Below are 56,243 nucleotides of genomic sequence, written 5' to 3' on the forward strand. Positions count from 1 at the left end.
TGCTGGGTAGCTATGTCAGGACGGGATAAACGCTGAAAGCATCTAAGCGTGAAGCCCACCTCAAGATGAGATTTCCCATAGCGTAAGCTAGTAAGACCCCTTGAAGAACACAAGGTTGATAGGTCAGAGGTGTAAGTGCAGTAATGCATTCAGCTGACTGATACTAATAGGTCGAGGGCTTGATCTAGAATTTTAGTACTCTGTGCAATTTTGAAAGAACATAGTTCTTTCTATAATATCTGGTGATTATGGCTTGAAGGTAACACCCGTACCCATTCCGAACACGAAGGTTAAGCTTCAAAGCGCCAATGGTACTGCCGGGGAGGCCCGGTGGGAGAGTAGGTCGTTGCCAGATAAATTTATTCCGTGGTAGCTCAATGGCAGAGCATTCGGCTGTTAACCGAAGGGTTGGAGGTTCGAGCCCTCTCCACGGAGCCATTTTTATTTATAATTAAATATATGATTGATAATATTAGTCTAAGATTACATTATATTTTGTAATTTTAGGCTTTTTTTATCTTTAAGATACAAATAATATAATAATACTAATATATTTTAAATTTGTTGCATAATAATATCAAGTATGGAAAAAAATATAATATCAAATAATTTTGAAAATTATATTTTTTCTAAAGGATTTTTTATTCTTTGATAGAATATATAAAACAAAGACAAAAAGTATGTTAGGGGGCATTGCTTATGAAAGAGTATAAAACAAGAAACTTGAGAAACTTAGGTATTATAGGGCACAGTGGTTCAGGTAAGACAACTCTTGCAGATGCAATATTATATCGTACCAAATCTGTAGATAGATTTGGAAAAGTAGATGAGGAAAGTAGCATATTTGATTATGATACGGAAGAAAGAAAAAGGAGAATATCAATTTCTACTGCAGTAGCTAATTGTGAGTGGGATGATATAAAAATCAACTTAGTAGATATGCCAGGATACTTTGACTTTGTAGGAGAAATGATAGAAGGTTTGAGAGCTATAGATGTAGCACTTATAGTGCTTTCAGGATCATCTGGAGTTCAAGTAGGAACAGAAAAAGCATGGGAATATGTAAATGAGCATAATCTTTCTAGAGCATTTTATATAAATAAGTTAGATAGAGAAAATAGCAATTTCCAAAAATGTTTATTAGAGTTAAAGGATAGGTTTGGTATATCAGTGGTTCCAATTCAGTATCCAATAGGAGAAGAGAGTGGATTTCAAGGAGTTGTGAATGTTATTTCCAATAAAGCTATGATATATAACCCTAAAAAAGATGATATAGAAGAAGCAGATGTGCCACCTGAATTATATGACAAGGTTAAAGAATGTAAAAACATGATAATGGAGGCAGTTGCAGAAACAAATGAGGAACTTTTAGATAAGTATTTTAGTGAAGGTGAACTAAGCGAAGAAGAAATATTTAGAGGATTAATAAATGGATGTGCTAGTGGTGAAATAGCTCCTGTTATGTGTGGATCTGCTTTAACTGGAAAAGGTGTAAAGACATTAATTGATGATATAATAGAGTGTTTCCCATGTCCAGAAGACATATCAGCTATAAAGGCTAAAAGTGTAAAAGATAATAAGGAAATAGAGGTAAAGATTTCTGAAGATGGACCATTTTCAGCTTTTATATTTAAAACTATTGCAGATCCATTCATAGGAAAGTTATCAATGTTTAGAGTTATTACAGGTAAAGCAAGTCCAGATATTATGGCGTACAATAGTAATAAAGATAAACAAGAAAAGTTAGGCGCACTGTATTTTATGAAAGGGAAGCAGCAAGTTAACACTGATAGTATAATAGCTGGAGATATAGGGGCAGTTGCAAAACTTCAATATACTAGCACAGGAGATACGTTATGTGATAGTAATTGTCGAATAATATTTGAAGAGATAAAATTCCCACACCCTTCAATGGCTATGTCTGTAATTCCTAAATCTAAGAATGATGAAGATAAGATCTCTAGTGGCTTGAACAGGCTATTAGAAGAAGATCCTACATTTAATATTTCAAGGGATTTGGAGTATGCAGAAACAATAATCTCAGGAACAGGAGAAACTCACCTAGAAGTTATAGCAAATAAATTAAAAAATAAGTTTGGGGTTGAGGTAACTCTTGAAACGCCTAAAGTTGCCTACAGGGAAACTATAAGAAAAATCTCTGATGTACAAGGAAAGCATAAAAAGCAATCCGGTGGACACGGGCAGTATGGAGATGTGAAGGTAAAATTTGAACCAAGATCTGATGGAGATGAACTAGAATTTGTAGATCAAGTTGTAGGCGGGGTAGTACCAAGGCAGTATATACCAGCAGTAGAAAAAGGACTTAGAGAATGCATACAGCATGGTGTATTAGCTGGATATCCTATGATAAGACTTAAAGCTACTTTGCATGATGGTTCTTACCATCCAGTAGATTCATCAGAAATGGCATTTAAAATGGCAGCATCTTTAGCATATAAAAAGGGTATTCAAGATGCTGAGCCAGTACTACTAGAACCTGTAATGCATGTAGAAATATTAATACCTGACGAATATATGGGAGATATAATAGGAGATTTAAATAAAAAGAGAGGTAGAGTTCTTGGTATGGAACAGTCGGGTAAAAACCAGAAGGTTATAGCAGAAGTTCCACAAGCTGAGATGTTTAAATATGCAACTGATTTAAGATCACTAACTCAAGCAAAAGGAAGCTTTATTATGAGGTTTGAAAGGTATGATGAAGTTCCTCATTTAGAAGCACTTAAAATAATTGAAGAGAGAAAAAAGGAAAAGGAAGCTTTATAAAATGAAAATTGAAATCCGGTATATATTATATACCGGATTTTTTATTAATAATTTTCACAAAATACTTCGAAGTAATCTTTTGGATGATTACATGAAGGACATACATTAGGAGCTTCTATGCCTTCATGGATATATCCACAATTATTACATTTCCATAAAACAATTTCATCTTTTTTAAATACTGTATCATTCTCTATATTGTTAAGCAATTTTTTAAATCTCGCTTCATGTCTTTCTTCAACCTTACTAATATTTTTGAAGCTTAAAGCTATTTCCTTAAATCCTTCTTCTTCTGCAATTCTAGCAAATTCAGGATATGCTTTAGAATGTTCTTCATGCTCTCCGGCAACAGCATAGCTTAGATTTTCTTTTGTAGTACCAAGTCCTACAGGATAATCTGCAGTAATAGTTACAGCTTCGCCATTTAAATCTTTATTTAAATGTTTAAAGAACACTTTTGCATGTTCTTTTTCATTTTCAGCGGTTTCCATAAATATATTGGAAATTTGAACATAGCCTTCCTTTTTAGCTGTAGATGCATAGTATGTATATCTGGTTCTAGCTTGTGATTCACCAGCGAAAGCCTTTAATAAATTCTCAGCAGTTTTAGTTCCCTTTAATGATTTTTCCATATATTACCCTCCTCAAATTTTGATATAATAAATATTGTTAGGAAAATTATAACACTAATCTGTAAAAAAAATAAGTGAAATTTCAGTAAATTATATAAGAATTCATCCTTATTAAAATATATTGGTATATTTTCAATTTTGTTTACAAAAGCTAACTAAGAGGAAAAGAGGAAGGGAGTTATTTTATGTCAGATTTTAGGCTAGATATAAGAGATAGGATAATATTGGAGGATTATAGCGTGTTGTATGATTACATGGATATTCCATCAGAAAATGATAGACTTACTATAAATATAAAAAATAATGAAAGCGAAGATATAGATTTACTATGCAAAATTTTATTGGATAAAGGATTTGATATAATAAATGAAAATAGAGATGATGATTGGAATTGTAATATAATAGCAAATAGAAGAAATAAATTACATTAAAGCTATGATATAATAAATATCAATTATTAAATTTGGGGGAAGGGTTATGAATAAGGAATTTGTAATAGGGATAGATTTAGGTGGAACTAAAATAAATACGGCTATAGTGGATTTTCAAGGGAATATAATTAAACAGATTAATATTCCAACATTAGCAAGTGAGGGAGAGAATGTAGTTTTAAATAGAATTATTAAAACTATAGATGAAGTTTTAAACAAATCTCAAATTAAAATTGAAAATATTAGGGCAATAGGTATAGGTGCACCAGGGCCATTGGATTCAAAGGAGGGAATAATAATTACTACACCCAATTTGCCCTTTAAAAACTTTAATATTATAAATCCAATAAAAAAAATATACAATATAAATACTTATATAGATAATGATGGGAATGTGGCAGCTATAGGAGAACATACATTTGGAGCAGGAAAGGGTTCTAACAATATGATATACATTACAGTAAGTACAGGTATAGGAGGAGGAGCTATATTAAATGGCAATATATATAGAGGAAATACCTGTAATGCTTTAGAGGTAGGGCATATGACATTAGATCCTAAAGGACCATTATGTAATTGTGGAAATTACGGATGTGCTGAGGTTTTAGCTTCTGGCACATCCATAGGAAGACAAGGAAGACAAGCTATAGAAAAAAAAGTGATAACTAGTTTAAGTAAGTATTCTGATATTACAGCATATGAGGTGTTTAATGAAGCAAAAAATGGTGATAAGGTATGCAGTGAAATAGTTAATAAAAGTTTAAATTACTTGGGAATTTGTATAGCAAATTTAGTTAGTATCTTTGATCCAGAAGTTGTAATAATAGGGGGAGGGGTATCCAAGGCTGGCGAAGTAGTTTTTAATACTGTAAAAAATGTAGTGAAAATGAGGTGCTTTAAGATTCTTGCTGATTCTTGTGAAATACTTCCTGCAAGGTTAAGTACTAACTCAGGAGTAATAGGAGCAGCGGCACTTGCGTTAAGGGAGGAGAATATATTATGACAACCACTATATATATAACTAGGCATGGGCAAACTGAGTGGAATGTAGAGAAAAGAATGCAGGGATGGAGCGATTCTCCGCTTACGGAATTAGGAATTCAGCAGGCAAAGTGGCTTGAGGAGAGATTAAAGGATACTAAATTAGATGTCATATATTCGAGTCCTATTAATAGAGCTTTGAGCACAGCTAATATAGTGAATAGTAAGAGGAATATACCTCTTTACACAGATTCAAGACTTAGAGAAATTAATATGGGGATATGGGAAGGTTTAACTCAAGATCAAATAGAAAAACTTTATAGTAAAGAGTTATATAATTTCTGGAATGCACCTAAATTATACAAGCCATATAGTGGAGAGACATTTTTTCAGGTAAGACAAAGAACAAAAGAACTAGTAAAAGAGATTATAAGTGAAAACATTGGAAAAGATATATTAATAGTAACACATACAATTACATTAAAAGCTATAATGAGTTTTTTTCAAAATGCATTAATAGAGGATTTTTGGAGTCCTCCATTCATTCATCCTACAAGTTTAACCATAGTGAGAGCAGAAAATGAAAGATTTGAAGTACTATTAAATGCAGATAGTTCACATTTAAGAAACTTGAAAGAAGTAAAAACTATATAATAAAGGTAAGGGGTGTAAATTATAACCATGACGGAGAGATTATATTATACTAATCCATATATTGAAGAATGGAATGCTAGCATAAAAGAAGTATTTCAAGAGGATGGTAAGTTTTATGTAATTTTAGATAAAACAGCATTTTTTCCAGGGGGAGGAGGCCAGCCTGAAGATAGAGGGTTCATAGATGGGTTAGAGGTAAAAAGTGTGTTTGAAAGAGAAAAAGAAATAATTCATGTTTTAGAAGAGAAGCCTGATTTAGCAGAAGTAAAATGTAAGCTTGATTTTTCAAAAAGGTTTTATTATATGCAGCAGCATGCAGGGGAACATTTGTTATCAGCGGTATTATACGATATTTATGGTACTCAAAATGATGGGTTTCACATGGGGGATGAGTATACAACTATTGATAATTCAATTAAAAACTTTACAGATGATATGATAAATGAAGTAGAAAAAAGGGCAAATGATTATATATATAAGGATATAGCTATTATAGATTATTTTGTAGACTATGAAAAAGTCTCTAATTTAAATTTAAGAAAACCATGCACCGTAGAAGAAGATATAAGGATAGTGGAAATACAAGGAATAGATCGTATAGCGTGTTGTGGAACCCATGTAAGAAGCACAGGTCAAATAGGATTAATAAAAATAGTTAAGATTGAAAATTATAAGGGAATGACTAGGATATATTTTAAGTGTGGACAAAAAGCTTTTGAGGACTATCAACAAAAGCATAAGATTGTAGCAACTTTAAATAGAAATTATTCATCTACTGATAGGGGAATTTTAGATAAAGTAACTAATGAAAGTTTACAGGTAAAGGTACTATCTAAGCAAGTAAAAGAACTTAAAGAAAAGTTAATGGAATTTCGTGCTCAAGATATAGTTAAGGAAGTAAATAATTTAACATTATTTAAGACCTTTAACGAAGAAACCTTTGAGGAAATTCAAATTATTAATAGATTTATTATGGCCAAAAGCCATAGTATAAATATATTAGTTTCAAAAAAAGATAAGAAAGTAATATTATCTCATGATGGAACATTTGACTTGAATTGCGGAAAAGTCTTTAAAGAAAATATAAGTAATTTTCAGGGAAGAGGTGGCGGTGGTGATAAACATTGCCAAGGTGGTTTTCTTAAAGAAGAGGATTTAAATAAGTTTAGTGAGTTTTTAAGCTATAAGATTAGTAAATATATTAAATAAACTTTGATTTGTTTATTGACTAGAGTATATAAAATTCAAATTATGAGAAAATAATAGTTTTTAAGAGAAAATGTTAACTAATTTACTATAAATGGCATAGAAATCTATAATTTTATTTATTTGAATATTGCATTTAAGTAAGTAAAATTATAATATTTAATTAAAGTCAAAGAAAGTCAAAGTCAGGGGGTGCAAACGTGGCAAGGCTATCTGATATTATCGAAGAGTTTATTAAACAATTATTGCAAGATAACGATGAAAGTGAATTGCAAATTCAACGTAATGAATTGGCTAATTATTTTAGATGTGCCCCTTCTCAAATAAATTATGTTCTTACTACCAGATTTACTACGGATAGGGGATATTATGTAGAAAGTAAAAGGGGGGGCGGAGGCTGCATAATAATTAAACATGTGGATTTTAGCCATAATAAAAAGCTTATGCAGGCTGTAAATTTACAAATAGGGGATAGTATCACTTTTGACAAATCTTTAAAAATAATAAATTATTTACAAGAGAATGATTTAGTCTCTGAGAGAGAGGCTTATATCATGAAAATGGCTATTAATGATAGAAATTTGAATTTATTACAAGAAAATAAAAATACATTTAGAGCAGAGTTATTAAAAAGTATGCTATCTGTTTTATCAGTTTAGTAAGCAATAATTTTAAATATGAATAAAGTTTTATTTTAGGAGGCAATAGTTATGATGTGTGAAGTATGTAAAAGCAATGAAGCTTATGTACACATAACTAAAATAGTTAATGGAGTAAAACAGGAGCTAAATTTATGTGAATCGTGTGCTAAGCAGTTTCAAGGGATGGCTTACCCGGGAAATATAAATGTAAACTCTCCTTTTAGCTTTCAGCAATTAATAGGATTAATAATAGAAGGGGTTAATTATTCATCTTCTTTAGATAAAAGTTCTAATATAAAATGCGAAAAATGTGGAACCACATATAAAGATTTTAAAGAAAATGGGTTTTTAGGATGTGGTGAGTGTTATAAAAATTTCAAGAGTTCCACCATTCCTGTAATAAAAAGAGTACAAGGAAGTATAGAGCATAAAGGCAAAATTCCGTGTAAACAAGGCAAAGAAATAATAAACAAAAGAAGAATGCTTGAATTAAAGGAAGAACTTAAAAAAACTATAGAATCCGAGGAATATGAAAAGGCAGCAGAAATTAGAGATTTAATAAGAGAGATGGAAAAGGAAGGGTAGGGATTAGGATGCAAAATTGGATACATTCATCCTATAATGAAGATGGCATAATTTTAAGCAGTAGAATAAGACTAGCGAGAAACTTAAAGGATAAATCCTTTCCGCATAAATTATCTGAAGAACAGGGTCGAGAAATTGTAAAAGAAGTTGAAGAAGTATTTTATGATAATGTTAATAAGGATGATTTTAATACCAGATATCTTTGGCAAACTAATTTTGTAGATGATGGAATCTATTTAGAAAAACATTTCATAAGTGATAGATTGATTTCTAATAAAAATAAAGCTGCTTTTATAATAAATGATGAAGAAACCATAAGTGTTATGATAAATGAGGAAGATCATTTAAGAATACAATGTATTACATCTGGCTATAATCTAGATGAAGCATATAAGGCTGCAAATGATTTAGATGATAAATTAGAGGGAAAGTTGCAGTACGCCTATGATGAAGAATTGGGATATTTAACAGCATGTCCCACTAATGTAGGCACAGCACTAAGAGCTTCGGTTATGATTCATTTGCCAGCACTTACTATGAATAACGAAGTTTCTAAAATCTTTAATGCATTAAATCAAGTTGGAATTACGGTTAGAGGATTATATGGTGAAGGATCTAAGGCTCAAGGTAATTTATATCAAGTTTCCAATCAGGTAACTTTAGGATTAACAGAACAAGAAATAATAAACAATCTGAAGCTAGTTGTAAATCAATTAATAAGCGAAGAAAAGCGTGCTAGGGAGATGCTTTTAAATACTCATTTAACCCAGCTAGAAGATAAAATATATAGATCCTTAGGAATTCTAAAATTTTCAAGGATTTTAAATGGCGATGAGTGCTTAAAATTACTTTCCTATGTAAGACTTGGATTAGAAATGGGCATAATTAAGGATGTAAATAAGAATACATTAAATGAATTGCTTTTAATTTCACAGCGATATATGATTGATAAAATAGCTTCAAAGGAATTAAGTTACTCTGAAAGAGATATACTTAGGGCGAAAATTGTAAGAGATAAGTTAAAATAATTTTAAATGGTGGTGAATTATTATGATGTTTGGAAGATTTACTGAAAGAGCTCAAAAGGTGCTTATGTATGCTCAGGAAGAGGCGAAAAACTTACAACATGGTTATGTAGGAACGGAGCATATATTGTTAGGTATTTTAAGGGAAGATAGTATGTCACAAAATTTATTAAATAATATGAATGTAACTTTAAATGATGTAAAAGAACTCATTGAAGAATATGAGGGAAAAGGAGATATAGATATATACAGAAATGAGATACCACTTACTCCTCGTACAAAAAGATTATTAGAATTAAGTTTATTAGAAGCTAGAAACTTAAATCATAACTTCATATGTCCAGAGCATATTTTACTAGCGCTTATTAAGGAATCAGAAGGTATTGCATTTACAATATTAAATAATTTGGGAGTAGATTTTGAGAAGTTAAGAAAAGAGCTTTTGGAAAACTTATCTGGAGAGCAATCATCTAATACAGTTAATTCAGCTAAGAGAACTAACGAAGATACTCCAAGCTTAAATCAGTTTGGTAGGGATCTTACTGAAATGGCTAGGGAGGGTAAATTAGATCCTGTTATAGGAAGAGATAAGGAAACTCAAAGAGTTCTTGAGATACTTTGTAGAAGAACTAAAAATAATCCTTGTTTAATAGGAGATCCAGGGGTAGGTAAAACAGCTATAGCAGAAGGGTTATCTCAAAAGATAGTTTCAGGAAATATTCCTGAAATTTTAAAGGACAAAAGAGTTGTTACGTTAGATTTATCATCAATGATAGCAGGGGCAAAATATAGAGGTGAATTTGAAGATAGGCTAAAAAAAATAATGGAAGAAATAAGACGAGTGGGAAATGTAATACTATTTATTGATGAAATACACACTATAGTAGGAGCCGGTGCAGCAGAGGGTGCAATTGATGCATCAAATATATTAAAGCCTGCATTAGCTAGAGGAGAAATACAATGCATAGGAGCAACTACTATAGAGGAATATAGGAAGTATATAGAAAAAGATGCTGCATTAGAAAGAAGATTTCAACCTATTACGGTAGGAGAACCATCTAAAGAGGAAGCAATACTTATATTAAAAGGATTAAGAGATAAATATGAAGCTCATCATAGAGTAAAAATAACTGATGATGCAATACTCGCTGCAGTTAATTTATCAGATAGATATATAACTGATAGATTTTTACCAGATAAAGCTATTGATCTTATAGATGAAGCTGCATCAAAGGTTAGAATTGAAAATATGGTAGCTCCTCCAGATGTGAAAAAGATGGAAGAAGAGCTTGAAACCATAACTCAAGAAAAAGAGGATGCTATAAGAGTACAGGATTTTGAAAAGGCTGCTCAGCTAAGAGATAGGGAAAAAGAAATTAAAGAAAAGCTTGATAATATAAAAACAGATTGGAAGACACAAAAACAGGCATCTACGCTAACAGTAGGAGAGGATCAAATAGCAGCTGTAGTTGCAAAATGGACTAATATACCTGCTGAAAGACTAACACAAAAGGAATCTGAAAAACTATTAAAGCTAGAAGAAATATTGCACAATAGGGTAATAGGGCAGAGCGAAGCCGTTAAATCTGTGGCAAGAGCAGTAAGAAGAGCTAGGGTAGGACTAAAGGATCCGAAAAGGCCTATAGGTTCATTTATATTTTTAGGACCTACTGGGGTAGGTAAAACAGAGCTTTCTAAGGCACTAGCTGAGTCCATTTTCGGAGATGAAAACAGCATGATAAGGATTGATATGTCTGAATATATGGAGAAGCATACAGTATCTAGACTAGTAGGATCTCCTCCAGGATATGTAGGATATGATGAGGGAGGGCAGTTAACTGAAAAGGTTAGAAGAAATCCCTATTCTGTAGTTTTATTTGATGAAATAGAAAAGGCACATCCTGAGGTGTTTAATATATTACTACAGATATTAGAAGATGGAAGATTAACTGATGGTAAAGGTAAAACAGTAGATTTTAAAAATACGCTTATAATTATGACTTCTAATGTAGGTGCATCCACTATTAAAAGGCAAAAATCATTAGGATTCTCTGTGGCTTCCAATGAAAGTGAAGATCAATATGAAAAAATGAAGGAAAATGTTATGGAAGAATTAAGAAGATCCTTCAGACCTGAATTTTTAAATAGAATAGATGATATAATTGTATTTCATCAATTAGAACAGGAAGATCTACAGAAAATAGTAGGATTGATGCTTAGAACTGTAAGCGAAAGATTAAATGAACAAGGTATAAATATAAAATTTGATAGAGAAGCAGAATTGCTTCTAGCTAAAGAAGGGTTTGATCAAGTATATGGTGCAAGACCTCTTAGAAGAGCAATAACTAAAACCGTAGAAGACAAACTTTCAGAAGAAATATTAAGAGGAAATATTAAGAAGAATGAAGATATACTTGTTACAGTAAAAGATGATAAACTAGATTTTGTAAAACAATAATAGCAATAAACAAGGAAGTTTTATGAATAATAAAACTTCCTTGTTTATTATTAACAAAACTTTGTAATAATATTGTATAATAGTTATTTGTACAGAATATTGGGAGTTGATTATATGGCAAAAGTAAAAGCCGTGTTTGTATGTCAAAAATGTGGATATGAATCTCCTAAATGGTTAGGGAAATGCCCTGACTGTGATAGTTGGAATAGTATGATTGAGGAGGTAAAGACTTCGGTAAGTAAGACAGCTTCAATAGGGCTTACAAGTGAAAAGAAAACTAATCCACAAAGTATATTAGATATTAAGTCTATTCAGTATGAGAGAATGAATACTGGAATTAATGAACTTAACCGTGTATTGGGTGGAGGAATAGTTAAAGGTTCTCTCACATTAATATCTGGAGATCCTGGGATAGGAAAATCTACTTTGCTTTTGCAGGCTGCAAATGAAATATCTAATAGATATGGCAAGGTTTTATATATATCTGGGGAGGAATCAGAAGAGCAGATTAAGATGAGAGGAGAGAGACTTGATACATTATCAAAAGAATTATATGTGGTGTCTGAAACAAATGTAGAAACAATTAAGAATCATATAGAAAATATATCCCCTATTTTTATAATTATAGATTCTATTCAAACTTTATTTAATCCACAAATTACTTCAGCACCTGGAACAGTATCTCAAGTAAAGGAAAGTTCAAACGAAATAATGCGTATAGGGAAAACTAAAAATATTCCATTTTTTATAGTGGCTCATGTGACTAAGCAAGGAGCTTTAGCAGGACCAAAGGTACTAGAACATATGGTAGATACTGTATTAAGTTTTGAGGGAGAAAGGACTCAAGAATTTAGGATACTTAGAACAATGAAAAATAGATTTGGAACTACTAGTGAAATCGGAGTTTTTGAGATGAAGGAAGAAGGATTAGCGGAAATTTCGAATCCATCTGAGGCATTTTTAGAGGATATTCAGTTTCAAAAGGAAGGTTCAGTAGTGATAGGTATTATGGAAGGAACCAGGCCTATTTTAGTAGAAGTTCAGGCACTAGTAAGTGAAACAAAAGCATATATGCCTAGAAGAACTGCAGTAGGAGTAGATAATACGAGACTTAATCTTATTTTAGCTGTTTTGGAGAAAAAGTTAAAGATTCCATTTTATACATCTGATGTATATGTAAATGTTGTTGGAGGATTAAATATTGAGGGCACGTTTGCTGATCTAGGAATTGCCCTGGCACTAATTTCTAGTGCCAAGAATAATGCTGTAAATTTAGAAAAACTTGCAGTTATTGGAGAAATTGGATTAACTGGTGAAGTAAGACCTGTTTCATTTTCAGAAAGAATAATAAATGAAGCTTTTAAAATGGGGTTTACTAATTTTATAGTTCCATTACGTAACAAGGGTAAGATAAATACCGAAGGGATTAACGTAATAGGGGTTTCTACATTAAAAGAAGTGATAAGTAAAGTATTTTAAAACATAGGGTGTGAGTAAAGTGAGATTTGAAAAAGATAAGGAACTTATGAGTATTTTAAAAATAATGGCTCCAGGTACTTTTCTAAGAGAAGGATTAGAAAATATTTTAAGAGCAAAAACAGGCGGATTAATAGTGCTAGGAGATAACGAACAGATTTTGGGGTTAGTAGATGGAGGATTTACCATTAGCTCAGAATATAGTCCCTCCTATGTATATGAACTAGCAAAAATGGACGGAGCAATAGTTATAAGCACTGATTTAAAAAAAATTATTAAGGCAAATGCTCAATTAATGCCAGATTCTAATATACCAACCTTTGAAACAGGAACTAGACATAGAACAGCGGATAGAATGGCTAAGCAAACAGGAAGTATTGTTATAGCTATTTCTCAGAGAAGAAACATAATCACTGTTTATAAAGGAAGTATAAAATATGTGTTAAGAGATAGCAGTGTAATCTTAGGTAGAGCTAATCAAGCACTACAAACCTTAGAGAAGTATGTATCTGTATTAGATAGAGTGGTAAATAACTTAAATACCTTGGAATTTCAAGATTTAGTGACATTATTTGATGTGATGACAGCTATACAAAGAATGGAAATGGTAATGAGGATAGTAATTGAAATAGAAAGATATATTTGTGAATTAGGTAATGAAGGTAGATTGATTTCTATGCAGCTTAATGAATTAATTAAGTCTGTAGAGCAAGATGAAATATTCCTTATAAGAGACTATTGTGAAAGTTATATGGATTATACGGAAGTATATAAGCAAGTTCAAAATATGTCATCTGAAGATTTACTTAATTTAGATATTATATCAAAGTTCTTAGGATATGTAGGAGTTCCTTTAGTAGATACACTTATATCTCCAAGAGGATATAGAATGCTTAATAAGATTCCTAGAATACCAGCTAATGTAATAGAAAATTTGGTGAAGAATTTCCAAGAACTTAAAGCAGTAATGGAAGCTTCTTATGATCAATTAGATAAGGTGGAAGGAATAGGAGAGGCTAGAGCAAAGGCCATAAAAAATGGACTTAGAAGATTAAGAGAACAGATTATGATAGATAGACAGATTCCTTATAGATAGTTAGCAAAAAGTAAGTAAATATCCTTTACTTAGGATACTTACTTACTTCTTTATCTTAATGAATATTTACCTAACGTACCTATTTTATTATGTTCTTTTAATAAAATATCATATAAATTTAAGTCTAATATGTTACATAATGAAGTTAAATAAAATAGGTTATTTCCTATTTCACGCTCGATTATATCTCTACAATTATCACATAAGGCACCTTCTAAATGAGTTTTTAAAAGATGACTCATATCCTCAATATCAGTATTATCATTTGGAAGTTCCTGTTTTTTTCCGCAAATTTCTATGCATCCGCAATTAGTAACAGATTTTGCTACAGCCCTATTAATTCTACATTCGGATTCCTGTAACTTTGTAAGTATATCCAATATACTTTTATGTCTTAATAGAGATTCATCAACTACATTTTGAAAACTGTCATAAATTAAATCTTTCATTTTAGTCAACTCCTAACAAATAAGATTAACAAGCGTAACTAAATAGATAATTGTAAATAAGAAAATTTATAGTTTATCTCCATAAATTATTTATATATATATGATAAAGTAAAATTAATAAACTTAATAGGGGGTGGAAATAAATAAAAATTGGTAAATAAACAATTAAATTATACGGTAATTATTGAAAATTGCTAATTATTAAGATATATTAGAAATGACTGAATTTAATTTGTAAATTATGTTAATAATTATTTTAGGAGGTGAAGAAATGTTAAAAAAAATATTAAGAGGATTATTTACAATTATAGGTCTTTTATTTGGATACTTTATTGGAGAGTCCTTATTAAAATCTAATTTACTTGTGGAACTTAATCATTTTCAAAATAGCCCTATTAAAACGGTATTATTCTTAATATTATCAACTTTATCATTCGGATTCATATTATTTATAATTTCCCCATGGATAACTTTTATAATTATAAAAATCATGGATTATGTAGAAAAGAGTATCCAAAGGCTTCCGGCAAATGAGGTTATTTCTGGAACATTAGGAGGTATTTTAGGTCTTGCTATATCTGCATTGTTTGTAAATTTATTAGCTCGTGTACCAGTGCTTGGAGTACCTTTAGCAGTTGTAGTAGCTGTTATAATGGGTGCCTTGGGGGCTAATATAGGTCTTAGAAAAAGAGATGATATAATGAATTTGTTTTCAGGACTAAAAAAAGCTGGTTATGGAAGTAAGGATAAAAAGGGTAAGGGATATAAAGCGGACCCTAAAATTTTAGATACTTCAGTCATAATTGACGGTAGAATATTTGATTTATGTCAAACAGGATTTATAGAGGGAACCCTTGTGATACCTAATTTTGTTTTAGAAGAATTAAGACATATTGCAGATTCTTCAGATGGATTAAAGAGGAATAGGGGCAGAAGAGGTCTTGATGTTCTAAATAAAATCCAAAAGGAATTAAATATTGACGTACAAATTTATGAAAAGGACTTTCCTGATATAGCAGAAGTTGATAGTAAACTTTTAAAACTTGCACAAGTTCTAAGTGGTAAAGTAATAACTAATGACTATAATTTAAATAAAGTAGCTGAATTTCAAGGAGTACCTGTATTAAATATTAATGAACTGGCAAATGCCATAAAACCAGTGGTACTTCCAGGCGAAGAAATGAGAATTCAGATAGTTAAGGATGGTAAAGAATCCAATCAGGGAGTAGCTTACTTAGATGATGGAACAATGATTGTAGTAGAAGGTGGAAAAAAGCACATTGGAGAAATTGTAGATGTTACAGTAACTTCTGTACTTCAAACTGCAGCAGGTAGAATGATATTTGCAAAACAAAAGGAGAACTTTGAATAAAGAGTTATGAAAGAGGGCTGGATATGTGTAAAGCTTGTGCTGTAATAGTGGCAGGTGGAAAAGGGAAAAGGATAAATGCTGGTATAAACAAGCAGTTTATAGAGATAAATGGAAAGCCTATAATTTACTATACACTAAAAGTTTTTCAACTACATGAAGATATAGAAAGTATAGTATTAGTAGCTGCTCCTGAAGAAGTTGAGTATTGTAAGAGGGAGATAGTGCAAAAATATAAGTTTAGTAAAGTTACTCATATTGTATCAGGAGGAGCTGAAAGAAGAGACTCTGTATTTAATGGATTAAAGGCTGTAAAAAATTCCGAAGTTGTGCTAATACATGATGGGGCCAGGCCGTTTGTAAGCAGTGATGTTATAACACAGGGAATAAAATTTGCAAGCTTATATGGAGCTAGTTGTTCTAGCGTTTTACCAAAGGATACTATAAAAATAAGAGATGAAAATGGGTTTTCTAAGAAAACATTAAATAGAGATACCTTAGCATGTTTACAAACTCCTCAATGTTTTAAATATGATATAATTTATAAAAGTCATGAAGGGATTCAGAAACTTAAAGATAATTTTACTGACGATACTTCAGTAGTGGAATATTTTGGACACCATGTATATCTATACTCTGGAGATTATAGAAATATTAAAATAACAACTCCAGAAGATCTACTAATAGCAAAAAGTTTATTAGGAGAAAATTAAAGAAACAAGCAAGGTCTTGACAGAAAATTGTCTTTTACTATAGTATAGATATAGTGAAATTAATATTATGCTATGATGAAGAATAGTAAAAACAAACTACAGAGAGAAGACCCTAGGCTGAAAGGTGTTCACTGTTTTGAACCTGCTTCGGAGCTGTAGTATAAAACTACCGGTGATAACCGTTATCAAAAGTGAGTAAAAAAGTTAGGTGGTACCGCGTATGTTCGCCCTAAGAGGGGCGGGCATATTTTTTGTATCTAAATAATGAATTTAATATATATTTTAATTATATAGGAGGAATTTATATGAGATTATCTAACATGCTTATCAGCACTTTAAGGGAAGTTCCAGCGGAAGCTGAGATAGTAAGTCATCAGCTTATGTTAAGGGCTGGAATGATGAGAAAAATGGCTTCAGGAATTTATAATTTTATGCCTTTAGGCTTAAGAGTTATTAAGAAAATAGAAGATATAGTTAGAGACGAAATGGATAAGGCAGGTGCACAGGAATTTTTGGCATCAGCAATTCTTCCTTCAGAACTTTGGAAGGAATCAGGAAGATGGGAAGTTTTTGGACCTGAAATGTTTAAATTAAAGGATAGAAATGAAAGAGAATTTTGCTTAGGACCAACTCATGAGGAAGTATTTACAGATATAGCAAGAAATGAAATAAAATCTTATAAACAGTTACCTTTAAACCTTTATCAAATACAAACAAAGTATAGAGATGAGAGAAGACCAAGATTTGGTGTTATGAGATCTAGAGAATTTGTAATGAAAGATGCATATAGTTTTGATAAGGACTATGAGGCACTAGATAGATCATATAATACCATGTATGAAACATATTATAATATATTTAAAAGATGTGGCTTAAGCTGCCAATCTGTAGAAGCTGATTCAGGAGCTATGGGTGGCTCAGGTTCCGCTGAATTTATGGTTAAATCAGAAATAGGTGAAGATGAGATAGCATTTTGTACAGCTTGTGAATATGCTGCAAATGTAGAAAAGGCTCCATCTACGCCAGCAGTTGCAGAAGCTGAAGATTTAAAGCTAATTACAAAGGAAGCTACACCAAATATAAAAACAATCGATCAGTTAGTTGAGTTTTTTAAAACTACTCCTGAGAAGTTTGCAAAAACACTTATTTATAAGGTAGATGATAAAGTAGTAGCGGTAATGGTAAGAGGAGATAGAGAAGCAAATGAAGTTAAGATAATAAATGCTTTAGGTGGAGCAGTTTCTTTTGAAATGGCAAATGAAAAAGTGGTTAGAGAAGCTACATCTGCAGAAATAGGATTTGCAGGACCTCTAGGAATAAAGGTAGATACTTTGCTAGTTGATGAAGAAGTTAGCAAAATGTATAATTTTATTATAGGTGCTAATGACACAGGTTATCATTATATAAATGCTAATTATGGAAGAGATTTTGAAGGGAAAGTAGGAGATTTTAGAAGAGTCGTAGAAGGTGATAAGTGTCCAAAATGTGGCGAAAGCTTAACTGTAGCAAGGGGAGTAGAAGTAGGACATATTTTCAAATTGGGAACAAAATATTCAGAAACAATGGGTGCTAACTTCCAAGATGAAAATGGTGAAAATAAACCTCTTGTAATGGGATGTTATGGCATAGGTATAAATAGAACAATGGCAACTGTTATAGAGCAAAACCATGACGAAAATGGAATAGTATGGCCATTATCTATAGCGCCTTACCAGGTGACGGTAATTCCAGCAGTGATGAAAGATGAGGATCAGGTTAAAACTGCAGAAGAAATTTATAATAAGCTTAAGTCTATGGGAGTAGAAGTTCTTTTAGATGATAGAAATGAAAGAGCTGGAGTAAAGTTTAAGGATGCAGATTTAATTGGTATTCCTATGAGAATTACTGTAGGTAAAAAGATACAAGAAGGTAAAATAGAATTTAAATTAAGAGACTCAAGTGATATAGAAGTTCTAGAATTAGGGGATATTTACAACAAGGTAAAATCAGAGTTTGAAAAAAAGGGCATAAGATTATAGGTTTGTAATATAGCAAGATTTATCAATAGATATAGAAAAAGTTTTATGGAGGAGGCAATGGGTATGAAAGTATTTAACACATTAACTAGAAAAAAAGAAGAATTTGTTCCTTTACAATCGGGGATTGTGAATATGTATGTATGTGGTCCAACTGTATACAACTTTTTTCATATAGGAAATGGAAGAACCTTTATAGTATTTGATACAGTAAGAAGATATTTTGAATATAGAGGATATAAGGTTAACTTCGTACAAAATTTTACAGATATAGACGATAAGATGATAAAAAGAGCAAATGAAGAAAATATTACTGTAAAAGAATTAGGAGATAGATTTATAGAAGAATATTATAAAGATGCAGATGCATTAAATATTGAAAGAGCTACTATAAATCCACGTGCAACAGAATTTATCGATGAAATAATTAATTTTGTAAAAGATTTAATTGATAAGGGATATGCATATGAAGTAAATGGAGATGTTTATTTTAATACTAAAAGTTTTAAGGAATATGGAAAGTTATCTGGTCAAAATTTAGATGATTTACAAGCGGGAGCAAGAATTAATATCGACGAGAGAAAGAATGATCCAATGGATTTTGCTATTTGGAAGAAACAAAAGCCTAACGAGCCTGCTTGGGAAAGTCCATGGGGAATGGGAAGACCAGGATGGCATATAGAGTGCTCTTGTATGGCTCATAAGTTATTAGGAGAAACCATAGATATTCATGCAGGTGGTCATGATCTTATATTCCCGCATCATGAAAATGAAATAGCACAAAGTGAATGTAGAACAGGAAAAGCCTTTGCAAAATATTGGATGCATTCAGCATTTTTAAATGTTAATAATGAGAAAATGTCTAAATCACTTAATAATTTTTTTACAGCAAGAGAAATATTAGATAAATATGAACCAGATGTAGTTAGATTATTCATGTTATCAGGACATTATAGAACTCAACTTAACTTTTCAGAAGAATCTTTAGAAGCTTCTAAGGCTGCAATAGAAAGACTGTATAACGCTATATCAAATTTAGAAAATCTTTTGCAAGAAGTAAAGGTTGAGGTTGCAAGTGACAGTGAAAGAGAATATTTAAAACATTTAAGTGAATATAAAGATAAATATATAGAAAAGATGGATGATGATTTTAATACCGCAGATGGGATATCTGTTATATTTGACATGATAAGAGATATGAATACAAATATAACTACTGAATCATCTAAAGAGTCAGTAAACTATTGCTTAAGTCTTATAAGAGAACTTGGAAGTCCTTTGGGAATACTTCAAAAGACTACAAAGACAACTCTAGAAAAGGAAATAGAAGAGTTAATAGGAAAAAGACAAGAGGCAAGAAAACAAAAGAACTGGGCTCTATCAGATGAAATAAGAGATAGTTTAAAAGCAAGAGGAATAGTTCTTGAAGATACTCCTCAAGGAGTTAGATGGAAGAAAGTAGATTAAAATTTTAAGAAATAAGGAAGAATAATAATGGAAATGTCTTTTTTAGAGAATAGATTTACTCCTGCAGAAGCTAGATATTTAAATCCTCTTGTATTAGCTTTTGTGGGGGATGCTATTTATGAGGTATTTGTAAGGGCATATTTAGTAGATAATTATAGAGATATGCATGTACACAAACTTCATAAAAGGGCTGTAGAATTTGTGAAAGCTCAAGCTCAAAGTGAGTTTGCAAAAAATATAATTGATGAATTAACTGAAGAGGAATTCTCGATTTTTAAAAGAGGAAGGAACACTAAATCAGCCACAGTCCCTAAAAATGCTGATGTTCAGGATTATAGGATGGCTACAGGATTCGAAAGCCTTATTGGATATTTATATTTAACCGAACAAAGTGATAGACTAAAATGTGTATTGAATAGAGTACTTGATGTTTACAAACAAAATAATAGTCAGGATAGGTAAGTTTAGGGGGAAGCGAAATTGTTGAAAGTAAGATTATTAGAACATACACCAAATCCAGAAAGAGTCATAGCTGAAGCTGCAAAATTATGCTATAGCTCTGTTGGTGTAGATGAGATAGAAACTAATCTAGATAAAGATAAAATAGAAAAGTTCTTAAATATGCTTATGTCTTATGGACATGAATCACCAATAGAGCATGTTTCATTTACTTTTGCAGCAGAGGGAATATCGAGAAGTTTGTCTCATCAATTAGTTAGACATAGAATAGCATCATATTCACAGCAAAGCCAGAGATATGTGAAGCTTGATCAATTTGAATATATAATTCCACCGGAAATAGCTAAGAATGAGGAAGCTAAAATATTATTTCAAAAATCCATGGAAGATAGTCAAAGGTCTTATAATGAAATAGTTAAGCTTTTAGAAGAGGGATATTTAGAACGAGGTATTACAAAAAGTTCTGCTGAGAAAAAAGCTATAGAAGATGCTAGATATGTATTCCCCAATGCTTGTGAAACTAAAATAGTATTTACTATGAATGCCAGAAGCTTAATGAACTTTTTTAGACATAGATGTTGTAATAGAGCTCAATGGGAAATTAGAAACTTAGCAGATGCTATGCTAGTAGAGGTTAAAAAGGTAGCACCTATTTTATTTAGATATAGCGGACCTTCCTGTATAAATAATGCTTGCCCAGAAGGAAAAATGAGTTGTGGCAATATAGAATCAGTGAGAAAAAAATATAAAGAAGAACTTTAAGATAAAAAGAGGGATCAATTATGAGTGAAAATATATTAGAAGGAAGAAATGCAGTAATAGAAGCGTTAAAGGCAGATACTACTATAGAGCAGGTGTTAGTAGCTAAAGGAGATACCAAGGGTTCTATTAATTTGATACTTTCATTGGCACGTGAAAAAAAGGTAGTAGTAAAAGAGGTGGATAGAAAAAAACTGGATTCGATTTCAGAAACGGGAAGTCATCAGGGGGTAATAGCATATAAGACACCCTATAAATATTGTGATGTAGCAGATATACTAGATTATGCTAAGGAAAAAGGAGAAAAACCTTTTATAGTTATTTTAGATGAAATAGAAGATCCTCATAATTTTGGTGCAATCATAAGAACTGCAGAGGTGTCTGGAGTACATGGTATAATCATTTCTAAGAGAAGAAGTGTTGGTGTGACACCAACGGTATATAAATCCTCAGCAGGAGCTGTGGAACATGTGAAAATTGCAAAGGTGTCTAATATAAATAGTACAATAGATGAATTGAAGGAAAACGGAATTTGGGTATATGGTGCTGACATTAAAGGAGAGCAGTACTGCTATGAAGCTAATTTAGAAGGAAGTATAGCGCTTATAATTGGCAGTGAGGGCAAGGGTATGTCTAAATTAACTCAAGAAAAATGTGATGTGTTAATAAAAATCCCTATGCTTGGAAGAGTTAATTCTCTAAACGCTTCTGTGGCGGGGGGCATATTGATGTATGAAATATTAAAGCAACGATTGGTCAGAGAGAAAAAGTGAGAAATGTATTTGTAGATGGGTATAATGTAATAAATAGTTGGCCAAATTTAAAAAAAATAAAAAATTATAGTTTAGAATCCGCCAGAGAGAAGCTTATAGAAACATTACAGAACTATGCTTCTTTTAATGGATACAAGATTTTTTTGGTTTTTGATGCACATATGGTAGAGAAAAGTATTGAAAAAAGGGAAAAGTACGGAGAAAATTTGGTTGCGGTGTTTACTAAAGAAAATGAAACAGCAGATAGCTTTATTGAAAGAATAGTAAATAATGTAGGAAGAAAAATAGAGGTTTTTGTAGTAACATCGGATGCATTAGAACAACAATTAATATTCCAAAGGGGGGCAATTAGAATGTCCTCCTTGGAATTTTATCATGAAGTGAAAAGTGTAGAAAAAAGAATAAATACAAACATAGAAAAAAGTTCTATAAGAGAAAAAATAACTTTAGAAGAGCGAATAGATGAAAATGTTCTGGAAAAACTTCAAAAAATTCGCAAAAGTTGAGTAAATTCCTTGACTATGAAAATGCTTGTAAGGTATAATTTAACTTGTAGCACAAATATCTAGGGGGGATGTTATGTGGGAAAAGGGGTTGTCAGTAAGAGTGCGAATACTCAATTGTTAAAGTATAAGGAAATGTTGGATGAAGAAATAGTAAGTCAAGCTAAAACAGGAGATTCAAGAGCTCAGGAATATTTAATTAATAAATATGAGAATTTTGTAAAATCTAAAGCAAAGTCATATTTTTTAATAGGAGCCGATAAAGAAGATATTTATCAAGAAGGAATGATAGGCTTGTATAAAGCTATTAGAGATTTTAAACCAGACAAATTATCTTCATTTAAAGCATTTGCAGAACTTTGTGTCACAAGGCAAATAATTACAGCGATAAAAACGGCTACTAGGCAAAAACATATACCGTTAAATACGTATATTTCTCTTAATAAGCCCATTTATGATGAAGAGTCAGATAGAACATTAATGGATATTTTATCTGAAGCAAGGGTTGCAGATCCTGAAGAGTTAATAATAAGCAGGGAAGAAATAAATCATATACAAACCGAAATAGGGGAAGTGCTATCTGATTTAGAGATGGAAGTATTAATGTCGTACATAGATGGTAAGTCGTATCAAGAAATCGCATGTGATTTGGATAGGCATGCTAAATCTATAGATAATGCGCTTCAACGTGTAAAAAGAAAATTGGAAAAATGTTTAAACATTAAATAAATTTTATATTGACAAAGTGTAGTAGTTATATTAAAATTAGTAATCGGTATACAGTGTTTTATTTGTATGCTGATTTGAACTATTCGGGCGGGAGTAGTTCAGTGGTAGAACACTAGCTTCCCAAGCTAGTTGCCGCGGGTTCAATCCCCGTTTCCCGCTCCAGAGTTTCGTTTTCCAAATTGCCCATATAGCTCAGTAGGTAGAGCGTCACCTTGGTAAGGTGGAGGTCACCGGTTCAATCCCGGTTATGGGCTCCATATTTTTTACATATGTAATAACATAAACACACCAGGGTAAGTTTACTCAAGTAAAAATAATTGTTTAACATAAAGGAGGAAATAAAAAATGGCAAAGGCAAAATTTGAAAGAAACAAACCTCATGTAAACATAGGAACAATAGGTCACGTAGACCATGGTAAGACAACATTAACAGCAGCAATAACAACAGTATTATCAAAAAAGGGATTTGCTGAAGCGTTTGACTATGCATCAATAGATAAGGCACCAGAAGAAAGAGAAAGAGGAATTACAATCAACACAGCACACGTTGAATATCAGACAGAAAACAGACACTATGCACACGTTGATTGTCCAGGACATGCTGACTATGTTAAGAACATGATAACAGGGGCAGCACAGATGGATGGAGCTATCTTAGTTGTAAGTGCAGCAGATGGTCCAATGCCACAGACAAGAGAACACATACTACTAGCTTCCAGAGTTGGAGTTGAAAAAATAGTAGTATTCTTAAACAAAGCAGATATGGTAGATGATCCAGAATTAATCGAATTAGTTGAAATGGAAATAAGAGAATTATTAAGTGAATACGGATTCGATGGAGACGAAGCACCAATCGTAGTAGGATCAGCACTACAAGCATTAGAAAACCCAACAGATGAAGAAAAGACAAAACCAATAATGGACTTAATGGCAGCAGTAGATGAATATATCCCAACTCCAGAAAGAGCAACTGACAAACCATTCTTAATGCCAGTAGAAGATATCTTCACAATCACTGGAAGAGGAACAGTTGCAACAGGAAGAGTTGAATCAGGAATATTAAAAGTAGCTGATGAAGTAGAAGTAGTAGGATTAACTGAAGAAAAGAGAAAGACAGTAGTAACAGGAATAGAAATGTTCAGAAAGTTACTTGATTCAGCAATGGCAGGAGACAACATTGGAGCATTATTAAGAGGAGTACAGAGAGATGACATCGAAAGAGGTCAAGTATTAGCAGCACCAAATTCTGTACACCCACACAAGAAATTCGTAGGTCAAGTATACGTATTAAAGAAAGAAGAAGGCGGAAGACACACACCATTCTTCGACGGATATAGACCACAGTTCTATTTCAGAACAACAGACGTTACAGGATCAATCAAATTACCAGATGGAATGGAAATGGTAATGCCTGGAGACCACATAGACATGAAAGTTGAATTAATCACTCCAATAGCTATGGATGAAGGATTAAGATTCGCTATCAGAGAAGGTGGAAGAACAGTAGGTTCAGGTGTTGTTACTACAATAGAAGAATAATAAAAAATTAGGACTGGGTTTCTAGACCTGGTCCTTTTAAAAGTAAAACATTACTAGTCACTTTATTTATGATTTTCATTGACATATAAATTCAATTATGATAAATTATTTAAGTAATGCTTAAATACAGCCAATATAATCTTCCTGCGTTTTTATATGTACCAGGAGAGTACCAGGAGGTGTAGAGATGAGAATAAAAGTTACTTTAGCATGTACAGAATGTAAGCAAAGAAATTACGATACAATGAAAAATAAGAAAAATGATCCAGATAGATTAGAAATGAGAAAATACTGCAGATTCTGTCGCAAACACACTATTCATAAAGAAACAAAGTAATACATAGAGGCATATTAAATTTCAGGGATGTGAAATTATGAGTTCTGTAGAAAAGGTAAAAAAACTTAATAATGCATCTGAGAAAAAAGGTGGATTAATTAAATTTTTCAAGGAATTTAAAGCTGAGTTTAAGAGAATAACCTGGGCCTCTAGACAAGAAGTAAAAAAAGCAACCACTACTGTGTTAACTTTTTGCCTAATCTATATAGTAGCTATTACTGTATTTGATTTTGTGTTTAAAAATTTATCTCAGTTTATATTAAAATAAACATAAAAAAGGAGGTAGGGGTCGAGAAATACTCCCGTCCCTTGAATTATGGCAGAGAGAGCTAGATGGTATGTAGTTCACACATATTCAGGATATGAGAATAAGGTTAAAGCTAACCTAGAGAAGACTATTGAAAATAGAAATCTACATGATTGGATATGTGATGTTCAAGTTCCTATGGAAGAACAAATAGAAATAACTAAAGATGGAAAAAAGAAAGTAACACTTAAAAAGGTATTCCCGGGATACGTTCTTGTCAAAATGGTTATGACTGATGACTCCTGGTATGTAGTTAGAAATACCAGAGGTGTTACAGGATTTGTAGGACCTGGATCTAAACCTGTTGCATTAACTGATGAAGAAGTTAATTCCATGGGTATAGTAGATAGGATAATGGATATAGATTTCCAAGTTGGAGAGACCGTAAAGGTTGTTTCTGGTCCATTAGAAGATTTTGCAGCAGTTATCCAAGAGATAAATGTTGAAAAAAGAAAAATTAAGGCTTTAGTCAACATGTTTGGCAGGGAAACCCCTGTTGAACTTGATTTTAATCAGATAGATAAATTAGACTAATCAAAAGCGAAGGTTTACAAGTGGGAGGATTTTAAATCCGATTATACCACATTTATAGGAGGTGTAAATTATGGCTAAAAAGGTTACAGGAATGATAAAACTTCAACTTCCTGCAGGGAAAGCAACTCCAGCACCACCAGTAGGACCTGCATTAGGCCAACATGGTGTAAACATTATGGCATTTACAAAGGAATTCAATGCTAAAACAGCTAGTCAAGCTGGTTTAATAATTCCAGTTGTAATAACAGTTTACCAGGATAGATCTTTTAGTTTTATACTAAAGACTCCACCTGCAGCAGTATTAATTAAAAAGGCTGTTGGAATAGAAAGTGGATCTGGTGTGCCAAATAAGACAAAAGTTGCTAAGCTTACAAAAGAACAGTTGAAGCAAATTGCCGAAACTAAGATGCCAGACTTAAATGCAGCATCAGTAGAAGCTGCTATGAGCATGATTGCTGGAACAGCAAGAAGCATGGGCGTAACTATAGAAGAATAGTCAACGTTTTAAAAGTGGGAGGTAACAACCGCTAAAACCACGAAGGAGGTAATGAAATGTCTAAAGGAAAGAAATATATCGAAAGTGCTAAATTAGTTGATAAAAATGCTCTATACACTGCAGCAGAAGCTATGGAACTTGTTGTAAAGACTTCTAAGGCTAAGTTTGATGAAACTATTGAACTTGCTGTAAGACTAGGAGTAGATCCAAGACATGCAGATCAGCAGGTTAGAGGAGCTGTAGTTCTTCCACACGGAACAGGTAAAACTGTAAAAGTTTTAGTATTCGCAAAGGGAGATAAAGCTAAAGAAGCTGAAGCAGCAGGAGCAGATTATGTTGGAGCAGAAGAATTAGTAGATAAAATTCAAAAGGAAAACTGGTTTGATTTTGATGTAGTTGTTGCTACACCAGACATGATGGGAGTAGTTGGTAGACTTGGTAGAGTATTAGGACCTAAGGGATTAATGCCAAACCCAAAATCAGGTACAGTTACATTTGATGTTACTAAGGCTTTAGCAGATATTAAAGCTGGTAAAGTTGAATATAGAGTTGATAAAACTGCTATAATTCACGTTCCATTAGGAAAAGGATCTTTTGGTGCTGAAAAGTTAGTTAATAACTTCCATACATTAATGGAAGCTGTTATTAAGGCTAAACCAGCAGCAGCTAAAGGACAATATGTTAAATCAGTGGTTATTTCCAGCACAATGGGTCCTGGAATAAAAGTTAACCCAACAAAAGTTTTAGAATAGTATTGACATAGAGTCTAAAATTTGATATTATTTTAAAAGTTGAATAAGGCAATATACCGTAGACAGTAGGTGCGTAAGCATAACGAATTTCAACCTACCGAGGGTTCCAATATATGACTATATTTGGTTTCTCCGCGTCTACGGGAGAAACCTTTAATTTTATATAAATTAAACTGTGAGGAGGTGGACACACAGTGGCAAACAATAGACAGTTAAAAGAAGCTAAAGTAGCAGAAATAAAAGAAAAATTAGAAAAAGCAGAGAGCGTGATTTTAGCTCAATATCAGGGATTAACAGTAGAAGAAGACACTGAATTAAGAAGCAAGTTAAGAGAAGCAGGTGTTGAATATAAAGTTTATAAAAACACTTTAACTACTCTAGCAGCTAAAGAATTAGGTTATGAAGGAATGGTAGAATTTCTTCAAGGACCAATTTCAGTAGCTTTTGGATATGAAGATCCAACTGCACCAGCAAGAGTTCTTAATGACTTTGCTAAAGCTCATAAGAAACTAGAACTAAAGGGTGGATTAGTTCAAGGAGAAGTATATGATACTGACAAGATTAAACAGCTTGCTGATATACCACCAAGAGAAGTACTTATTGCAAAATTACTTGGAAGCTTCAAAGCTCCAGTATCAAACTTTGCATATTTACTAAATGCAGTTAAAGAAAAGAAAGAAACTGAGGAAACTCAAGCTTAATAATAAGAGAAAATTTGGAGGTGCTTAATAATGACAAGAGAAGAAATCATACAGGCTATAAAAGAAATGACTGTTTTAGAATTAAATGAACTAGTAAAGGCATGTGAAGAAGAATTTGGAGTAAGTGCTGCTGCACCAGTTGCTGTAGCAGGAGTTGCTGGAGCAGGAGCTGCAGCTGCTGAAGAAAAAACTGAATTCGATGTTGTTTTAGCTAACGCAGGATCAGAAAAAATAAAGGTTATAAAAGCTGTTAGAGAAATAACTGGATTAGGCTTAAAAGAAGCTAAAGAAATAGTTGACGGAGCTCCAAAGACATTAAAGGAAGCTGTAGCTAAGGACGAAGCTGAAGCAATGAAAGCTAAGCTTGCTGAAGTTGGTGCAACTGTAGAATTAAAGTAATTGCTTAAATATAATTCAAAAGAGGTACTTTCTAAGTACCTCTTTTTTTATAAGGTATATAATTTTGATAATAGTATTGACATCTTGTTATTGTTATGATAATATAATAAATTGCATTGATTATACATTATAGAATAAATATATTGTATTTATTTTAAAATATTGAATTAAATAAATAAAATTGGTTATAATATTATGATGCAATGCATACAACCCAGAAACACTAGGTGTTTTTGGTTATTTTTACTTTATGCAAGGGGTGAAATTTTAATGGTACATCCTGTCCAAGTGGGTAAAAGAACAAGAATGAGCTTTTCTAAGCTTAAAGAAGTTGGCGATATGCCAAATTTAATTGAGGTTCAATTAGATTCCTATCAATGGTTTTTGAAAGAGGGGCTTGAAGAGGTTTTTGATGATATTAATCCTATTCAAGACTATACAGGAAACCTTAACCTAGAGTTTATAGGTTACAAATTAGACATGGAAAATACAAAGTACTCCGTAGAAGAATGTAAGGAAAGAGACGCTACTTATGCAGCACCATTAAAGGTAAGTGTAAGACTTATTAATAAAGAAACTGGTGAAATAAAAGAACAGGAAGTATTTATGGGAGATTTCCCTCTTATGACCGAACAGGGAACTTTCATAATAAATGGAGCTGAAAGAGTTATCGTAAGTCAGCTGGTTAGGTCACCAGGTGTTTACTATAATGTTGCACTTGATAAGACTGGTAAGCCGTTATTTTCTGCTACAGTAATTCCAAACAGGGGTGCATGGCTTGAGTATGAGACAGATTCTAATGACGTAATATATGTAAGAATAGACAAAACAAGAAAATTGCCTATTTCTATTTTAGCTAGATCAATGGGCTTTGGAACGGATGCTGAGATATTAGATTATTTTGGTGAAGACGAGAGATTGAAGGCTACTATAGAAAAAGATAATACAAAAACTAAAGAAGAAGGTTTACTTGAAATATATAAAAGATTAAGACCAGGTGAACCACCAACAGTAGATAGTGCAATATCATTGATAGAATCATTGTTTTTTGATGCTAAAAGATATGATTTATCTAGAGTAGGTAGATATAAATTTAACAGAAAGTTATCCTTACATTTAAGAATTACAAACCAGGTTGCTGCCGAAGATGTAATAAATCCTATTACAGGAGAAATCCTAGTACAGAAGGGTGAAAAAATCGAGAGAGAAAAAGCTTTAGAGATACAAAATTCTGGAGTAAACAGGGTTGATATTCATGTAGATGACAAGGTTGTTAGAGTAATAGGAAATCATTTTGTAGATATACATAAGCTTATAGAGTTTAACATAGATGATTTAAATATTAAAGAATTAGTACATTATCCGACTTTAAAAGAAATACTAGATAATTATACTGAAGAATCTAGTATAAAGGATCAAATAAGAAAAAACATTCATAGATTGATTCCTAAGCATATAATAAGAGATGATATCTATGCAACTATAAGTTATGAGTTGGGATTGCCTTATGGAATAGGATATACAGATGATATAGACCATCTAGGGAATAGAAGGTTAAGGTCTGTAGGAGAACTATTACAAAATCAATTTAGAATAGGTCTTTCTAGAATGGAAAGAGTTGTAAAAGAAAGAATGACCATTCAAGATCAGGAATCTATAACTCCACAAGCGCTGATTAATATAAGGCCAGTGGCAGCTTCTATAAAAGAATTTTTTGGAAGTTCGCAGCTTTCACAGTTCATGGATCAAACAAATCCATTATCAGAACTTACACATAAGAGAAGATTATCAGCATTGGGACCAGGAGGACTTTCAAGAGAAAGAGCAGGTTTTGAAGTTAGAGACGTTCACCATTCACATTATGGAAGAATGTGCCCTATAGAAACGCCTGAAGGACCTAATATAGGTCTTATAAACTCACTTGCTACGTATGCGCGAGTGAATGAATACGGATTTATAGAAGCTCCATATAGAAAAGTTGATAAAAAAGAGTGCAGAGTAACTGACGAAGTTATTTATATAACTGCAGACGAAGAAGATCAGTATTTAATAGCTCAGGCTAACGAACCTTTAGATGAAGAAGGAAGATTTATTGATTCTAAGGTAACTGTAAGAGATAAAGAAGATGTACTTATAGTTCCTAAGGCAGAAGTAGATTTTATGGATGTATCTCCAAGACAGCTAGTTTCTGTAGCAACTGCTATGATACCATTCCTTGAAAATGATGATGCCAGCCGTGCGCTTATGGGTTCTAACATGCAGCGTCAGGCAGTACCACTTTTAAAACCTCAGGCACCTGTTGTAGGAACTGGTATAGAATACAAAGCAGCTGTTGACTCAGGGGTTCTTCCTAAGTCCAGAAATTCAGGAACAGTTATATATGTGAGTGCTAATGAAGTTAAAGTAAAAAGAGATTCAGATGGTGGAGTTGATACTTATAAACTATTAAAGTTTAAAAGATCTAACCAAGGTACTTGTATCAACCAACGTCCAATTGTAAGTAAAGGTGATAAAGTTGAAAAGGGAACTGTTCTTGCGGATGGACCATCAACTGATTTAGGAGAAATAGCATTAGGTAAAAATATTAGAATAGGTTTTATAACTTGGGAAGGTTATAACTATGAAGATGCTATGTTGATTTCAGAGGAACTTGTAAGAGAAGATGTATTTACTTCTATTCATATTGAAGAATATGAGGCAGAATCAAGAGATACAAAACTCGGACCTGAAGAAATAACAAGAGATATACCTAATGTTGGAGAAGATGCACTTAAGGATATAGATGAAAGAGGAATAATAAGAATAGGTGCAGAAGTAAGGTCAGGGGACATACTTGTGGGAAAAGTTACTCCAAAGGGTGAAACTGAATTAACAGCTGAAGAAAGACTTTTAAGAGCTATCTTTGGAGAAAAAGCAAGAGAAGTTAGAGATACTTCCTTGAGAGTTCCTCATGGTGAAGCAGGTATAATAGTAGATGTTAAGGTGTTCACAAGAGAAAATGGAGATGAACTTCCACCAGGAGTTAATAAGCTAGTTAGATGTTATATAGCTCAAAAGAGAAAGATATCTGTTGGAGATAAGATGGCTGGAAGACATGGTAATAAAGGGGTTATATCAAGAGTATTACCAGAAGAAGATATGCCATTTTTACCAGATGGAAGACCTCTGCAAATATGCTTAAACCCATTAGGCGTTCCTTCACGTATGAATATAGGGCAGGTGCTTGAAGTTCATTTAGGATGGGCAGCCAGTGAATTAGGATGGCATATTGCAACTCCTGTATTTGATGGAGCAACTGAATCTGAAATATTAGAATGCCTAACTAAGGCTGGTTACACTGAGGATGGAAAAACATTATTATATGATGGAAGAACAGGAGAAGCATTCCATAATAGAGTAACTGTTGGATACATGTATATTCTTAAACTTGCACATTTAGTTGATGATAAAATACATGCTAGATCTACAGGTCCATATTCGTTAGTAACTCAGCAGCCTTTAGGAGGTAAAGCACAGTTCGGTGGACAGAGATTTGGAGAAATGGAAGTTTGGGCTCTTGAAGCTTATGGAGCAGCACATACTCTTCAAGAAATATTAACAGTTAAATCTGATGACGTAGTAGGTAGAGTTAAAACTTATGAGTCAATAGTTAAGGGAGAAAACATTCCGGAACCTGGAGTACCAGAATCATTTAAGGTATTAATAAAAGAATTACAGGCTTTATGTCTGGATGTAAAAGTATTAAATGATGATAAGGAAGAAATAAAATTAAGAGAATCTATAGATGATGATCTAGAAGAATTAGATGTTAATATAGAGGGAACTGAGGAATTTGCTCCAGGACCACCTGAAGAAGAACTTATAGAAGAACTAAAAGATGACAATATAGATGAAGATATAGACTTAGAGGACTTCGATGATTTACCATTAGATGAGTTACAAAGCGATTTAGAATTAGGCGATTTTAATGATGAACATTAATCTGAAGGGAGGATATACCCTTGTTTGAATTAAATAATTTTGATGCACTACAGATAGGGTTGGCTTCACCTGAGCAAATTAGAGAATGGTCTAGAGGTGAGGTAAAAAAACCAGAAACTATAAACTACAGAACACTTAAGCCTGAGAGAGATGGATTATTTTGCGAAAGAATATTTGGACCTCAAAAGGATTGGGAATGTCATTGTGGAAAATATAAGAGAGTAAGATATAAAGGTATAGTTTGTGATAGATGTGGCGTTGAGGTTACTAAATCTAAAGTAAGACGTGAGAGAATGGGGCATATAGAATTAGCAGCCCCTGTATCTCATATCTGGTATTTCAAAGGTATCCCATCTCGTATGGGACTAATATTAGATATGTCACCAAGGTCACTAGAAAAAATATTATATTTTGCATCTTATGTAGTACTTGATCCTAAAGAAACTTCATTGTTAAGAAAGCAGCTTTTAAATGAAAAAGAATATAGAGAAGCTGTTGATAAATATGGTGAAGAAAGCTTTGAAGCAGGGATGGGAGCAGAATCTATTAAAAGATTGCTCGCAGAAATAGAGCTAGAAAGTCTTTCTAAAGAGTTAAAAGAAGGATTAAAAACTAGTACTGGACAAAAGAAAGTAAGGATAATAAGAAGATTAGAGGTAGTAGAATCATTTAGAAAATCCGGTAATAGACCAGATTGGATGATTATAGATGTTATACCTGTAATTCCACCAGATTTAAGACCTATGGTTCAGTTAGATGGTGGAAGATTTGCAACTTCTGATTTAAATGATCTTTATAGAAGAGTTATAAATAGAAATAACAGATTAAAGAAGCTACTAGACTTAGGGGCACCAGACATAATTGTACGTAACGAAAAAAGAATGCTTCAAGAAGCAGTAGATGCTTTAATAGATAATGGAAGAAGAGGAAGACCTGTTACGGGTCCGGGAAATAGACCGCTTAAATCTCTTTCTGATATGTTAAAGGGTAAACAAGGTAGATTTAGACAAAACTTACTTGGTAAGCGTGTAGATTACTCGGGACGTTCTGTTATAGTTGTTGGTCCAGAATTAAAAATGTACCAATGTGGTTTGCCTAGGGAAATGGCTTTAGAGTTATTTAAGCCATTTGTAATGAAAAAGCTTGTAGAAGGCGCGCTAGCACATAATATAAAAAGTGCAAAAAGAATGGTAGAAAGAGTTCAACCTCAAGTTTGGGATGTACTAGAAGAAGCTATATCAGACCATCCTGTACTTTTAAATCGTGCTCCTACGCTACACAGACTTGGGATACAGGCGTTCCAACCAGTATTAGTTGAAGGTAGAGCTATAAAGTTACATCCTTTAGTTTGTACTGCATATAATGCTGACTTTGACGGGGACCAGATGGCTGTTCACGTTCCGCTATCTGTAGAAGCTCAGTCAGAAGCTAGATTTTTGATGCTTGCAGCACATAACATATTAAAACCTTCTGATGGTAAGCCAGTTGTAGTTCCAACACAGGATATGGTTTTAGGATCATATTATCTAACTTTAGATAAAGATGGTGTAAATGGAGAAGGAAAAGCATTTTCATCACAAGATGAAGTTATTATGGCCTATGAAGTAGGTGCTATAGATATACATGCTAAAATAAAGGTTAGAATGTATAAAGAGGAAAATGGAGTAGTAGAATCAGGAATTATTGAAACTACGCCAGGTAAATTAATATTTAATGAAGCTATTCCTCAAGACTTAGGTTTTGTAGACAGAAGTATTCTTGAGAATAAGTTTAAATTAGAAGTAGAATTTTTAGTTAATAAATCTTCTTTAGGAAAAGTAATTAATAAGTGCTATCTGAAGCATGGTCCAACTAAAACATCTGTAATGTTAGATAAAATAAAGGCAAAGGGATATCATTATTCAACTATAGGAGCTATTACAGTTGCTACAGCAGATATGGTTGTGCCTGAGTCCAAAAAGACTTTGCTAGCAGAAGCAGATGAAGTAGTTAATAAAATAGAAAAGCAGTATAGAAGAGGATTTATATCTGAAGATGAAAGATATGAAAGAGTTATAGAAAAATGGACTAAAACTACAGATGAAATAGCAGACGCGCTTATGTCGAATCTAGATAAGTTTAATCCTATATTCATGATGGCAGATTCTGGGGCCAGAGGTTCTAAGAGTCAGATAAAACAGCTTGCAGGAATGAGAGGACTTATGGCTAATCCATCTGGTAAAATCATTGAATTACCTATAAGATCTTCATTTAGAGAAGGATTAGATGTACTTGAGTACTTTATTTCTACACATGGTGCTAGAAAAGGTAATGCAGATACAGCATTAAAAACGGCTGACTCAGGTTATCTTACCAGAAGACTTGTTGACGTTAGTCAGGATGTTATAGTAAGAGAAGAAGATTGTGGAACTACTGAATCATATGAAGTTTCAGAAATTAAAGAAGGTAATGAAATAATTGAAAGTATTTCAGAAAGACTTACTGGAAGATATGCAGGGGAAGACATAGTTGATCCTAACACAGGAGAGGTTTATGCATATAGGGATTCTTATATGGATACTAAAGTTGCCGATAGAATTGAAAATGCAGGCATTAAAAAGGTTAGAATAAGATCAGTCTTTACTTGTAAATCCAAACATGGAGTTTGTGCTAAGTGTTACGGAATGAATATGGCAACTGCTGAAAAAATAAATATTGGAGAAGCAGTTGGTATAGTAGCAGCTCAAAGTATAGGTGAGCCTGGAACTCAGCTTACAATGAGAACTTTCCACACTGGTGGGGTTGCTGGATCTGATATAACACAAGGTCTTCCAAGAGTTGAGGAATTATTTGAGGCTAGAAAACCAAAAGGATTAGCTATTGTTACAGAAATTTCTGGTACTGTAAGAATTGAGGAAACAAAGAAAAAGAGAACAGTAGTAGTTGTAAATGAATCTGGAGAAGAAATGAGCTATGATATTCCTTTTGGTTCAAGATTAAAAGTAGCAAATGGTGATGTAATAAGTGCAGGAGATGAAATTACAGAGGGTTCTGTAAATCCGCATGATATAATAAGAATTAAGGGTGTTAAGGGAGTTAAGAACTATCTATTATCTGAAGTGCAAAAGGTCTATAGACTACAAGGTGTTGATATAAATGATAAGCATCTTGAAGTAGTAGTAAGACAAATGACACGTAAGGTTAAAATAGAAGATTCAGGTGATACTGAGTTATTACCAGGAACAATGATTGACATTTTTGATTTTAATGAAGAAAATGAAAGAGTTGAAGCCTTAGGAGGGCAGCCTGCATTAGGAAGAATTGCTCTCTTAGGAATTACAAAGGCATCACTTGCTACAGAATCATTCTTGTCAGCAGCGTCCTTCCAAGAAACAACTAGAGTATTAACTGATGCTGCTATAAAAGGGAAAATAGATCCTTTACTAGGATTGAAAGAGAATGTAATTATAGGTAAATTGATTCCAGCAGGTACTGGAATGACAAGATATAGATCAGTTAAGCTTAGTACAGATAAGGAGTCAGAAGGGTTAGAACAGAATGCTGACGAATTAACAAATGAAATAAAAGCTTAGCATGAATTATGTTGACAGGATTAAATTAAGGTGATAAAATACACCTGTATGCTTACAAAGAAGAGGTAAAGATACAAGCTTTACCTCTTGTAATATGTCAAAAGGGGGATTAAGAATGATCGACAGGCTTAAAGGCAAAAAAGTTGTCGGTTTTAAGCAATCTTTGAGAGCTATTAAAAGTGGAACTGGCAAAAAGGTATATATTGCTAAAGATGCTGATAATAAGTTAGTAGAAGAAGTTAAAATTGCTGCTCAGTATAATTCCCTTGATATAGTATACATTGACACTATGAAAGAACTTGGAAAGCTGTGTGGCATAGAAGTTGGAGCAGCCACAGCAGTTATACTAAATGAATAGTTGCTGATTCTTAAATTTAATTTATAGAATTTTAGTCGAATACATTGAGGAGGTGTAATAATGCCAACTATTAACCAATTAGTAAGAAAAGGTAGAAAAGCGGTAGAAACTAAGTCAACAGCACCAGCATTAAAGCAATGCCCACAAAAAAGAGGAGTGTGTACTGTAGTTAAGACTACTACTCCAAAGAAGCCTAACTCAGCATTAAGAAAAGTTGCGAGAATTAGACTTACAAATGGATATGAAGTTACTGGATACATTCCAGGTATAGGACACAACTTACAGGAACACAGTGTTGTTCTTATAAGAGGCGGAAGAGTTAAAGATCTTCCAGGTGTGAGATATCACATCGTTAGAGGAGCACTTGACTCAGCTGGAGTTGCAAACAGACTTCAAAGCAGATCAAAGTATGGTGCTAAGAGACCAAAACAAAAATAATCTAAACTAAATTGGTGCTGTGTCTTCGGCGTTTATATATAAATATTCATAAATTTGCAGAAGTACAAAGCACTTTACGGTTAAGGTTTTTAGCCGAGTACCGATGAACTTAAACTTTTAATTGTTAAGGAGGGAAGAAAAGTGCCAAGAAAAGGACATATAGCAAAAAGAGATGTGTTACCAGATCCAATGCACAATAGCAAAGTAGTTACTAAACTTATAAACAGTATAATGGAAGACGGAAAAAGGGGAGTAGCTCAAAAAATATGCTACGATGCATTTGAAATAATTCAAAACAAAACTCAGAAAGAACCTATGGAAGTGTTTGAAGCAGCAATGAACAATGTAATGCCTTTACTTGAAGTAAAAGCAAGAAGAATTGGTGGTGCTACATACCAGGTTCCAATGGAAGTAAGACCAGAAAGAAGACAGACATTAGGTATTAGATGGATTCTTGCTGCAACTGCAAAAAGAGGCGAGAGATACATGAGAGAAAGACTTGCTGCTGAATTAATGGATGCAGCTAATAATACTGGTGCATCTGTTAAGAAAAGAGAAGATACTCATAAAATGGCTGAAGCTAATAAGGCTTTTGCACATTACAGATACTAATATTAAAATAAAACTGTTTTGGTATATTACCAAGGCAGTTTTCTCAAATTTTAAAATTGATTTCGTTAGCAAAAACGAGAGGAGGAAATACAGTGGCAAGACAGTTTCCATTAGAAAGATTTCGTAATATAGGAATAATGGCTCACATAGATGCAGGAAAAACTACAACTACAGAGCGTATATTATTCTATACTGGTAAAACTCATAAGATAGGTGAAGTACATGAAGGTGGAGCTACCATGGACTGGATGGTTCAGGAGCAGGAGAGAGGTATAACAATAACATCTGCTGCTACAACATGTATGTGGAAAGATCATGTTATAAACATAATAGACACACCAGGACACGTAGATTTTACCGTTGAAGTTGAAAGATCACTAAGAGTACTTGACGGAGCTGTTACAGTTCTTACTGCAAAGGGTGGAGTTGAACCACAGACTGAAACAGTATGGAGACAGGCAGACAAGTATAAAGTTCCAAGAATGGCTTATGTTAATAAGATGGATATAATAGGAGCCGATTTCTTTAGAGTTGTAAACATGATGAGGGATAGACTTCATGCAAATGCAGTTCCAATTCAGCTTCCAATAGGAAAAGAAGATTACTTCAAAGGATTTGTTGACCTAATAACTCAAGAAGCTCATATATATGAAGATGATCTTGGAACAGTTATGGACACAAGTGCAGTTCCAGAAGATATGAAGGACTTAGTTGAAGAATACAGAGCTGCAATGGTAGAAGCTATAGTAGAAGTTGATGAAGAATTAATGATGAAGTATTTAGAAGGCGAAGAAATAACAGTTGATGAATTAAATGATGCTTTAAGAAAAGGTGTTATAGCTAATAAGATAGTTCCAGTTATTTGTGGTTCCTCTTATAAAAACAAAGGCGTTCAGCCGATGATAGATGCTATAGTTAAATACATGCCTTCACCAGTAGACATTCCTGCAATAATGGGTCATGATGAAGATACTGGAGAACAAATGGAAAGACATGCATCTGATGAAGAGCCAATGTCTACATTAGCATTTAAAATAGCTACTGATCCATTCATTGGTAAGCTAGCATTCGTTAGAGTTTATTCAGGTGTAATGACAAGTGGTACATATGTATATAACTCTACAAAAGGTAAAAAAGAAAGAGTTGGTAGATTAGTTAGAATGCACGCTAATCATAGAGAAGAAGTTGAAGAATTACGTGCAGGAGATCTTGGTGCAGTAGTAGGATTAAAAGATACTACAACTGGAGACACTCTATGTGATGAAAAAAATCCAATCATTCTTGAAAAGATGGAATTCCCAGAACCAGTTATATCTGTAGCTATAGAGCCAAAGTCAAAAGCTGGTCAGGAAAAAATGGGTATAGCTTTATCAAAGCTTGCAGAAGAAGATCCAACATTTAGAACATTTACAGATCAGGAAACAGGTCAGACAATTATTCAAGGTATGGGAGAACTTCATCTAGAAATAATTGTTGATAGACTTCAAAGAGAATTTAAAGTTGAGTGTAACGTAGGTGCTCCTCAGGTTGCTTATAAAGAAACTATTAGAAAAGCTGTTAAAGCAGAAGGTAAGTTTGTAAGACAGTCTGGTGGACGTGGACAATACGGACATTGTTGGATTGAATTGATACCATCAGAAGGAGAATACGTGTTTGAAAATGCTATTGTTGGGGGATCTATTCCAAAGGAATTTATATCTCCTATTGATAATGGTATAAGAGAAGCTTCAAGAACTGGTATAATTGCAGGATATGAAGTTCTTAACTTTAAGGTTAGATTATTCGATGGTTCATACCATGATGTTGACTCCTCTGAAATGGCGTTTAAGATTGCTGGTTCTATGGCATTCAAGAATGCAATGGCAAAGGCAGATCCAGTATTGCTTGAACCTATGATGAAGGTTGAAGTAACTGTTCCTGAAGATTATATGGGAGATGTAATTGGTGACATTAACTCCAGAAGAGGTAGAATCGAAGGTATGGAAGCGGATAATGGGGCACAAATTATTAGATCATTTGTACCACTTTCCGAAATGTTTGGATATGCAACTACTTTAAGATCAAAAACACAGGGTAGAGGAGTTTACTCAATGACATTTGATCATTTTGAAGAAGTTCCAAAGAGTATACAAGAACAAATATCAACATCAAAATAATTGTTTAACATAAAGGAGGAAATAAAAAATGGCAAAGGCAAAATTTGAAAGAAACAAACCCCATGTAAACATAGGAACAATAGGTCACGTAGACCATGGTAAGACAACATTAACAGCAGCAATAACAACAGTATTATCAAAAAAGGGATTTGCTGAAGCGTTTGACTATGCATCAATAGATAAGGCACCAGAAGAAAGAGAAAGAGGAATTACAATCAACACAGCACACGTTGAATATCAGACAGAAAACAGACACTATGCACACGTTGATTGTCCAGGACATGCTGACTATGTTAAGAACATGATAACAGGGGCAGCACAGATGGATGGAGCTATCTTAGTTGTAAGTGCAGCAGATGGTCCAATGCCACAGACAAGAGAACACATACTACTAGCTTCCAGAGTTGGAGTTGAAAAAATAGTAGTATTCTTAAACAAAGCAGATATGGTAGATGATCCAGAATTAATCGAATTAGTTGAAATGGAAATAAGAGAATTATTAAGTGAATACGGATTCGATGGAGACGAAGCACCAATCGTAGTAGGATCAGCACTACAAGCATTAGAAAACCCAACAGATGAAGAAAAGACAAAACCAATAATGGACTTAATGGCAGCAGTAGATGAATATATCCCAACTCCAGAAAGAGCAACTGACAAACCATTCTTAATGCCAGTAGAAGATATCTTCACAATCACTGGAAGAGGAACAGTTGCAACAGGAAGAGTTGAATCAGGAATATTAAAAGTAGCTGATGAAGTAGAAGTAGTAGGATTAACTGAAGAAAAGAGAAAGACAGTAGTAACAGGAATAGAAATGTTCAGAAAGTTACTTGATTCAGCAATGGCAGGAGACAACATTGGAGCATTATTAAGAGGAGTACAGAGAGATGACATCGAAAGAGGTCAAGTATTAGCAGCACCAAATTCTGTACACCCACACAAGAAATTCGTAGGTCAAGTATACGTATTAAAGAAAGAAGAAGGCGGAAGACACACACCATTCTTCGACGGATATAGACCACAGTTCTATTTCAGAACAACAGACGTTACAGGATCAATCAAATTACCAGATGGAATGGAAATGGTAATGCCTGGAGACCACATAGACATGAAAGTTGAATTAATCACTCCAATAGCTATGGATGAAGGATTAAGATTCGCTATCAGAGAAGGTGGAAGAACAGTAGGTTCAGGTGTTGTTACTACAATAGAAGAATAATAAAAAAATTGTTGAAAATTTTCAAATCAAGGTATATACTTTAGCTATGCATAGCAAAAGAAGAGTGTTTTACACTCTTCTTTTTTATAAAGTGTAGATATATAACATATATTAGGCTGTTAGATAAAATAAAAAAAATACTTGTCAACTTTAAAGAAATAGTGTATACTATAGAAGTTGTATTGTGATAACAGCGATGAGGTAAGAGGTTGCCGGACTTCCGGGTAATTCTTAACCTAGTTAGTTTTGGTCTAGAACCAGGCGACGGTTATTTTGTGATGTGTTTCGTTGTGGCGTATAATGCAACACCCGGAGCAGTTTATAGAATATATCCGCTGTTGTACGTATGAAGTAAAGCGTGCAGGAAAAAAGGAGGGAAATTAAATGGCAAAGCAAAAAATTAGAATTAGACTAAAAGCATTTGATCACACAATTTTAGATCAATCAGCTCAAAAAATTGTTGAAACTGCTAAAGCATCAGGAGCAAAGGTAGCAGGTCCAGTGCCACTACCAACAGAAAAAGATATTGTTACTATATTAAGAGCTCCACATAAGTACAAAGATTCAAGAGAGCAGTTTGAAATTAGAACTCATAAGAGATTAATTGATATCCTTAGCCCATCACCAAAGACTGTTGATGCGTTAATGAGATTAGATTTACCAGCAGGCGTTGATATTGAAATAAAATTATAATTGTAATAGATTTTACTATTACGAACTATTATGACTGCGTAATAATGTGGTCCGCTAATATGTTGAGGAGGTGTAACAATTGAAAAAAGCTATAATAGGTAAAAAGCTTGGAATGACTCAGATATTTGATGAAAACAATAAGGTGGTTCCTGTAACAGTAATTGAAGCAGGTCCATGTGTAGTTACTCAGAAAAAAACTGTTGAAAAAGATGGTTACGAGGCTATACAGGTAGGATATGGTGTAATAAAAGAAAAATTAGTTAACAAGCCACGAAAGGGTCACTTCAGCAAAGCAGGTGTAGAATCTAAAAGATTATTAAAGGAATTCAAATTAGAGAATTCTAATGATTATCAAGTAGGACAGGAATTAAAGGCAGATTTATTTGTAGCAGGAGATAAAGTTGACGTATCTGGAGTTTCCAAGGGTAAGGGATTCCAAGGTACAATAAAAAGATGGAATGGTCACAGAGGACCAATGACACACGGTTCTAAATTCCATAGATCAGTAGGTTCCATGGGAGCTTCTTCAGATCCATCAAGAACTTTCAAAAACAAGAAGATGCCTGGACACATGGGAAACAGAAATACAACTGTATTAAATTTAGAAGTTGTTAAAATTATGCCAGAAAAAAATATAATTTTAATTAAGGGCGGAGTGCCAGGACCAAATAAAGGTTTTGTAGTAATAAGAAATAGCGTTAAAGCTTAATTTTTGTAGAAAGGAGGATGCAGAATGCCTACAGTAGGATTATTTAATAAACAAGGTCAAAAGGTTGGAGATGTTCAATTAGCAGATAATATATTTGCTACTGAAATTAATGAGTATGCATTACATCAAGTAGTTGTAGCTCAATTAGCTAATAAAAGACAAGGAACTCAGTCTGCAAAGACAAGAGCAGAAGTTTCTGGAGGCGGAATAAAGCCTTGGAGACAAAAGGGAACTGGTAGAGCAAGACAAGGATCAACAAGATCTCCACAATGGATACACGGAGGTATTGTTTTTGCTCCAAAGCCAAGAAGTTATAGAGTTTCAATTCCAAAGTCAATGAGAAGGGTTGCTATGAAGTCAGCTTTATCTGCGAAAGTTAAAGATAATGACATGATAGTGTTAGAAAATCTTGAATTAGAAGCCCCAAAGACTAAGGAAATGGTTGCTATGTTAAATGCTTTTGAAGCTAAAAAGACTTTAATTGTTACAGCTGAATCAAACCAAAATGTTTATAAATCAGCTAGAAACATTGAAGGAGTAGCAGTTATTCCAGTAAACAATTTAAATGTATATGATATTTTAAAGTATGAAAAGTTTATTATAACTAAGGATGCTGTATCTAAAGTTGAGGAGGTGTATGCATAATGAAGCTAACAAATTATGATATAATAAGAAGACCTGTTATAACTGAAAAAAGTATGGCTTCTATGGGAGAAAAGCAGTACACCTTTATCGTAGATAAGCATGCTAATAAGTGTCAAATAAAAACAGCTGTTGAAGCAGTATTTGGCGTAAAAGTAGAAGAAGTAAGAACTGCAAACATTCTTGGAAAGAACAAGAGAGTTGGAGTACACTTTGGAAAAAGACCTGATTACAAGAAAGCTGTAGTTAAACTAGCTCAAGATAGTAAAGCTATAGAATTCTTTGAAGGAATGTAATAATAAATTAAAGCGTTAGTGGCTATAAGCCAGATAAGCTAAGAAATGGAGGTTTACAAATGGCAGTTAAAACATTTAGACCTACCACTCCAAGTAGAAGACAGATGACTATGAGCACATTTGAAGAAATTACAACAAATGAGCCAGAAAAGTCATTATTAGTTTCTTTAAGTAAAACAGGTGGTAGAAATAATACCGGTAAAATAACTGTTCGTCATCGTGGTGGCGGTGCAAAGAGAAAATATAGATTAATAGACTTCAAGAGAAACAAGGATGGAATTCCAGCTAAGGTTTCTAGCGTGGAATATGATCCAAACAGAACAGCATTTATAGCATTAGTTGTATATGCTGATGGTGAAAAAAGATACATAGTTGCTCCACACGGATTAAAAGTAGGGGATACAATTGTATCAGGACCAGAAGCTGATATAAAAGTAGGAAACTGCTTACCATTAAAGAACATACCAGTAGGTACAATTGTTCATAATGTGGAATTAGCAAGAGGAAAAGGTGCTCAGCTTGTAAGAGCAGCAGGAAGTTCCGCACAGTTAATGGCTAAAGAAGGAGACTATGCAACTTTAAGACTTCCAAGTGGAGAAATGAGATACGTTAGAGTAGAATGTAGAGCTACTATAGGAACAGTATCAAATTTAACTAATGATATAATTAACATAGGTAAAGCTGGAAGAACAAGACATAAGGGCTTCAGACCTACAGTTAGAGGTTCTGTAATGAATCCTAATGACCATCCACACGGTGGTGGTGAAGGTAAATCACCAATCGGACACGCAAGTCCAATGACTCCATGGGGTAAGCCAGCTCTTGGATACAAAACTAGAAAAAATAAGAAGTATTCAGACAGACTTATTGTTAAGAAAAGAACTAAATAATTTGAAGAGAATATTTTTATTCTCTTCAAAGATTATTATAACGGTTATATGAAGGGAGGCCAATAAATTTGAGTAGATCTGTTAAAAAAGGACCTTTTATACATGAAGGACTTTTAATGAAAGTAAATGAAATGAACAAAAATGGAGAAAAGAAAGTTGTGAAGACTTGGTCTAGAAGTTCAACTATTTTCCCACAGATGATTGGTCATACTATAGCAGTGCATGATGGAAGAAAGCATGTTCCTGTATATGTTACTGAAGATATGGTAGGACATAAATTAGGAGAATTTGCTCTAACAAGAACTTATAGGGGTCACGTAGATAAGACAGCTAAGTCAAGTTCTGTTAGATAATGCGGGAAGGAGGTAATAATAAATGGAAGCTAAAGCAATAGCTAAATATGTAAGAATGTCCCCAATGAAAGTGGGTATAGTTCTTGATTTAATAAGAGATAAGAATGTAAATGAGGCCTTTGCTATATTAAAATATACTCCTAAAAGAGCAGCTGTAGTTGTTGAAAAAGTGTTGAAATCAGCTGTAGCAAATGCAGAAAATAATTTAAATTTAGATATAAATACATTATATGTAGCAGAAGCTTACGCTTGTCAGGGACCTGTATTAAAGAGATTTCAACCTCATGCACAAGGTAGAGCTTTTAGAATACTTAAAAGAACTAGTCATATAACATTAGTTGTTAAAGAAAGAGCTTAAAAAGAAGGAGGGAAACAGATGGGTCAGAAAGTACATCCACACGGCTTAAGAGTTGGAGTTATTAAAGATTGGGATGCTAAATGGTATTCTGATAAGAAGAATTTTGCAGATAACTTAGTAGAAGACAATAGTATAAGAGAGTTCGTAAAGAAAAAATCTTATGCTGCTGGAATCTCAAAAATAGAAATAGAAAGAGCTGCAAAAAGAGTTAAATTAAACATCTATACTGCTAAACCAGGAATGATAATTGGTAAGGGTGGTTCAGGGATAGATGCTTTAAGAAACGAGCTTAAGAAGTTTGTAAAAGATGATAAAAATATATTAATAAATATAGTAGAAGTTAAAAACGCAGAAACAAATGCACAGTTAATGGCTGAAAATGTTGCTCAGCAGTTAGAAAAGAGAATTTCTTTCAGAAGAGCAATGAAGCAAACTATACAAAGAGCAATGAAATCAGGAGTTAAGGGTGTTAAGACTGCTTGTGCAGGAAGACTTGGAGGAGCAGATATAGCTAGAACTGAACAGTATCATGAAGGCACAATTCCACTACAGACATTAAGAGCTGATATTGATTATGGATTTGCTGAAGCAGATACTACATTTGGTAAAATAGGAATAAAAGTTTGGGTATATAGAGGTGAAGTTCTTCCAGTTAAAAAAGAAAAAAAGGAAGAAGTTAATGCATAGGGAAGGAGGAATATGACATGTTAATGCCTAAAAGAGTTAAACATCGTAAAGTACAACGCGGCAGAATGAAGGGTAAGGCTACAAGAGGAAACTTTATAGCATATGGTGATTACGGTTTACAAGCTACTGAATGTGGTTGGATTACTAGCAATCAGATAGAATCAGCCAGAATAGCTATAAATAGATATATAAAAAGAGGAGGAAAACTTTGGATAAAGATTTTCCCAGATAAACCAGTTACTGAAAAGCCAGCTGAAACACGTATGGGTTCCGGTAAAGGTTCACCAGAGTATTGGGTAGCAGTTATAAAACCAGATAGAGTTTTATTTGAGTTAACAGGTGTAGATGAAAAGGTTGCTAGAGAAGCTATGAGACTTGCATCACACAAGCTACCTGTATCAACTAAATTTGTAAAAAGATCAGACTTTGAGGAAATGGGTGGTGAAATCAATGAAGGCTAAAGAATTACAAGAATTAAGACAAAACAACCCACAAGATTTAGAGGGTAAATTAAATGACCTTAAGGGCGAATTATTTAACCTAAGATTTCAATTAGCTACTGGCCAATTAGAAAACCCAATGAGAATAAGAGAAGTTAAAAAATCTATAGCCCAGATTAAAACCATCCTTAGAGAAGCAGAACTAAGGACTATTGAGCAGTAATTGAGAGGAGGTTCATCCTGTGGAAAGAAAATTAAGAAAGACAAGATTAGGTAGAGTTGTTTCTGATAAAATGGATAAGACAATTGTTGTTGCAGTTGAAACAAAAGTTCGTCACCCACTATACGGAAAAACAATTAATAGAACAACTAAATTCAAAGCTCATGATGAAAATAATGAAGCAAAGATGAATGATAGAGTATTAATAATGGAAACTAGACCATTATCTAAAGATAAAAGATGGAGACTTGTAGAAATAGTAGAAAAAGCTAAATAATAGTTACAAAGGCTGAAAGGAGGGTATTTGAATGATTCAGCAGCAAACTATACTAAAAGTTGCAGATAACTCTGGCGCTAAAGAAATAATGTGTATTAGAGTATTAGGTGGATCAAAAAGAAAATGGGGTAACATAGGCGATATAATCGTTGCTAGTGTTAAAAGTGCAACACCAGGCGGTGTTGTTAAAAAAGGTGAAGTAGTTAAAGCCGTTATAGTAAGATCTGTTAAAGGATTAAGAAGAGCAGACGGATCATACATAAGATTTGATGAAAATGCGGCTGTTATAATAAAAGATGATAAACAGCCAAAGGGTACTCGTATCTTTGGACCTGTAGCTAGAGAGATAAGAGACAAAGAATTCACAAAAATTTTATCCTTAGCACCAGAAGTTCTATAGGATAGGGAGGTGACTTGAATGCAGAATAAAATACATGTTAGAAAACAGGATACTGTAATGGTTATATCTGGTAAAGATAAAGGCAAAATAGGTGAAGTTGTAAGTGTATTACCTAAGACTAACAAAGTATTAGTTAAGGGTGTTAATTTAATTACAAAACACCAAAAACCAAGCAAAGAGAATATGCAGGGTGGAATAGTTCATAAAGAAGCACCTATATATAGTTCCAAAGTTATGTTATACTGCACAAAGTGCAAATCAGTAACAAGAATAAGTCATAAGTTATTAGATGACGGAACTAAGGTAAGAGTTTGTAAAAAGTGTGGAGAAACATTCTAATCTTGAAAGGAGGTTTACTTAATGAATCCAAGATTACAAGAAAAGTATGAAAAAGAAGTTGTACCAGCTTTAATGGAAAAGTTCGGATATAAAAATATAATGGAAGTTCCAAAGCTTGATAAAATAGTTATTAACATGGGTATTGGAGAAGCTAAGGATAATCAGAAGGTATTAGAATCAGCTGTTAGCGATTTAACTATAATAGCAGGTCAAAAGCCAATATTAACAAGAGCTAAAAAATCTATTGCTAACTTCAAAATCAGAGAGAATATGGCAATAGGCTGTAAGGTAACATTAAGAAAGAACACAATGTATGAATTTGCAGATAAGTTAATGAATGTAGCTCTTCCAAGAGTTAGAGACTTTAGAGGAATCTCTGATAAGTCTTTTGATGGTAGAGGAAATTATTCATTAGGACTTAAAGAACAATTAATATTCCCAGAAATTGAATATGATAAAATTGATAAAGTTAGAGGAATGGATATAACATTTGTAACTACTGCAAAGACTGACGAGGAAGCTAGAGAATTATTAAGATTCCTTGGAATGCCATTTGCTCAGTAATTAAGGAGGGAAAACTGTGGCACGTAAAGCTTTGATAGAAAAATGGAAAAAAGAACCTAAGTATTCCACTAGAGCTTATACAAGATGTAGAATATGTGGTAGACCACACGCTGTGCTAAGAAAGTTTGGTATATGCCGTATTTGCTTTAGAGAACTTGCATATAAAGGACAGATACCAGGATGCAAGAAAGCTAGCTGGTAATATAGAATAGGAAAGGAGGCACATTAAATGGTAATGACTGACCCAATTGCTGATTTATTAACTCGTATAAGAAACGCAAATATAGTTAAACATGAAACTGTAGAAATACCTTCTTCAACTATAAAGAAGGCTATTGCAAACATAATGTTACAAGAAGGATATATAAAGAACGTTGAGGAATATACTGACGGATCAGTTCCAATGTTAAAAGTAACAATGAAATATGGTCAGAACAAAGAGAAGACTATTACTGGTTTAAAGAGAATATCAAAACCAGGATTAAGAGTATATTGCAGAAAAGAAGAGATTCCTAGAGTGTTGAATGGATTAGGAGTAGCTATCGTATCAACTTCAAAAGGAATAGTTACAGATAGAGAAGCAAGAAAATTAGCTGTAGGCGGAGAAGTTCTTTGCTACATATGGTAATTAGGAAACAGGAGGTGTAATTATGTCAAGAATTGGTAGACTTCCAATAGCTATACCTAATGGTGTAACTTTCGCAGTAACACCAGACAACGTTGTTACTGTTAAAGGACCAAAGGGTGAACTTGTTAAAGCTATGAACACTGCTATTAATATAGCCGTTGAAGATAATTCTGTTGTAGTAACAAGAAATAATGATCAAAAACAAAACAGAGCTCTTCATGGATTAACAAGAGCTTTAATCAATAATATGATTATTGGAGTAACTGAAGGATACAAAAAGACTTTAGAATTAGTTGGTGTAGGTTATAGAGCTCAAGTGCAGGGAAATAAATTAGTAATGAGCTTAGGATTCTCACATCCAGTTGAAATAGAACCAGTAGAAGGTGTTCAATTCCAAGTTGAAGGAAATAACAAGGTAGTAGTTAGCGGTATAGATAAACAAAAGGTAGGAAACGTTGCTGCTGATATAAGAAGTTGGAGAAAACCTGAACCTTACAAAGGAAAAGGTATCAAGTATGATAACGAAGTTATTAGACGTAAGGAAGGTAAGACTGGTAAGAAATAATAAGAAAGGAGTGAGTTTCAATGATTAATAAGCAAGATAGACAAGAATCAAGAGTGAGACGTCACATAAGAGTTCGTAAAAAAGTTTTTGGAACTCCTGAAATGCCAAGACTTGCAGTATATAGAAGCGAAAAGAACATATATGCTCAGATAGTTGATGACATAAATGGAGTAACTTTAGTTTCAGCTTCCAGTTTAGAAAAAGAATTCAGTGCAGTTGGAAGCAATAAAGAAGGAGCTAAATTAGTAGGCCAGTCTGTAGCTAAAAAAGCTATAGAAAAAGGAATTACTAAAGTAGTGTTTGATAGAGGCGGATACATTTATCACGGAAGAGTGCAACAACTTGCCGAAGGTGCAAGAGAAGCAGGTTTACAATTCTAATAAAGGAGGGAAATAAATGAGAATAGATCCTAGCACTTTAAACTTGAAGGAAAAAGTAGTTTTTATTAATAGAGTTGCTAAGGTTGTTAAAGGTGGTAGAAACTTTAGATTTAGCGCCCTCGTTGTAGTAGGAGACGAAAATGGTCATGTAGGCGTAGGTATGGGAAAATCTATAGAAATACCTGAAGCAATTAGAAAAGGCATAGAAGACGCAAAGAAGAATTTAGTGGAAGTTGCAATGGTAGGAACTACAGTTCCACATAATATAGAAGGTAAATTCGGTACTGGAAGAGTACTTATAATGAAATCTAAAGAAGGTACAGGAGTTATAGCTGGGGGCCCAGTTAGAGCGGTACTTGAACTAGCAGGATTAAAAGATGTTAGAGCAAAATCTTTAGGTTCCAATAACCCAAGAAACATGGTTAATGCAACTATCGACGGTTTATCAAAAGTAAGAACAGCTGAGCAAATAGCTAAGCTAAGAGGAAAAACCGTTGAAGAGATCTTAGGTTAGGAGGGAATAGCCTTGGCTAAACTTAAAATTACTTTAAAAAGAAGTACAATTGGTAGAAGAAAAGATCAGATAGCTACAGTTACCGCTCTTGGATTAAAGAAAATCGGTAAAACTGTTGAACATGATGACACTCCTCAAATCAGAGGAATGGTAAATAAGGTAAGCTACCTTTTAGATGTAGAAGAAGTACAGTAAAAGAGGAGGTGTAACTATAATGAAACTTCACGAATTAAGACCAGCAGAAGGTTCTAGAAAAGCTCCTAAAAGAGTCGGAAGAGGTACAGGTTCAGGCCTTGGAAGAAATGCAGGTAAGGGAGAAAAGGGACAGAATGCTAGATCAGGCGGCGGCGTAAGACCAGGATTTGAAGGTGGCCAGATGCCTTTATATAGAAGATTACCTAAAAGAGGATTTACGAACATATTTGCTAAAGAATATGCTACTATAAATGTAGATAGATTAAACATATTTGAAGATGGAACAGAAGTAACTCCAGAAGTATTAATGGAAAACGGAGTAATAAGTAAAGTATACGACGGAGTTAAAATTCTTGGAAATGGCGAATTAACTAAAAAGTTAACTGTAAAAGCTACAAAGTTCTCCAAGGCAGCAGCTGAAAAGATTGAGACAGCTGGAGGAAAAGTTGAGGTGATATAATGTTATCAACCCTACGTAATGCCTGGAAAGTTCCAGATCTAAAAAAGAGACTAATATTTACATTCTTTATGTTAGCTCTTTTTAGAATGGGTAATTTTATCCTTGTTCCTGGAATAGATCGAACTAAGTTACAAGCTCTATCACAGGGTGGAAACTTGTTTGCTTTTTATGACTTGATATCTGGTGGTGCTTTCAGTAATTTTAGTATATTTGCAATGGGTGTAGGGCCTTATATTAACTCATCCATTATATTTCAACTGTTAACTATTGCTTTACCTTCTTTAGAACAACTTTCTAAAGAAGGAGAAGATGGCAGAAAGAAGATTCAGCAATATACTCGTTATGGAGCTATATTCTTTGCCATAGTTCAGGCATTTAGTACGTATGCTATAATTTCAAGAGCTGGGGCACTACAAGATGCATCAAGGCTAAACATGTTCTTGATTATTCTTACTTTAACGACAGCATCCACATTTTTAATGTGGTTTGGAGATAAGATTACTGTAAAAGGTGTAGGTAATGGTATATCACTCTTAATATTTGTCAATATTATATCTGGGATTCCAAAAACTATATATCAAGTTGCTGCATTACAAAAGGTAGAAGAAGTAAACTTTATACAAGTGATAATGTTTGCTGTTCTAGCAGTAGCTTTATTTATAGTAGTAGTTATCATGAGTTTAGCAGAAAGAAGAATTCCTGTTCAATATGCAGGTAAGACTGTAGGCGGTAGGGTATATAAAGGACAATCAACTCATATTCCTATTAATGTTAACTCATCAGGAGTTATAGGAATTATATTTGCTATGTCGGTTATGCAGTTTCCTGCCACTATAGGTGCTATTTGGCCAGAATCTAAGTTTTATACTTTTGTTACAGGAAGTAAATTTAGTTTATTCAAAGAAGGAAGCTTGCAGTATATGGTTATATATTTCATCCTTGTAGTATTTTTTACATGGTTTTATACTCAGGTTACTTTCAAGCCAGATGAAATGGCTGAAAACATGCATAAATCATCAGGATTCGTTCCAGGAATAAGACCTGGAGATTCAACTGCTAACTATATAGATAAGATATTAACAAGAATATCTATACTAGGAGGTATTTTTGTTGCTATGATAGCTATTCTTCCTATAATTATAGCAAATGGTACTCCGTTTAAAGGAGTTTACTTTGGTGGTACAGGACTATTAATAATGGTCAGTGTAGCGCTTGAAGCTGTAAGACAAATAGAATCACAGTTGGTTATGAGACATTACCAAGGATTCTTAAAGTAATATATAATTGGAGATGGTTTAGTTGAATATAATTTTATTAGGTCCTCCAGGAGCTGGAAAAGGGACTCAGGCTAAATTAATAAGTGAAAAGTATTCCATACCACATATATCTACAGGAGATATTTTTAGAAAGAATATTTCTGAAAAAACGCCCCTAGGAGTAAAGGCAAAAGGCTACATGGATAAGGGTCAGTTAGTTCCTGATGAGTTAACTATAGATCTAGTTAAAGACAGATTACAACATGATGATTGTAAGAATGGATTTCTTCTAGATGGATTCCCAAGAACAGTTGCACAAGCAGAAGCATTAGATGAATTTTTACATGAAAATAATCAAAGCATAAATTCTTCACTTTTAATAGATGTTCCTCAGGAGTATATACTTGAGAGAATGACTGGAAGAAGAGTTTGTAATTCATGTGGAGCAAGTTATCATGTAAAATTCAATCCTTCAAAGGTTGAAGGAAAATGTGATGTTTGTGGAAGTGAGTTAATTCAAAGAAAAGATGATTCAGAAGAAACAGTTAGAGAAAGACTTGACGTTTATTCAAAGCAGACGCAACCTTTAATTCAGTACTATAGTGATAAAGAAGTGTTATCCACTATAGATGGTACAAGAGAAATAAAAGAAGTATTTGAGAATATTTCTGATATTTTGGGGAGCGAAAAATAAATGATATTAATTAAAAATGATATGGAAATTGAATATATGAGGCAAGCAGGTAAAGTTGTGGGTGACACTCTAGCAAAACTTCAAGAGGTTATAAAGCCTGGTATAACTACTGCAGACTTGGATAAAATAGCTGAGGAATTTATTGCAAAAAGGGGTGCTAAGCCATCTTTTAAAGGGTATCATGGATTCCCAGCTTCCATATGTACATCAGTAAATAGTGAAGTAGTACATGGAATTCCTTCTAAAGATAGAGTGCTTCAAGAGGGAGATATAATAAGCATAGATTGCGGAGCTATACTTAATGGGTACCATGGTGATGCGGCAAGAACATTTGCTGTAGGCAATATATCCAAGGAAGCAGAGCAACTAATTAATGTAACTAGAGAAGGTTTTTTCAAAGGCATAGAAAAGGCTATAGTAGGTAATAGACTAACAGATATTTCACACTCAATTCAAATGTATGTGGAAGGTTTTGGGTATTCTATTGTTAGAGACTATGTTGGTCATGGTATAGGAAGAGATATGCATGAAGCTCCTGAAGTTCCTAACTTCGGTAGACCTGGAAGAGGACCAAAATTGACTAAGGGTATGGTGCTAGCCATAGAGCCGATGGTAAATATAGGCGCATATCAAGTTTTTGTAGAAGATAATGAATGGACAGTATTAACAAGTGATAATAGCTTATCTGCTCATTATGAAAATACAGTAGCTATCTTAGAAAATGGACCGGAAATATTAACACTAGGTCAGTAGAGGTGAATAATTTGGAACAAAACGACCACATTGGCAAGGTAGTGTATTCTAAAGCTGGAAGAGATAAGGATAGGCTTTTTGTGATTGTTGCAAAGCTAAATGAAGAGTATGTATATATTTCAGATGGAAGCTTAAGACTAATAGAAAATCCTAAAAAGAAGAAAATAAAACACTTATCTTTTACCAACATATTATCAGAAGAAATTAGAGAATTAATACTATCAGGAAATACAATTAATAATTCATTAATTAGAAAGTTTTTGCAGTCTCACGACATGAATAAGGAGGTTTGAGACCTTATGTCAAAGGAAGATGTAATTGAAATGCAGGGTACTGTATTAGAAGCTTTACCTAATGCAATGTTTGAAGTAGAACTAGAAAGTGGTCATAAGATATTAGCACATATTTCTGGAAAGCTAAGAATGAATTTTATCAAAATTTTACCAGGTGATAAAGTAACTGTTGAGTTATCTCCATATGATTTGACACGTGGAAGAATAACCTGGAGAGCAAAGTAATAAGGAGGGTTAGCTATGAAAGTAAGACCATCTGTTAAACCTATATGCGAAAAATGTAAAGTTATTAAAAGAAAAGGCAGAGTTATGGTTATCTGTGAAAACCCAAAACATAAGCAAAAGCAGGGTTAGTTAAAGTCAATAATGTTTTAGGTGCGGCTGACGTTAGAAGCTAGTCTTTCTAATGGCCTAAACTTTAGATATAAATAAATTCATATTACTCATAAAGAAGATATTCAGGAGGTGTAAATTTTAATGGCAAGAATAGCAGGTATTGACCTACCAAAGGAAAAAAGAATAGAAATAGGCATAACCTACATTTATGGAATTGGATTACCAACAGCTCATAAAGTTCTTAAAGAAACAGGAATAAATCCAGACACAAGAGTTAGAGATTTAACTGAAGAAGAAGTAAACTCATTAAGAGACTATATAAATAAGAATTTATTAGTTGAGGGTGATTTAAGAAGAGATATCGCTCTTGATATAAAGAGATTAATGGAAATAGGATCTTACAGAGGAATAAGACACAGAAAAGGTCTTCCAGTAAGAGGTCAGAAAACTAAGACCAATGCTAGAACTAGAAAAGGTCCTAAGAAAATGGTTGCGAGCAAAAAGAAGAAATAAGATCTAATAATAAATAAGGAGGGATAAAGATGGCAGCTGGATCAAAGGTTAAAAAGACAAGAAGAAGAAAAGAAAGAAAAAATGTTGAACATGGTTGTGCTCATATACAATCAACTTTCAACAATTCTATAGTTACTATAACTGATGCCGTTGGAAATGCATTATCTTGGTCAAGTGCAGGAGGACTAGGATTTAGAGGCTCAAGAAAGAGTACTCCATTTGCAGCTCAGATGGCAGCAGAAACTGCAGCAAAGGCAGCTATGGAACACGGTTTAAAGAGTGTAGAAGTTTTAGTTAAAGGACCAGGAGCAGGTAGGGAAGCGGCTATAAGATCACTACAGGCAGCTGGACTTGAAGTAACTTTAATTAAGGATGTTACTCCAATACCACATAATGGTTGTAGACCACCAAAGAGAAGAAGAGTCTAATATTATAGTAATAGGAGGTGTAATTTTAAATGGCAAGATATACTGGAGCAGTTTGCAGACTTTGCAGAAGAGAAGGATTAAAGCTATTCCTTAAAGGAGATAGATGTTATACAGATAAATGTGCGATCGCAAGAAGAGGATACGCACCTGGACAACATGGACAGAGTAGAAAGAAGATCTCTAACTATGGATTACAGTTAAGAGAAAAGCAGAAGGCTAAGAGAATATACGGGTTATTAGAAAAGCAGTTCAGAATGAATTATGATAGAGCTGAAAGAGTAAAAGGCATAACAGGTGAAACTCTATTAAAGCTTCTTGAAATGAGACTTGATAATGTAGTTTATAGATTAGGTTACGGAAGTTCAAGAAAAGAAGCAAGACAGTTAGTAACTCATGGACATTTCTTAGTAAATGGAAAGAAAGTAGATATACCTTCTTACCAAGTAGCTGTAAATGATGTTATAGCTGTATGTGAAAAGAGTAGAGCTAGTGAAACTTTCAAAGTATTTGCTGAAAATCCAAAAACTTTACCAAACTGGTTATCTGGAAATCCAGAAAACTTTGAAGGTAAAGTAATAAGTGAACCAGCAAGAGTTGATATAGATGTACCTGTAAACGAAACATTAATAGTAGAGTTATACAGCAAATAATAATTAGCTTAATTAAAAGAATCAGTTGCCCTCAACGTCAATTTATATAAATAAAAAGGAGGGTTCTAAATGTTAGAAATAGAAAAGCCTAAAATAGAATGTGTAGAAATGGCTGAGGATGGTTCATATGGCAAGTTTGTTATAGAGCCACTAGAAAGAGGCTATGGAACAACCCTAGGAAATGCTTTAAGAAGAATATTACTTTCTTCATTACCTGGAGCAGCTGTTAATCACATAAAAATTGAAAATGTCCTTCATGAGTTTTCTACTGTTAAGGGAGTAAAAGAGGATGTAGCTGAGTTAATACTAAACATAAAGATGTTAGCTTTAAAAATGAATGGTGATGGACCTAGAACTATATATATAGATGCACAAGGACCAGGCGAAGTTACAGCAGGAGATATTAAAGCAGATGGTGATATAGAAATAATCAATAAAGATTTACATATAGCTACCCTTGATGATGAAGCAAGACTTTACATTGAGCTAATAGTAAATAGAGGTAGAGGATATGTCACTCAAAGCAAGAATAAGGCAGAAGGTATGCCTATAGGAACTATTCCTGTGGATTCAATTTATACTCCGATAAAAAGGGTCAACTTTACTGTTGAAAATACAAGAGTAGGCCAAATAACTGACTATGATAAGTTAACACTTGAATTATGGACTAATGGAACGATTATGCCAGATGAAGCTGTAAGCTTATCATCTAAAATATTAATTGAGCACTTTAAATTATTTATGACTTTAACAGATCACGCAAACAACGTAGAAATAATGGTAGAAAAAGAAGAAGATAAAAAAGAAAAAGTTTTAGAAATGACTATTGAAGAATTAGATTTATCTGTTAGAAGTTATAATTGCTTAAAGAGAGCAGGAATTAATACAGTTCAAGAATTAACAGAAAAAACTATGGATGATATGATGAAAGTTAGAAATCTAGGTAAGAAATCCCTAGAAGAAGTAGAACAAAAGCTTGAAGCTTTAGGCTTAGGTTTGAAACAAAGTGAGGAATAATTCACATATAGAATTTGCGTAAAAGGTAAGGAGGTATAGAGATGGCAGGATATCGTAAATTAGGTCGTCCAACTGACCAAAGAA

Annotated in this window: 69 protein-coding genes, 3 tRNA genes, 2 rRNA genes and 1 other annotated feature (1 of these 75 running past the window's edge); of the genes, 72 read left to right on the forward strand and 2 right to left on the reverse strand. The window is 33.4% G+C overall.

The window, feature by feature from the left end; translation table 11 throughout:
• The 4 genes from BSD9I1_RS16870 to fusA (BSD9I1_RS16885) form a co-directional block, all read left to right on the forward strand.
• Window positions 1–187 (forward strand): 23S ribosomal RNA (locus tag BSD9I1_RS16870); the annotation flags it as partial.
• A gap of 51 nt (window positions 188–238) precedes the next feature.
• Window positions 239–355 (forward strand): 5S ribosomal RNA (gene rrf, locus BSD9I1_RS16875).
• A gap of 8 nt (window positions 356–363) precedes the next feature.
• Window positions 364–438: transfer RNA gene (locus BSD9I1_RS16880), tRNA-Asn, on the forward strand.
• 261 nt (window positions 439–699) lie between these two features.
• Complete coding sequence (gene fusA / locus BSD9I1_RS16885; RefSeq protein ID WP_035307026.1) at window positions 700–2,784, forward strand: elongation factor G; 2,085 nt, start codon at window positions 700–702, stop codon at window positions 2,782–2,784.
• A gap of 44 nt (window positions 2,785–2,828) precedes the next feature.
• Here fusA (BSD9I1_RS16885) and rbr read toward each other — a convergent pair whose 3' ends face one another.
• Window positions 2,829–3,416 (reverse strand): rubrerythrin, encoded by a 588-nt coding sequence (rbr, locus tag BSD9I1_RS16890; protein WP_186431311.1) that lies wholly within the window; start codon window positions 3,414–3,416, stop codon window positions 2,829–2,831.
• Window positions 3,417–3,601: 185 nt separating this feature from the next.
• Between rbr and BSD9I1_RS16895 the strand changes: the two genes are divergently transcribed.
• From BSD9I1_RS16895 to disA, 10 genes are all read left to right on the forward strand, one after another.
• Window positions 3,602–3,847 (forward strand): hypothetical protein, encoded by a 246-nt coding sequence (locus BSD9I1_RS16895; RefSeq protein ID WP_035307031.1) that lies wholly within the window; start codon window positions 3,602–3,604, stop codon window positions 3,845–3,847.
• Between the two features lie 46 nt (window positions 3,848–3,893).
• Window positions 3,894–4,850 (forward strand): ROK family protein, encoded by a 957-nt coding sequence (locus BSD9I1_RS16900; RefSeq protein ID WP_186431312.1) that lies wholly within the window; start codon window positions 3,894–3,896, stop codon window positions 4,848–4,850.
• Entirely contained in the window at window positions 4,847–5,482 is a 636-nt protein-coding gene (locus BSD9I1_RS16905) for a histidine phosphatase family protein (protein ID WP_186431313.1), read from the forward strand. The genes BSD9I1_RS16900 and BSD9I1_RS16905 overlap by 4 nt, the downstream gene beginning before the upstream one ends.
• A 27-nt stretch (window positions 5,483–5,509) precedes the next feature.
• Window positions 5,510–6,691: a DHHA1 domain-containing protein gene (locus tag BSD9I1_RS16910; protein WP_186431314.1), complete on the forward strand. Its 1,182-nt coding sequence runs from the start codon at window positions 5,510–5,512 to the stop codon at window positions 6,689–6,691.
• Between the two features lie 197 nt (window positions 6,692–6,888).
• The gene (locus BSD9I1_RS16915) at window positions 6,889–7,347 is read left to right on the forward strand and encodes a CtsR family transcriptional regulator (RefSeq protein ID WP_186431315.1); all 459 of its coding nucleotides are present in this window, start codon (window positions 6,889–6,891) and stop codon (window positions 7,345–7,347) included.
• 51 nt (window positions 7,348–7,398) lie between these two features.
• The gene (locus BSD9I1_RS16920; RefSeq protein ID WP_186431316.1) at window positions 7,399–7,914 is read left to right on the forward strand and encodes a UvrB/UvrC motif-containing protein; all 516 of its coding nucleotides are present in this window, start codon (window positions 7,399–7,401) and stop codon (window positions 7,912–7,914) included.
• An 8-nt stretch (window positions 7,915–7,922) separates the two neighbouring features.
• Window positions 7,923–8,942, forward strand: coding sequence for a protein arginine kinase (locus BSD9I1_RS16925; RefSeq protein ID WP_186431317.1), 1,020 nt, complete (start codon window positions 7,923–7,925; stop codon window positions 8,940–8,942).
• A 22-nt stretch (window positions 8,943–8,964) separates the two neighbouring features.
• On the forward strand, window positions 8,965–11,397 hold the full coding sequence (locus tag BSD9I1_RS16930) for an ATP-dependent Clp protease ATP-binding subunit (RefSeq protein WP_186431318.1): 2,433 nt from the start codon (window positions 8,965–8,967) through the stop codon (window positions 11,395–11,397).
• Between the two features lie 114 nt (window positions 11,398–11,511).
• The gene (gene radA, locus BSD9I1_RS16935) at window positions 11,512–12,876 is read left to right on the forward strand and encodes a DNA repair protein RadA (protein ID WP_186431319.1); all 1,365 of its coding nucleotides are present in this window, start codon (window positions 11,512–11,514) and stop codon (window positions 12,874–12,876) included.
• A 19-nt stretch (window positions 12,877–12,895) separates the two neighbouring features.
• A complete protein-coding gene (disA, locus tag BSD9I1_RS16940) occupies window positions 12,896–13,969 on the forward strand; it encodes a DNA integrity scanning diadenylate cyclase DisA (protein WP_035307055.1) in 1,074 nt (357 codons plus the stop codon).
• Between the two features lie 50 nt (window positions 13,970–14,019).
• On the opposite strand, the gene BSD9I1_RS16945 is transcribed toward disA, so the two are convergent.
• Window positions 14,020–14,418 (reverse strand): hypothetical protein, encoded by a 399-nt coding sequence (locus BSD9I1_RS16945; RefSeq protein WP_035307058.1) that lies wholly within the window; start codon window positions 14,416–14,418, stop codon window positions 14,020–14,022.
• A 271-nt stretch (window positions 14,419–14,689) separates the two neighbouring features.
• On the opposite strand from BSD9I1_RS16945, the gene BSD9I1_RS16950 reads away from it, so the two are divergent.
• The 58 genes from BSD9I1_RS16950 to rplQ form a co-directional block, all read left to right on the forward strand.
• Entirely contained in the window at window positions 14,690–15,790 is a 1,101-nt protein-coding gene (locus tag BSD9I1_RS16950; protein ID WP_186431320.1) for a PIN/TRAM domain-containing protein, read from the forward strand.
• 23 nt (window positions 15,791–15,813) lie between these two features.
• Window positions 15,814–16,500, forward strand: coding sequence for a 2-C-methyl-D-erythritol 4-phosphate cytidylyltransferase (gene ispD, locus BSD9I1_RS16955; protein ID WP_186431321.1), 687 nt, complete (start codon window positions 15,814–15,816; stop codon window positions 16,498–16,500).
• Window positions 16,501–16,805: 305 nt separating this feature from the next.
• On the forward strand, window positions 16,806–18,518 hold the full coding sequence (locus BSD9I1_RS16960) for a proline--tRNA ligase (protein ID WP_186431322.1): 1,713 nt from the start codon (window positions 16,806–16,808) through the stop codon (window positions 18,516–18,518).
• Between the two features lie 63 nt (window positions 18,519–18,581).
• The gene (gene cysS / locus BSD9I1_RS16965; protein ID WP_035307067.1) at window positions 18,582–19,982 is read left to right on the forward strand and encodes a cysteine--tRNA ligase; all 1,401 of its coding nucleotides are present in this window, start codon (window positions 18,582–18,584) and stop codon (window positions 19,980–19,982) included.
• Between the two features lie 27 nt (window positions 19,983–20,009).
• Window positions 20,010–20,444, forward strand: a complete 435-nt coding sequence (locus BSD9I1_RS16970) for a Mini-ribonuclease 3 (RefSeq protein ID WP_186431323.1) — start codon at window positions 20,010–20,012, stop codon at window positions 20,442–20,444.
• An 18-nt stretch (window positions 20,445–20,462) separates the two neighbouring features.
• Window positions 20,463–21,203, forward strand: coding sequence for an FAD-dependent thymidylate synthase (gene thyX / locus BSD9I1_RS16975; protein ID WP_186431324.1), 741 nt, complete (start codon window positions 20,463–20,465; stop codon window positions 21,201–21,203).
• 20 nt (window positions 21,204–21,223) lie between these two features.
• Window positions 21,224–21,973: a 23S rRNA (guanosine(2251)-2'-O)-methyltransferase RlmB gene (rlmB, locus tag BSD9I1_RS16980; protein WP_186431325.1), complete on the forward strand. Its 750-nt coding sequence runs from the start codon at window positions 21,224–21,226 to the stop codon at window positions 21,971–21,973.
• Entirely contained in the window at window positions 21,970–22,479 is a 510-nt protein-coding gene (locus BSD9I1_RS16985; RefSeq protein WP_186431326.1) for an NYN domain-containing protein, read from the forward strand. The genes rlmB and BSD9I1_RS16985 overlap by 4 nt, the downstream gene beginning before the upstream one ends.
• A gap of 75 nt (window positions 22,480–22,554) precedes the next feature.
• Entirely contained in the window at window positions 22,555–23,205 is a 651-nt protein-coding gene (gene sigH, locus BSD9I1_RS16990; RefSeq protein WP_186431327.1) for an RNA polymerase sporulation sigma factor SigH, read from the forward strand.
• An 87-nt stretch (window positions 23,206–23,292) separates the two neighbouring features.
• Window positions 23,293–23,367, forward strand: a tRNA-Gly gene (locus BSD9I1_RS16995).
• A gap of 19 nt (window positions 23,368–23,386) precedes the next feature.
• Window positions 23,387–23,462: transfer RNA gene (locus tag BSD9I1_RS17000), tRNA-Thr, on the forward strand.
• Between the two features lie 88 nt (window positions 23,463–23,550).
• Window positions 23,551–24,744: an elongation factor Tu gene (tuf, locus tag BSD9I1_RS17005; RefSeq protein WP_186431328.1), complete on the forward strand. Its 1,194-nt coding sequence runs from the start codon at window positions 23,551–23,553 to the stop codon at window positions 24,742–24,744.
• Between the two features lie 187 nt (window positions 24,745–24,931).
• Window positions 24,932–25,081 carry a 50S ribosomal protein L33 gene (gene rpmG, locus BSD9I1_RS17010; RefSeq protein WP_035311710.1) on the forward strand — a complete coding sequence of 50 codons (150 nt, stop codon included), beginning with the start codon at window positions 24,932–24,934 and terminating at the stop codon, window positions 25,079–25,081.
• A 37-nt stretch (window positions 25,082–25,118) separates the two neighbouring features.
• Window positions 25,119–25,349, forward strand: a complete 231-nt coding sequence (gene secE, locus BSD9I1_RS17015; protein ID WP_035311709.1) for a preprotein translocase subunit SecE — start codon at window positions 25,119–25,121, stop codon at window positions 25,347–25,349.
• 48 nt (window positions 25,350–25,397) lie between these two features.
• On the forward strand, window positions 25,398–25,922 hold the full coding sequence (nusG, locus tag BSD9I1_RS17020; RefSeq protein ID WP_035311708.1) for a transcription termination/antitermination protein NusG: 525 nt from the start codon (window positions 25,398–25,400) through the stop codon (window positions 25,920–25,922).
• Between the two features lie 70 nt (window positions 25,923–25,992).
• Window positions 25,993–26,418 (forward strand): 50S ribosomal protein L11, encoded by a 426-nt coding sequence (gene rplK / locus BSD9I1_RS17025; protein WP_035311707.1) that lies wholly within the window; start codon window positions 25,993–25,995, stop codon window positions 26,416–26,418.
• A gap of 56 nt (window positions 26,419–26,474) precedes the next feature.
• Complete coding sequence (gene rplA / locus BSD9I1_RS17030; protein WP_035311706.1) at window positions 26,475–27,170, forward strand: 50S ribosomal protein L1; 696 nt, start codon at window positions 26,475–26,477, stop codon at window positions 27,168–27,170.
• Between the two features lie 38 nt (window positions 27,171–27,208).
• Window positions 27,209–27,337, forward strand: a sequence feature (ribosomal protein L10 leader region).
• 27 nt (window positions 27,338–27,364) lie between these two features.
• Entirely contained in the window at window positions 27,365–27,871 is a 507-nt protein-coding gene (gene rplJ, locus BSD9I1_RS17035) for a 50S ribosomal protein L10 (protein WP_186431329.1), read from the forward strand.
• A gap of 30 nt (window positions 27,872–27,901) precedes the next feature.
• Window positions 27,902–28,270, forward strand: a complete 369-nt coding sequence (rplL, locus tag BSD9I1_RS17040; RefSeq protein ID WP_035311703.1) for a 50S ribosomal protein L7/L12 — start codon at window positions 27,902–27,904, stop codon at window positions 28,268–28,270.
• 270 nt (window positions 28,271–28,540) lie between these two features.
• On the forward strand, window positions 28,541–32,251 hold the full coding sequence (gene rpoB, locus BSD9I1_RS17045) for a DNA-directed RNA polymerase subunit beta (RefSeq protein ID WP_186431330.1): 3,711 nt from the start codon (window positions 28,541–28,543) through the stop codon (window positions 32,249–32,251).
• Between the two features lie 20 nt (window positions 32,252–32,271).
• Window positions 32,272–35,823, forward strand: a complete 3,552-nt coding sequence (gene rpoC / locus BSD9I1_RS17050) for a DNA-directed RNA polymerase subunit beta' (RefSeq protein WP_186431331.1) — start codon at window positions 32,272–32,274, stop codon at window positions 35,821–35,823.
• A gap of 115 nt (window positions 35,824–35,938) precedes the next feature.
• Entirely contained in the window at window positions 35,939–36,181 is a 243-nt protein-coding gene (locus tag BSD9I1_RS17055; RefSeq protein WP_186431332.1) for a ribosomal L7Ae/L30e/S12e/Gadd45 family protein, read from the forward strand.
• Between the two features lie 60 nt (window positions 36,182–36,241).
• Window positions 36,242–36,619, forward strand: coding sequence for a 30S ribosomal protein S12 (gene rpsL / locus BSD9I1_RS17060; RefSeq protein WP_186431333.1), 378 nt, complete (start codon window positions 36,242–36,244; stop codon window positions 36,617–36,619).
• 141 nt (window positions 36,620–36,760) lie between these two features.
• Window positions 36,761–37,231, forward strand: coding sequence for a 30S ribosomal protein S7 (gene rpsG / locus BSD9I1_RS17065; protein WP_035311697.1), 471 nt, complete (start codon window positions 36,761–36,763; stop codon window positions 37,229–37,231).
• A 92-nt stretch (window positions 37,232–37,323) separates the two neighbouring features.
• Window positions 37,324–39,387 carry an elongation factor G gene (fusA, locus tag BSD9I1_RS17070; RefSeq protein ID WP_186431334.1) on the forward strand — a complete coding sequence of 688 codons (2,064 nt, stop codon included), beginning with the start codon at window positions 37,324–37,326 and terminating at the stop codon, window positions 39,385–39,387.
• Between the two features lie 28 nt (window positions 39,388–39,415).
• The gene (tuf, locus tag BSD9I1_RS17075) at window positions 39,416–40,609 is read left to right on the forward strand and encodes an elongation factor Tu (RefSeq protein WP_186431328.1); all 1,194 of its coding nucleotides are present in this window, start codon (window positions 39,416–39,418) and stop codon (window positions 40,607–40,609) included.
• 384 nt (window positions 40,610–40,993) lie between these two features.
• The gene (gene rpsJ / locus BSD9I1_RS17080) at window positions 40,994–41,302 is read left to right on the forward strand and encodes a 30S ribosomal protein S10 (protein ID WP_186431335.1); all 309 of its coding nucleotides are present in this window, start codon (window positions 40,994–40,996) and stop codon (window positions 41,300–41,302) included.
• Between the two features lie 79 nt (window positions 41,303–41,381).
• Complete coding sequence (gene rplC / locus BSD9I1_RS17085) at window positions 41,382–42,011, forward strand: 50S ribosomal protein L3 (RefSeq protein ID WP_186431336.1); 630 nt, start codon at window positions 41,382–41,384, stop codon at window positions 42,009–42,011.
• A gap of 24 nt (window positions 42,012–42,035) precedes the next feature.
• Window positions 42,036–42,656, forward strand: coding sequence for a 50S ribosomal protein L4 (gene rplD, locus BSD9I1_RS17090; RefSeq protein WP_186431337.1), 621 nt, complete (start codon window positions 42,036–42,038; stop codon window positions 42,654–42,656).
• Window positions 42,656–42,949: a 50S ribosomal protein L23 gene (gene rplW / locus BSD9I1_RS17095; protein ID WP_035306421.1), complete on the forward strand. Its 294-nt coding sequence runs from the start codon at window positions 42,656–42,658 to the stop codon at window positions 42,947–42,949. Before rplD ends, rplW begins: the two co-directional genes overlap by 1 nt.
• 59 nt (window positions 42,950–43,008) lie before the next feature.
• Window positions 43,009–43,839, forward strand: coding sequence for a 50S ribosomal protein L2 (gene rplB / locus BSD9I1_RS17100; protein ID WP_186431338.1), 831 nt, complete (start codon window positions 43,009–43,011; stop codon window positions 43,837–43,839).
• Between the two features lie 68 nt (window positions 43,840–43,907).
• Entirely contained in the window at window positions 43,908–44,192 is a 285-nt protein-coding gene (rpsS, locus tag BSD9I1_RS17105; RefSeq protein ID WP_186431339.1) for a 30S ribosomal protein S19, read from the forward strand.
• A gap of 22 nt (window positions 44,193–44,214) precedes the next feature.
• A complete protein-coding gene (gene rplV / locus BSD9I1_RS17110; protein ID WP_186431340.1) occupies window positions 44,215–44,550 on the forward strand; it encodes a 50S ribosomal protein L22 in 336 nt (111 codons plus the stop codon).
• A gap of 18 nt (window positions 44,551–44,568) precedes the next feature.
• Window positions 44,569–45,237, forward strand: a complete 669-nt coding sequence (rpsC, locus tag BSD9I1_RS17115) for a 30S ribosomal protein S3 (protein WP_186431341.1) — start codon at window positions 44,569–44,571, stop codon at window positions 45,235–45,237.
• Between the two features lie 17 nt (window positions 45,238–45,254).
• A complete protein-coding gene (gene rplP, locus BSD9I1_RS17120) occupies window positions 45,255–45,698 on the forward strand; it encodes a 50S ribosomal protein L16 (protein WP_186431342.1) in 444 nt (147 codons plus the stop codon).
• The gene (rpmC, locus tag BSD9I1_RS17125) at window positions 45,688–45,900 is read left to right on the forward strand and encodes a 50S ribosomal protein L29 (RefSeq protein ID WP_035306437.1); all 213 of its coding nucleotides are present in this window, start codon (window positions 45,688–45,690) and stop codon (window positions 45,898–45,900) included. The genes rplP and rpmC overlap by 11 nt, the downstream gene beginning before the upstream one ends.
• A 19-nt stretch (window positions 45,901–45,919) precedes the next feature.
• On the forward strand, window positions 45,920–46,174 hold the full coding sequence (gene rpsQ, locus BSD9I1_RS17130; protein WP_035306440.1) for a 30S ribosomal protein S17: 255 nt from the start codon (window positions 45,920–45,922) through the stop codon (window positions 46,172–46,174).
• Between the two features lie 31 nt (window positions 46,175–46,205).
• Entirely contained in the window at window positions 46,206–46,574 is a 369-nt protein-coding gene (rplN, locus tag BSD9I1_RS17135) for a 50S ribosomal protein L14 (RefSeq protein WP_035306444.1), read from the forward strand.
• 18 nt (window positions 46,575–46,592) lie between these two features.
• On the forward strand, window positions 46,593–46,913 hold the full coding sequence (gene rplX, locus BSD9I1_RS17140; protein WP_035306447.1) for a 50S ribosomal protein L24: 321 nt from the start codon (window positions 46,593–46,595) through the stop codon (window positions 46,911–46,913).
• A gap of 21 nt (window positions 46,914–46,934) precedes the next feature.
• On the forward strand, window positions 46,935–47,477 hold the full coding sequence (rplE, locus tag BSD9I1_RS17145; RefSeq protein WP_035306451.1) for a 50S ribosomal protein L5: 543 nt from the start codon (window positions 46,935–46,937) through the stop codon (window positions 47,475–47,477).
• Between the two features lie 16 nt (window positions 47,478–47,493).
• Window positions 47,494–47,679 carry a type Z 30S ribosomal protein S14 gene (locus tag BSD9I1_RS17150; protein WP_035306453.1) on the forward strand — a complete coding sequence of 62 codons (186 nt, stop codon included), beginning with the start codon at window positions 47,494–47,496 and terminating at the stop codon, window positions 47,677–47,679.
• A gap of 27 nt (window positions 47,680–47,706) precedes the next feature.
• Window positions 47,707–48,105: a 30S ribosomal protein S8 gene (gene rpsH, locus BSD9I1_RS17155; protein WP_035306457.1), complete on the forward strand. Its 399-nt coding sequence runs from the start codon at window positions 47,707–47,709 to the stop codon at window positions 48,103–48,105.
• Between the two features lie 22 nt (window positions 48,106–48,127).
• On the forward strand, window positions 48,128–48,670 hold the full coding sequence (gene rplF / locus BSD9I1_RS17160) for a 50S ribosomal protein L6 (protein ID WP_035306459.1): 543 nt from the start codon (window positions 48,128–48,130) through the stop codon (window positions 48,668–48,670).
• A gap of 20 nt (window positions 48,671–48,690) precedes the next feature.
• Window positions 48,691–49,050, forward strand: a complete 360-nt coding sequence (gene rplR, locus BSD9I1_RS17165) for a 50S ribosomal protein L18 (protein ID WP_035306462.1) — start codon at window positions 48,691–48,693, stop codon at window positions 49,048–49,050.
• Between the two features lie 16 nt (window positions 49,051–49,066).
• On the forward strand, window positions 49,067–49,564 hold the full coding sequence (gene rpsE, locus BSD9I1_RS17170) for a 30S ribosomal protein S5 (protein WP_035306466.1): 498 nt from the start codon (window positions 49,067–49,069) through the stop codon (window positions 49,562–49,564).
• Between the two features lie 12 nt (window positions 49,565–49,576).
• Window positions 49,577–49,759 carry a 50S ribosomal protein L30 gene (gene rpmD, locus BSD9I1_RS17175; RefSeq protein WP_186431343.1) on the forward strand — a complete coding sequence of 61 codons (183 nt, stop codon included), beginning with the start codon at window positions 49,577–49,579 and terminating at the stop codon, window positions 49,757–49,759.
• Between the two features lie 19 nt (window positions 49,760–49,778).
• Window positions 49,779–50,219: a 50S ribosomal protein L15 gene (gene rplO, locus BSD9I1_RS17180; protein ID WP_035306474.1), complete on the forward strand. Its 441-nt coding sequence runs from the start codon at window positions 49,779–49,781 to the stop codon at window positions 50,217–50,219.
• A complete protein-coding gene (secY, locus tag BSD9I1_RS17185; RefSeq protein WP_035306477.1) occupies window positions 50,219–51,496 on the forward strand; it encodes a preprotein translocase subunit SecY in 1,278 nt (425 codons plus the stop codon). Before rplO ends, secY begins: the two co-directional genes overlap by 1 nt.
• A 22-nt stretch (window positions 51,497–51,518) precedes the next feature.
• Window positions 51,519–52,169 carry an adenylate kinase gene (locus BSD9I1_RS17190; RefSeq protein ID WP_186431344.1) on the forward strand — a complete coding sequence of 217 codons (651 nt, stop codon included), beginning with the start codon at window positions 51,519–51,521 and terminating at the stop codon, window positions 52,167–52,169.
• Window positions 52,170–52,922, forward strand: coding sequence for a type I methionyl aminopeptidase (map, locus tag BSD9I1_RS17195; protein WP_186431345.1), 753 nt, complete (start codon window positions 52,170–52,172; stop codon window positions 52,920–52,922).
• A gap of 11 nt (window positions 52,923–52,933) precedes the next feature.
• Window positions 52,934–53,215, forward strand: coding sequence for a KOW domain-containing RNA-binding protein (locus tag BSD9I1_RS17200; protein ID WP_035306487.1), 282 nt, complete (start codon window positions 52,934–52,936; stop codon window positions 53,213–53,215).
• Window positions 53,216–53,221: 6 nt separating this feature from the next.
• Window positions 53,222–53,440: a translation initiation factor IF-1 gene (gene infA / locus BSD9I1_RS17205; protein ID WP_035306489.1), complete on the forward strand. Its 219-nt coding sequence runs from the start codon at window positions 53,222–53,224 to the stop codon at window positions 53,438–53,440.
• A 15-nt stretch (window positions 53,441–53,455) separates the two neighbouring features.
• Complete coding sequence (gene rpmJ, locus BSD9I1_RS17210) at window positions 53,456–53,569, forward strand: 50S ribosomal protein L36 (protein WP_003373491.1); 114 nt, start codon at window positions 53,456–53,458, stop codon at window positions 53,567–53,569.
• Between the two features lie 123 nt (window positions 53,570–53,692).
• Window positions 53,693–54,064: a 30S ribosomal protein S13 gene (gene rpsM / locus BSD9I1_RS17215; protein WP_186431346.1), complete on the forward strand. Its 372-nt coding sequence runs from the start codon at window positions 53,693–53,695 to the stop codon at window positions 54,062–54,064.
• 29 nt (window positions 54,065–54,093) lie between these two features.
• Window positions 54,094–54,492 (forward strand): 30S ribosomal protein S11, encoded by a 399-nt coding sequence (rpsK, locus tag BSD9I1_RS17220; protein WP_035306494.1) that lies wholly within the window; start codon window positions 54,094–54,096, stop codon window positions 54,490–54,492.
• Between the two features lie 29 nt (window positions 54,493–54,521).
• Window positions 54,522–55,142 carry a 30S ribosomal protein S4 gene (rpsD, locus tag BSD9I1_RS17225; RefSeq protein ID WP_035306498.1) on the forward strand — a complete coding sequence of 207 codons (621 nt, stop codon included), beginning with the start codon at window positions 54,522–54,524 and terminating at the stop codon, window positions 55,140–55,142.
• Window positions 55,143–55,211: 69 nt separating this feature from the next.
• The gene (locus tag BSD9I1_RS17230) at window positions 55,212–56,159 is read left to right on the forward strand and encodes a DNA-directed RNA polymerase subunit alpha (protein ID WP_035306501.1); all 948 of its coding nucleotides are present in this window, start codon (window positions 55,212–55,214) and stop codon (window positions 56,157–56,159) included.
• A 41-nt stretch (window positions 56,160–56,200) separates the two neighbouring features.
• Window positions 56,201–56,243: the start of a 50S ribosomal protein L17 gene (gene rplQ / locus BSD9I1_RS17235; protein WP_035306503.1), read on the forward strand. The gene runs 299 nt beyond the window's last position; 43 of the gene's 342 nt are visible here — the first part of the coding sequence; it begins with the start codon at window positions 56,201–56,203; the stop codon falls past the right edge of the window.

This window comes from Clostridium sp. BSD9I1, assembly GCF_900185645.1.
Classification (GTDB): Bacteria; Bacillota; Clostridia; order Clostridiales; family Clostridiaceae; genus Clostridium_AK.

What these genes read in the sequence shown, in the direction of transcription:
- tuf (WP_186431328.1), top strand. Translation starts at nt 23,551, where the DNA reads ATGGCAAAGGCAAAATTTGAAAGAAACAAACCTCATGTAAACATAGGA.
- rplE (WP_035306451.1), top strand. Translation starts at nt 46,935, where the DNA reads ATGAATCCAAGATTACAAGAAAAGTATGAAAAAGAAGTTGTACCAGCT.
- cysS (WP_035307067.1), top strand. Translation starts at nt 18,582, where the DNA reads ATGAAAGTATTTAACACATTAACTAGAAAAAAAGAAGAATTTGTTCCT.
- rpsH (WP_035306457.1), top strand. Translation starts at nt 47,707, where the DNA reads ATGGTAATGACTGACCCAATTGCTGATTTATTAACTCGTATAAGAAAC.
- rplX (WP_035306447.1), top strand. Translation starts at nt 46,593, where the DNA reads ATGCAGAATAAAATACATGTTAGAAAACAGGATACTGTAATGGTTATA.
- BSD9I1_RS17055 (WP_186431332.1), top strand. Translation starts at nt 35,939, where the DNA reads ATGATCGACAGGCTTAAAGGCAAAAAAGTTGTCGGTTTTAAGCAATCT.
- map (WP_186431345.1), top strand. Translation starts at nt 52,170, where the DNA reads ATGATATTAATTAAAAATGATATGGAAATTGAATATATGAGGCAAGCA.
- secE (WP_035311709.1), top strand. Translation starts at nt 25,119, where the DNA reads ATGAGTTCTGTAGAAAAGGTAAAAAAACTTAATAATGCATCTGAGAAA.
- rplB (WP_186431338.1), top strand. Translation starts at nt 43,009, where the DNA reads ATGGCAGTTAAAACATTTAGACCTACCACTCCAAGTAGAAGACAGATG.
- BSD9I1_RS16930 (WP_186431318.1), top strand. Translation starts at nt 8,965, where the DNA reads ATGATGTTTGGAAGATTTACTGAAAGAGCTCAAAAGGTGCTTATGTAT.
- tuf (WP_186431328.1), top strand. Translation starts at nt 39,416, where the DNA reads ATGGCAAAGGCAAAATTTGAAAGAAACAAACCCCATGTAAACATAGGA.
- secY (WP_035306477.1), top strand. Translation starts at nt 50,219, where the DNA reads ATGTTATCAACCCTACGTAATGCCTGGAAAGTTCCAGATCTAAAAAAG.
- BSD9I1_RS16925 (WP_186431317.1), top strand. Translation starts at nt 7,923, where the DNA reads ATGCAAAATTGGATACATTCATCCTATAATGAAGATGGCATAATTTTA.
- rplR (WP_035306462.1), top strand. Translation starts at nt 48,691, where the DNA reads ATGATTAATAAGCAAGATAGACAAGAATCAAGAGTGAGACGTCACATA.
- rpsJ (WP_186431335.1), top strand. Translation starts at nt 40,994, where the DNA reads ATGGCAAAGCAAAAAATTAGAATTAGACTAAAAGCATTTGATCACACA.
- rplW (WP_035306421.1), top strand. Translation starts at nt 42,656, where the DNA reads ATGAAGCTAACAAATTATGATATAATAAGAAGACCTGTTATAACTGAA.
- rlmB (WP_186431325.1), top strand. Translation starts at nt 21,224, where the DNA reads ATGAGTGAAAATATATTAGAAGGAAGAAATGCAGTAATAGAAGCGTTA.
- rplL (WP_035311703.1), top strand. Translation starts at nt 27,902, where the DNA reads ATGACAAGAGAAGAAATCATACAGGCTATAAAAGAAATGACTGTTTTA.
- ispD (WP_186431321.1), top strand. Translation starts at nt 15,814, where the DNA reads ATGTGTAAAGCTTGTGCTGTAATAGTGGCAGGTGGAAAAGGGAAAAGG.
- BSD9I1_RS17230 (WP_035306501.1), top strand. Translation starts at nt 55,212, where the DNA reads ATGTTAGAAATAGAAAAGCCTAAAATAGAATGTGTAGAAATGGCTGAG.
- BSD9I1_RS16900 (WP_186431312.1), top strand. Translation starts at nt 3,894, where the DNA reads ATGAATAAGGAATTTGTAATAGGGATAGATTTAGGTGGAACTAAAATA.
- rbr (WP_186431311.1), bottom strand. Translation starts at nt 3,416, where the DNA reads ATGGAAAAATCATTAAAGGGAACTAAAACTGCTGAGAATTTATTAAAG.
- rplV (WP_186431340.1), top strand. Translation starts at nt 44,215, where the DNA reads ATGGAAGCTAAAGCAATAGCTAAATATGTAAGAATGTCCCCAATGAAA.
- rpsC (WP_186431341.1), top strand. Translation starts at nt 44,569, where the DNA reads ATGGGTCAGAAAGTACATCCACACGGCTTAAGAGTTGGAGTTATTAAA.
- BSD9I1_RS16905 (WP_186431313.1), top strand. Translation starts at nt 4,847, where the DNA reads ATGACAACCACTATATATATAACTAGGCATGGGCAAACTGAGTGGAAT.
- BSD9I1_RS16920 (WP_186431316.1), top strand. Translation starts at nt 7,399, where the DNA reads ATGATGTGTGAAGTATGTAAAAGCAATGAAGCTTATGTACACATAACT.
- BSD9I1_RS16970 (WP_186431323.1), top strand. Translation starts at nt 20,010, where the DNA reads ATGGAAATGTCTTTTTTAGAGAATAGATTTACTCCTGCAGAAGCTAGA.
- rplO (WP_035306474.1), top strand. Translation starts at nt 49,779, where the DNA reads ATGAAACTTCACGAATTAAGACCAGCAGAAGGTTCTAGAAAAGCTCCT.
- fusA (WP_035307026.1), top strand. Translation starts at nt 700, where the DNA reads ATGAAAGAGTATAAAACAAGAAACTTGAGAAACTTAGGTATTATAGGG.
- radA (WP_186431319.1), top strand. Translation starts at nt 11,512, where the DNA reads ATGGCAAAAGTAAAAGCCGTGTTTGTATGTCAAAAATGTGGATATGAA.
- rpsL (WP_186431333.1), top strand. Translation starts at nt 36,242, where the DNA reads ATGCCAACTATTAACCAATTAGTAAGAAAAGGTAGAAAAGCGGTAGAA.
- BSD9I1_RS16910 (WP_186431314.1), top strand. Translation starts at nt 5,510, where the DNA reads ATGACGGAGAGATTATATTATACTAATCCATATATTGAAGAATGGAAT.
- rpmC (WP_035306437.1), top strand. Translation starts at nt 45,688, where the DNA reads ATGAAGGCTAAAGAATTACAAGAATTAAGACAAAACAACCCACAAGAT.
- rpsM (WP_186431346.1), top strand. Translation starts at nt 53,693, where the DNA reads ATGGCAAGAATAGCAGGTATTGACCTACCAAAGGAAAAAAGAATAGAA.
- BSD9I1_RS16895 (WP_035307031.1), top strand. Translation starts at nt 3,602, where the DNA reads ATGTCAGATTTTAGGCTAGATATAAGAGATAGGATAATATTGGAGGAT.
- rpsK (WP_035306494.1), top strand. Translation starts at nt 54,094, where the DNA reads ATGGCAGCTGGATCAAAGGTTAAAAAGACAAGAAGAAGAAAAGAAAGA.
- nusG (WP_035311708.1), top strand. Translation starts at nt 25,398, where the DNA reads ATGGCAGAGAGAGCTAGATGGTATGTAGTTCACACATATTCAGGATAT.
- rplP (WP_186431342.1), top strand. Translation starts at nt 45,255, where the DNA reads ATGTTAATGCCTAAAAGAGTTAAACATCGTAAAGTACAACGCGGCAGA.
- infA (WP_035306489.1), top strand. Translation starts at nt 53,222, where the DNA reads ATGTCAAAGGAAGATGTAATTGAAATGCAGGGTACTGTATTAGAAGCT.
- rplN (WP_035306444.1), top strand. Translation starts at nt 46,206, where the DNA reads ATGATTCAGCAGCAAACTATACTAAAAGTTGCAGATAACTCTGGCGCT.
- rpsE (WP_035306466.1), top strand. Translation starts at nt 49,067, where the DNA reads ATGAGAATAGATCCTAGCACTTTAAACTTGAAGGAAAAAGTAGTTTTT.
- rplD (WP_186431337.1), top strand. Translation starts at nt 42,036, where the DNA reads ATGCCTACAGTAGGATTATTTAATAAACAAGGTCAAAAGGTTGGAGAT.
- rpmJ (WP_003373491.1), top strand. Translation starts at nt 53,456, where the DNA reads ATGAAAGTAAGACCATCTGTTAAACCTATATGCGAAAAATGTAAAGTT.
- rplF (WP_035306459.1), top strand. Translation starts at nt 48,128, where the DNA reads ATGTCAAGAATTGGTAGACTTCCAATAGCTATACCTAATGGTGTAACT.
- rpsD (WP_035306498.1), top strand. Translation starts at nt 54,522, where the DNA reads ATGGCAAGATATACTGGAGCAGTTTGCAGACTTTGCAGAAGAGAAGGA.
- rpoB (WP_186431330.1), top strand. Translation starts at nt 28,541, where the DNA reads ATGGTACATCCTGTCCAAGTGGGTAAAAGAACAAGAATGAGCTTTTCT.
- rplK (WP_035311707.1), top strand. Translation starts at nt 25,993, where the DNA reads ATGGCTAAAAAGGTTACAGGAATGATAAAACTTCAACTTCCTGCAGGG.
- BSD9I1_RS16950 (WP_186431320.1), top strand. Translation starts at nt 14,690, where the DNA reads ATGTTAAAAAAAATATTAAGAGGATTATTTACAATTATAGGTCTTTTA.
- rpmG (WP_035311710.1), top strand. Translation starts at nt 24,932, where the DNA reads ATGAGAATAAAAGTTACTTTAGCATGTACAGAATGTAAGCAAAGAAAT.
- BSD9I1_RS16960 (WP_186431322.1), top strand. Translation starts at nt 16,806, where the DNA reads ATGAGATTATCTAACATGCTTATCAGCACTTTAAGGGAAGTTCCAGCG.
- BSD9I1_RS16945 (WP_035307058.1), bottom strand. Translation starts at nt 14,418, where the DNA reads ATGAAAGATTTAATTTATGACAGTTTTCAAAATGTAGTTGATGAATCT.
- rplA (WP_035311706.1), top strand. Translation starts at nt 26,475, where the DNA reads ATGTCTAAAGGAAAGAAATATATCGAAAGTGCTAAATTAGTTGATAAA.